General features: G+C 61.5%; 64 protein-coding genes, 3 tRNA genes and 1 pseudogene (1 of these 68 cut by a window edge). 26 read left to right on the forward strand and 42 right to left on the reverse strand.

Translation table 11 applies throughout. The annotated features are described in order from the left end of the window. The 3 genes and pseudogenes from IGB42_RS12875 to IGB42_RS12885 all read left to right on the forward strand — a co-directional run. Positions 1–458: pseudogene (locus IGB42_RS12875) on the forward strand (hypothetical protein); the annotation flags it as partial. A gap of 20 nt (positions 459–478) precedes the next feature. Beyond that, positions 479–1,546 (forward strand): hypothetical protein, encoded by a 1,068-nt coding sequence (locus IGB42_RS12880; protein WP_159672218.1) that lies wholly within the window; start codon positions 479–481, stop codon positions 1,544–1,546. Beyond that, on the forward strand, positions 1,543–2,754 hold the full coding sequence (locus IGB42_RS12885) for a zinc ribbon domain-containing protein (protein ID WP_159672220.1): 1,212 nt from the start codon (positions 1,543–1,545) through the stop codon (positions 2,752–2,754). Before IGB42_RS12880 ends, IGB42_RS12885 begins: the two co-directional genes overlap by 4 nt. 128 nt (positions 2,755–2,882) lie before the next feature. On the opposite strand, the gene IGB42_RS12890 is transcribed toward IGB42_RS12885, so the two are convergent. Next, positions 2,883–4,481 (reverse strand): LysM peptidoglycan-binding domain-containing protein, encoded by a 1,599-nt coding sequence (locus IGB42_RS12890; protein ID WP_159672222.1) that lies wholly within the window; start codon positions 4,479–4,481, stop codon positions 2,883–2,885. Between the two features lie 103 nt (positions 4,482–4,584). Continuing rightward, positions 4,585–5,346 (reverse strand): hydroxyacylglutathione hydrolase, encoded by a 762-nt coding sequence (gloB, locus tag IGB42_RS12895; protein ID WP_159672224.1) that lies wholly within the window; start codon positions 5,344–5,346, stop codon positions 4,585–4,587. Here gloB and IGB42_RS12900 point away from each other — a divergent pair. Continuing rightward, a complete protein-coding gene (locus IGB42_RS12900; RefSeq protein ID WP_236822579.1) occupies positions 5,345–6,100 on the forward strand; it encodes a class I SAM-dependent methyltransferase in 756 nt (251 codons plus the stop codon). The two genes, gloB and IGB42_RS12900, sit on opposite strands and share 2 nt — an antisense overlap. Positions 6,101–6,114: 14 nt before the next feature. On the opposite strand, the gene IGB42_RS12905 is transcribed toward IGB42_RS12900, so the two are convergent. After that, positions 6,115–6,318 carry a hypothetical protein gene (locus IGB42_RS12905; RefSeq protein WP_159672228.1) on the reverse strand — a complete coding sequence of 68 codons (204 nt, stop codon included), beginning with the start codon at positions 6,316–6,318 and terminating at the stop codon, positions 6,115–6,117. Positions 6,319–6,422: 104 nt separating this feature from the next. Next, positions 6,423–6,695: a hypothetical protein gene (locus IGB42_RS12910; protein ID WP_159672230.1), complete on the reverse strand. Its 273-nt coding sequence runs from the start codon at positions 6,693–6,695 to the stop codon at positions 6,423–6,425. A gap of 32 nt (positions 6,696–6,727) precedes the next feature. Here IGB42_RS12910 and rnhA point away from each other — a divergent pair, with 32 nt between their 5' ends. The 4 genes from rnhA (at position 6,728) to ispF (ending at position 9,531) form a co-directional block, all read left to right on the forward strand. After that, the gene (gene rnhA / locus IGB42_RS12915; RefSeq protein WP_159672232.1) at positions 6,728–7,177 is read left to right on the forward strand and encodes a ribonuclease HI; all 450 of its coding nucleotides are present in this window, start codon (positions 6,728–6,730) and stop codon (positions 7,175–7,177) included. A gap of 448 nt (positions 7,178–7,625) precedes the next feature. Further along, positions 7,626–8,360, forward strand: coding sequence for a DNA polymerase III subunit epsilon (gene dnaQ, locus IGB42_RS12920; protein ID WP_159672234.1), 735 nt, complete (start codon positions 7,626–7,628; stop codon positions 8,358–8,360). After that, positions 8,357–9,046 (forward strand): 2-C-methyl-D-erythritol 4-phosphate cytidylyltransferase, encoded by a 690-nt coding sequence (gene ispD, locus IGB42_RS12925; RefSeq protein WP_159672237.1) that lies wholly within the window; start codon positions 8,357–8,359, stop codon positions 9,044–9,046. The genes dnaQ and ispD overlap by 4 nt, the downstream gene beginning before the upstream one ends. Positions 9,047–9,048: 2 nt before the next feature. Then, positions 9,049–9,531, forward strand: coding sequence for a 2-C-methyl-D-erythritol 2,4-cyclodiphosphate synthase (ispF, locus tag IGB42_RS12930; protein ID WP_374705054.1), 483 nt, complete (start codon positions 9,049–9,051; stop codon positions 9,529–9,531). A 371-nt stretch (positions 9,532–9,902) separates the two neighbouring features. Here ispF and IGB42_RS12935 read toward each other — a convergent pair whose 3' ends face one another. Next, the gene (locus tag IGB42_RS12935; protein WP_159672241.1) at positions 9,903–11,123 is read right to left on the reverse strand and encodes a hypothetical protein; all 1,221 of its coding nucleotides are present in this window, start codon (positions 11,121–11,123) and stop codon (positions 9,903–9,905) included. 181 nt (positions 11,124–11,304) lie between these two features. Here IGB42_RS12935 and IGB42_RS12940 point away from each other — a divergent pair, with 181 nt between their 5' ends. Then, positions 11,305–12,030, forward strand: a complete 726-nt coding sequence (locus tag IGB42_RS12940) for a hypothetical protein (RefSeq protein ID WP_159672243.1) — start codon at positions 11,305–11,307, stop codon at positions 12,028–12,030. A gap of 41 nt (positions 12,031–12,071) precedes the next feature. Here IGB42_RS12940 and IGB42_RS12945 read toward each other — a convergent pair whose 3' ends face one another. The 3 genes from IGB42_RS12945 to IGB42_RS12955 are packed head-to-tail and all read right to left on the reverse strand — an operon-like array spanning position 12,072 to position 14,074. Further along, positions 12,072–12,836 (reverse strand): UDP-2,3-diacylglucosamine diphosphatase, encoded by a 765-nt coding sequence (locus tag IGB42_RS12945; RefSeq protein ID WP_159672245.1) that lies wholly within the window; start codon positions 12,834–12,836, stop codon positions 12,072–12,074. A 57-nt stretch (positions 12,837–12,893) separates the two neighbouring features. Beyond that, entirely contained in the window at positions 12,894–13,394 is a 501-nt protein-coding gene (locus tag IGB42_RS12950; protein WP_159672247.1) for a peptidylprolyl isomerase, read from the reverse strand. Positions 13,395–13,429: 35 nt separating this feature from the next. Continuing rightward, complete coding sequence (locus IGB42_RS12955) at positions 13,430–14,074, reverse strand: peptidylprolyl isomerase (protein WP_159672249.1); 645 nt, start codon at positions 14,072–14,074, stop codon at positions 13,430–13,432. 85 nt (positions 14,075–14,159) lie between these two features. Between IGB42_RS12955 and coq7 the strand changes: the two genes are divergently transcribed. After that, complete coding sequence (coq7, locus tag IGB42_RS12960) at positions 14,160–14,795, forward strand: 2-polyprenyl-3-methyl-6-methoxy-1,4-benzoquinone monooxygenase (protein ID WP_159672251.1); 636 nt, start codon at positions 14,160–14,162, stop codon at positions 14,793–14,795. 308 nt (positions 14,796–15,103) lie between these two features. Here the strand turns inward: coq7 and IGB42_RS12965 are convergent, their stop codons facing one another. Then, positions 15,104–15,523 (reverse strand): OsmC family protein, encoded by a 420-nt coding sequence (locus IGB42_RS12965; protein ID WP_159672253.1) that lies wholly within the window; start codon positions 15,521–15,523, stop codon positions 15,104–15,106. 301 nt (positions 15,524–15,824) lie between these two features. Here IGB42_RS12965 and rplM point away from each other — a divergent pair, with 301 nt between their 5' ends. From rplM to IGB42_RS13010, 9 genes are all read left to right on the forward strand, one after another. Continuing rightward, the gene (gene rplM, locus IGB42_RS12970) at positions 15,825–16,253 is read left to right on the forward strand and encodes a 50S ribosomal protein L13 (protein WP_159672255.1); all 429 of its coding nucleotides are present in this window, start codon (positions 15,825–15,827) and stop codon (positions 16,251–16,253) included. 25 nt (positions 16,254–16,278) lie between these two features. After that, the gene (rpsI, locus tag IGB42_RS12975) at positions 16,279–16,671 is read left to right on the forward strand and encodes a 30S ribosomal protein S9 (protein WP_159672257.1); all 393 of its coding nucleotides are present in this window, start codon (positions 16,279–16,281) and stop codon (positions 16,669–16,671) included. 169 nt (positions 16,672–16,840) lie between these two features. Continuing rightward, the gene (gene argC / locus IGB42_RS12980) at positions 16,841–17,884 is read left to right on the forward strand and encodes an N-acetyl-gamma-glutamyl-phosphate reductase (protein WP_159672259.1); all 1,044 of its coding nucleotides are present in this window, start codon (positions 16,841–16,843) and stop codon (positions 17,882–17,884) included. Positions 17,885–17,890: 6 nt separating this feature from the next. After that, positions 17,891–18,604 carry a DUF6776 family protein gene (locus IGB42_RS12985; RefSeq protein ID WP_159672261.1) on the forward strand — a complete coding sequence of 238 codons (714 nt, stop codon included), beginning with the start codon at positions 17,891–17,893 and terminating at the stop codon, positions 18,602–18,604. 11 nt (positions 18,605–18,615) lie between these two features. Next, entirely contained in the window at positions 18,616–19,017 is a 402-nt protein-coding gene (locus IGB42_RS12990; protein ID WP_159672263.1) for a polymer-forming cytoskeletal protein, read from the forward strand. Positions 19,018–19,150: 133 nt separating this feature from the next. Next, positions 19,151–19,483: an iron-sulfur cluster insertion protein ErpA gene (gene erpA / locus IGB42_RS12995; protein WP_236822588.1), complete on the forward strand. Its 333-nt coding sequence runs from the start codon at positions 19,151–19,153 to the stop codon at positions 19,481–19,483. A gap of 104 nt (positions 19,484–19,587) precedes the next feature. After that, positions 19,588–21,072 (forward strand): polyphosphate:AMP phosphotransferase, encoded by a 1,485-nt coding sequence (gene pap / locus IGB42_RS13000; RefSeq protein WP_159672267.1) that lies wholly within the window; start codon positions 19,588–19,590, stop codon positions 21,070–21,072. A 4-nt stretch (positions 21,073–21,076) separates the two neighbouring features. Further along, complete coding sequence (locus IGB42_RS13005; RefSeq protein WP_159672269.1) at positions 21,077–21,667, forward strand: malonic semialdehyde reductase; 591 nt, start codon at positions 21,077–21,079, stop codon at positions 21,665–21,667. Between the two features lie 45 nt (positions 21,668–21,712). Then, a complete protein-coding gene (locus tag IGB42_RS13010; RefSeq protein WP_159672271.1) occupies positions 21,713–22,792 on the forward strand; it encodes a hypothetical protein in 1,080 nt (359 codons plus the stop codon). An 18-nt stretch (positions 22,793–22,810) separates the two neighbouring features. Here IGB42_RS13010 and IGB42_RS13015 read toward each other — a convergent pair whose 3' ends face one another. Beyond that, positions 22,811–23,584: a class II glutamine amidotransferase gene (locus tag IGB42_RS13015; RefSeq protein ID WP_159672273.1), complete on the reverse strand. Its 774-nt coding sequence runs from the start codon at positions 23,582–23,584 to the stop codon at positions 22,811–22,813. A 78-nt stretch (positions 23,585–23,662) separates the two neighbouring features. Between IGB42_RS13015 and fliD the strand changes: the two genes are divergently transcribed. Beyond that, a complete protein-coding gene (gene fliD, locus IGB42_RS13020; RefSeq protein WP_159672275.1) occupies positions 23,663–25,063 on the forward strand; it encodes a flagellar filament capping protein FliD in 1,401 nt (466 codons plus the stop codon). Between the two features lie 78 nt (positions 25,064–25,141). On the opposite strand, the gene IGB42_RS13025 is transcribed toward fliD, so the two are convergent. From IGB42_RS13025 to IGB42_RS13035, 3 genes are all read right to left on the reverse strand, one after another. After that, entirely contained in the window at positions 25,142–25,927 is a 786-nt protein-coding gene (locus IGB42_RS13025) for an enoyl-ACP reductase (RefSeq protein ID WP_159672277.1), read from the reverse strand. Between the two features lie 126 nt (positions 25,928–26,053). Next, positions 26,054–27,073 carry a folate-binding protein YgfZ gene (locus tag IGB42_RS13030; RefSeq protein ID WP_159672279.1) on the reverse strand — a complete coding sequence of 340 codons (1,020 nt, stop codon included), beginning with the start codon at positions 27,071–27,073 and terminating at the stop codon, positions 26,054–26,056. Between the two features lie 78 nt (positions 27,074–27,151). Continuing rightward, positions 27,152–28,399 carry a hypothetical protein gene (locus IGB42_RS13035; protein ID WP_159672281.1) on the reverse strand — a complete coding sequence of 416 codons (1,248 nt, stop codon included), beginning with the start codon at positions 28,397–28,399 and terminating at the stop codon, positions 27,152–27,154. 101 nt (positions 28,400–28,500) lie between these two features. On the opposite strand from IGB42_RS13035, the gene IGB42_RS13040 reads away from it, so the two are divergent. Further along, positions 28,501–28,576: transfer RNA gene (locus IGB42_RS13040), tRNA-Asn, on the forward strand. 54 nt (positions 28,577–28,630) lie between these two features. After that, positions 28,631–28,706: transfer RNA gene (locus IGB42_RS13045), tRNA-Asn, on the forward strand. A gap of 106 nt (positions 28,707–28,812) precedes the next feature. Here the strand turns inward: IGB42_RS13045 and IGB42_RS13050 are convergent. From IGB42_RS13050 to IGB42_RS13070, 5 genes are all read right to left on the reverse strand, one after another. Then, on the reverse strand, positions 28,813–29,553 hold the full coding sequence (locus IGB42_RS13050; protein ID WP_159672283.1) for a class I SAM-dependent methyltransferase: 741 nt from the start codon (positions 29,551–29,553) through the stop codon (positions 28,813–28,815). Then, positions 29,550–30,392 (reverse strand): zinc-dependent peptidase, encoded by an 843-nt coding sequence (locus IGB42_RS13055; RefSeq protein ID WP_159672285.1) that lies wholly within the window; start codon positions 30,390–30,392, stop codon positions 29,550–29,552. The genes IGB42_RS13050 and IGB42_RS13055 overlap by 4 nt, the downstream gene beginning before the upstream one ends. A 94-nt stretch (positions 30,393–30,486) precedes the next feature. After that, complete coding sequence (locus tag IGB42_RS13060; protein ID WP_159672287.1) at positions 30,487–30,693, reverse strand: hypothetical protein; 207 nt, start codon at positions 30,691–30,693, stop codon at positions 30,487–30,489. A 139-nt stretch (positions 30,694–30,832) separates the two neighbouring features. Next, on the reverse strand, positions 30,833–31,891 hold the full coding sequence (locus IGB42_RS13065; RefSeq protein WP_159672289.1) for a glycosyltransferase family 1 protein: 1,059 nt from the start codon (positions 31,889–31,891) through the stop codon (positions 30,833–30,835). Continuing rightward, positions 31,888–32,715, reverse strand: coding sequence for a UDP-2,3-diacylglucosamine diphosphatase (locus tag IGB42_RS13070; RefSeq protein WP_159672291.1), 828 nt, complete (start codon positions 32,713–32,715; stop codon positions 31,888–31,890). Before IGB42_RS13070 ends, IGB42_RS13065 begins: the two co-directional genes overlap by 4 nt. Positions 32,716–32,882: 167 nt before the next feature. On the opposite strand from IGB42_RS13070, the gene IGB42_RS13075 reads away from it, so the two are divergent. After that, entirely contained in the window at positions 32,883–33,092 is a 210-nt protein-coding gene (locus IGB42_RS13075; protein ID WP_159672293.1) for a DUF1289 domain-containing protein, read from the forward strand. A gap of 36 nt (positions 33,093–33,128) precedes the next feature. Next, positions 33,129–33,213 (forward strand) — tRNA-Leu (locus IGB42_RS13080). Between the two features lie 93 nt (positions 33,214–33,306). On the opposite strand, the gene IGB42_RS13085 is transcribed toward IGB42_RS13080, so the two are convergent. The 18 genes from IGB42_RS13085 to IGB42_RS13170 all read right to left on the reverse strand — a co-directional run bounded on the left by IGB42_RS13085 (position 33,307) and on the right by IGB42_RS13170 (position 43,250). Next, a complete protein-coding gene (locus IGB42_RS13085) occupies positions 33,307–34,362 on the reverse strand; it encodes a tyrosine-type recombinase/integrase (protein ID WP_159672295.1) in 1,056 nt (351 codons plus the stop codon). Between the two features lie 8 nt (positions 34,363–34,370). After that, positions 34,371–34,613, reverse strand: coding sequence for a DUF4224 domain-containing protein (locus tag IGB42_RS13090; RefSeq protein WP_159672298.1), 243 nt, complete (start codon positions 34,611–34,613; stop codon positions 34,371–34,373). Further along, positions 34,610–34,903: a hypothetical protein gene (locus IGB42_RS13095; RefSeq protein ID WP_159672300.1), complete on the reverse strand. Its 294-nt coding sequence runs from the start codon at positions 34,901–34,903 to the stop codon at positions 34,610–34,612. Before IGB42_RS13095 ends, IGB42_RS13090 begins: the two co-directional genes overlap by 4 nt. 210 nt (positions 34,904–35,113) lie before the next feature. Beyond that, positions 35,114–35,359, reverse strand: a complete 246-nt coding sequence (locus tag IGB42_RS13100; protein WP_201799932.1) for a hypothetical protein — start codon at positions 35,357–35,359, stop codon at positions 35,114–35,116. Positions 35,360–35,363: 4 nt separating this feature from the next. Beyond that, complete coding sequence (locus IGB42_RS13105) at positions 35,364–35,999, reverse strand: HNH endonuclease signature motif containing protein (RefSeq protein ID WP_201799933.1); 636 nt, start codon at positions 35,997–35,999, stop codon at positions 35,364–35,366. Continuing rightward, positions 35,999–36,307: a hypothetical protein gene (locus IGB42_RS13110; RefSeq protein WP_159672304.1), complete on the reverse strand. Its 309-nt coding sequence runs from the start codon at positions 36,305–36,307 to the stop codon at positions 35,999–36,001. Before IGB42_RS13110 ends, IGB42_RS13105 begins: the two co-directional genes overlap by 1 nt. After that, positions 36,288–36,494 (reverse strand): hypothetical protein, encoded by a 207-nt coding sequence (locus IGB42_RS13115; RefSeq protein ID WP_159672306.1) that lies wholly within the window; start codon positions 36,492–36,494, stop codon positions 36,288–36,290. The genes IGB42_RS13110 and IGB42_RS13115 overlap by 20 nt, the downstream gene beginning before the upstream one ends. Positions 36,495–36,527: 33 nt before the next feature. Continuing rightward, positions 36,528–39,308: a toprim domain-containing protein gene (locus IGB42_RS13120; protein ID WP_159672308.1), complete on the reverse strand. Its 2,781-nt coding sequence runs from the start codon at positions 39,306–39,308 to the stop codon at positions 36,528–36,530. A 3-nt stretch (positions 39,309–39,311) separates the two neighbouring features. Further along, entirely contained in the window at positions 39,312–39,581 is a 270-nt protein-coding gene (locus tag IGB42_RS13125) for a hypothetical protein (RefSeq protein ID WP_159672310.1), read from the reverse strand. Next, positions 39,574–39,990: a hypothetical protein gene (locus IGB42_RS13130; RefSeq protein ID WP_159672312.1), complete on the reverse strand. Its 417-nt coding sequence runs from the start codon at positions 39,988–39,990 to the stop codon at positions 39,574–39,576. Before IGB42_RS13130 ends, IGB42_RS13125 begins: the two co-directional genes overlap by 8 nt. 12 nt (positions 39,991–40,002) lie before the next feature. Further along, positions 40,003–40,434 carry a hypothetical protein gene (locus tag IGB42_RS13135; protein ID WP_159672314.1) on the reverse strand — a complete coding sequence of 144 codons (432 nt, stop codon included), beginning with the start codon at positions 40,432–40,434 and terminating at the stop codon, positions 40,003–40,005. Further along, entirely contained in the window at positions 40,421–40,792 is a 372-nt protein-coding gene (locus IGB42_RS13140) for a hypothetical protein (protein WP_159672316.1), read from the reverse strand. Before IGB42_RS13140 ends, IGB42_RS13135 begins: the two co-directional genes overlap by 14 nt. Further along, the gene (locus tag IGB42_RS13145; protein WP_159672318.1) at positions 40,789–40,980 is read right to left on the reverse strand and encodes a hypothetical protein; all 192 of its coding nucleotides are present in this window, start codon (positions 40,978–40,980) and stop codon (positions 40,789–40,791) included. Before IGB42_RS13145 ends, IGB42_RS13140 begins: the two co-directional genes overlap by 4 nt. Beyond that, complete coding sequence (locus tag IGB42_RS13150) at positions 40,977–41,282, reverse strand: hypothetical protein (RefSeq protein WP_159672320.1); 306 nt, start codon at positions 41,280–41,282, stop codon at positions 40,977–40,979. The genes IGB42_RS13145 and IGB42_RS13150 overlap by 4 nt, the downstream gene beginning before the upstream one ends. Then, positions 41,279–41,953 (reverse strand): tyrosine-type recombinase/integrase, encoded by a 675-nt coding sequence (locus IGB42_RS13155; RefSeq protein ID WP_159672322.1) that lies wholly within the window; start codon positions 41,951–41,953, stop codon positions 41,279–41,281. The genes IGB42_RS13150 and IGB42_RS13155 overlap by 4 nt, the downstream gene beginning before the upstream one ends. Continuing rightward, entirely contained in the window at positions 41,950–42,450 is a 501-nt protein-coding gene (locus tag IGB42_RS13160; protein ID WP_159672324.1) for a hypothetical protein, read from the reverse strand. Before IGB42_RS13160 ends, IGB42_RS13155 begins: the two co-directional genes overlap by 4 nt. Positions 42,451–42,516: 66 nt before the next feature. Beyond that, complete coding sequence (locus tag IGB42_RS13165; RefSeq protein ID WP_159672326.1) at positions 42,517–42,972, reverse strand: phage regulatory CII family protein; 456 nt, start codon at positions 42,970–42,972, stop codon at positions 42,517–42,519. Between the two features lie 29 nt (positions 42,973–43,001). After that, a complete protein-coding gene (locus IGB42_RS13170; protein ID WP_159672328.1) occupies positions 43,002–43,250 on the reverse strand; it encodes a helix-turn-helix transcriptional regulator in 249 nt (82 codons plus the stop codon). 111 nt (positions 43,251–43,361) lie between these two features. Between IGB42_RS13170 and IGB42_RS13175 the strand changes: the two genes are divergently transcribed. Further along, positions 43,362–43,730: a helix-turn-helix domain-containing protein gene (locus IGB42_RS13175; protein ID WP_159672330.1), complete on the forward strand. Its 369-nt coding sequence runs from the start codon at positions 43,362–43,364 to the stop codon at positions 43,728–43,730. 11 nt (positions 43,731–43,741) lie between these two features. Beyond that, positions 43,742–44,746 carry a DUF4238 domain-containing protein gene (locus tag IGB42_RS13180; protein WP_159672333.1) on the forward strand — a complete coding sequence of 335 codons (1,005 nt, stop codon included), beginning with the start codon at positions 43,742–43,744 and terminating at the stop codon, positions 44,744–44,746. 172 nt (positions 44,747–44,918) lie between these two features. Here the strand turns inward: IGB42_RS13180 and IGB42_RS13185 are convergent, their stop codons facing one another. The 6 genes in view from IGB42_RS13185 to IGB42_RS13210 are tightly spaced (at most 53 nt apart) and all read right to left on the reverse strand, a layout consistent with a single transcriptional unit that may run on beyond the window. Then, complete coding sequence (locus IGB42_RS13185; RefSeq protein WP_159672335.1) at positions 44,919–45,584, reverse strand: hypothetical protein; 666 nt, start codon at positions 45,582–45,584, stop codon at positions 44,919–44,921. 53 nt (positions 45,585–45,637) lie between these two features. Next, positions 45,638–45,919, reverse strand: coding sequence for a hypothetical protein (locus IGB42_RS13190; protein ID WP_159672337.1), 282 nt, complete (start codon positions 45,917–45,919; stop codon positions 45,638–45,640). After that, entirely contained in the window at positions 45,919–47,151 is a 1,233-nt protein-coding gene (locus IGB42_RS13195; RefSeq protein WP_159672339.1) for a hypothetical protein, read from the reverse strand. Before IGB42_RS13195 ends, IGB42_RS13190 begins: the two co-directional genes overlap by 1 nt. 12 nt (positions 47,152–47,163) lie before the next feature. After that, positions 47,164–48,468 (reverse strand): hypothetical protein, encoded by a 1,305-nt coding sequence (locus IGB42_RS13200; protein WP_159672341.1) that lies wholly within the window; start codon positions 48,466–48,468, stop codon positions 47,164–47,166. Further along, complete coding sequence (locus tag IGB42_RS13205; protein ID WP_159672343.1) at positions 48,465–48,878, reverse strand: hypothetical protein; 414 nt, start codon at positions 48,876–48,878, stop codon at positions 48,465–48,467. The genes IGB42_RS13200 and IGB42_RS13205 overlap by 4 nt, the downstream gene beginning before the upstream one ends. Before the next feature lie 2 nt (positions 48,879–48,880). Further along, a protein-coding gene (locus tag IGB42_RS13210; protein WP_159672345.1) for a phage tail protein crosses the window boundary here: on the reverse strand, positions 48,881–52,864 show its 3' portion. The gene runs 1,314 nt beyond the window's last position; only the last 3,984 of its 5,298 coding nucleotides appear in the window; its start codon lies off the right edge, out of view — the gene reads right to left on this strand; the stop codon is at positions 48,881–48,883.

Genomic DNA, 52,864 nt, shown 5'->3' on the forward strand with positions numbered 1-52,864 from the left:
CGTACTGGTTCTACGCACGCAAGCCGGCAGAGCCCGCGTTGCCGCCAGTCGCCTCTGCGCCGGCGGTCACCATTACGGCAGCACCTGCGGCCACTGAGGTACCGGAACCCACGCAACCCGCAACGCCAGCGCCCACCGAAGTGCCCGTCACCGAGCCATCGGCAACCGTGGCGCCCACGCTGGCTGCCAAGGTCAAGCCAACGGCCAAGCCCAAGGTCAAGGCGACGCCTGTACCTACCGTGCGGCCCAGCCAGGCACACGCGGCTACGCCTGCTCCGGCACCACCGGCCACCCAGGCGCCTGCAGCGGCCAAAGCCACCGGGCTGGAGGCGTGTAATGAAAAGAGCACGTTCCTGGCGCGGGAAGGCTGCAAGACCTCGTACTGCTTCAGCAACCCCGGTGATGCCGGTTGCGTGAAGCTGCGTGAATCCACACAGAACCTGGATCGCCGTCGTTAACCTTCAAGGATGTTCAGCAGATGAGTACCATTTCGCAACAGATCAGCAGCGCTTCCAGGGTATTCGATGCGCTGGGCGCGATAACCCGCTGGAAAGCCGCGCTGCTGCTGGCGGCCAGCGTGCTGGCAGGCGGCTTGCTGCTGGGCGCGGCTGCCGGCCTGAGCCTGTACCTGCAGGGCGCGCTGGGCGCCATTACCGGCTTGCTGCTGGGCATCCCCGGCATCGTTGTCATCTTCTATGGCTTCTTTGCGGTGGGCGTCTACCTGATGCAGGAAGTGCGTACCGGGCAGGTGCCCACGGTGCGTCAGGCGATCAACACCGCGCTGGCTACCGGTCACCGCCAGATCCTGTTTGCACTGATGATTGCCGGCGGCTATCTGGTGCTGGCATTGATGATGTTGCTGCTGCTGTTGCTGTGCAAGATCCCGTTCATCGGCCCGGTGCTGCTGTTCGTAGTCTACCCGCTGGGCGTGCTCACGTTTGGCCTGGTGAGCTTCGCGCTGATGTTCATCGTTTACCCGCTGACGGCACCTGCCTTCTGGGCGGGCAGCACCATTACCGCCGCGGTGGCCCACCTGTGGGCGATCGTGCGCAAGAACCTGGCGCAAGTGCTGATCTATGAAGGCTTGCTCTACCTGGCGCTGCTGCTGGTCGGCGTTTGCGTGAGCGTGGTCTTCGTCTCCGGTGTGGGGGCTATGACGTCGTTATCGGCCAGCCTGCTGTACAGCGGCAACCCTGAAACGGCCATCAGTGCATCACGCGTGATTGCATTCACCAGCGGCCTGCTGGGCGCGCTGGCGGTGGTGCTGCCGGCGCTGGTCACCTTCAAGGGCATTGCCATCACCTATATCGATGCGGCAGCCGATGTCGATGCCAGCGATGTGGCGGCACGGTTGAACCAGGCGAGCGACGAGCTTCGCCAGAAGCTCGATCCGACTTCCACCCCGGCAGCGCCCGCTCCGGCGGCTTCCTATACCGCGGTCGAACCACAGACCCCGCCGCTCCCGGTGTTGCCGTGCCCGGTTTGCCAGGCACCGGTATCGGCTGGTGATGCATTTTGCGGTGAGTGCGGCAGCAAGCTGAAATGAATGCAGTACAGCGCCCCCGTTTCTGCCGGCAATGCGGTGCCGCACTGGATGTTGACGCACGCTTTTGCGGCGAATGCGGTACCGCCGTTGCGCTGATGCCGGCTGGCAAGGGCGGCATTGCCGGCGCGCGGCAACACCCGGCAGCGCCTGACCACGCGCCAGCCCTGCAAGGTGATGGAGAGGCCACCACAGCCGGGCCGCTGGGCAGATTGCGCAGCCGCCCCGCACTGCTGGCGGGTATTGCCGCCGGCGTTGCGGTGGTGGCCGTCGCTGCGGGCGCCATCCTGTGGCTCAGCCCCAAGTCGGCGTCGAGCGAGCGTTTTGCGCCCATCATCAATGACTACCTGAAAACGTTGCCTGCCACATTCGGCGAGGCCACGCTGTGCGATCGGCGTATCGGCTATGACCAGCGCATCGAGATCGATGCGTTCGACACGCGGCGCAAGGTGCTGGATCAACTGGTGCCACTGGGCGTATACCAGCCGGCCCAGCTCAAATCGGTCGGCGATGGCTGGGCCACGCGCACGCATCTGATCTTCATCGCCACCCCCAATGCCAGTACCTCGATCCACGATGGCACGCTGTGTGCGGCCACGGGCTATGCAGTCAGCAGTGTCACGCTGGCTGACAACACCGAAACGCTGGGCGATATCACCTATCTGCAGGTGCAGGCGCAGCTGAAATGGCGTGATCCGGTGGCATGGGCGCAAGACCCCGGCTTGGCAAAGGCATTGCCGGGCATCCAGCCCGAGCGCACGCTGCCACTGATGATGGCGCGCGAGCGCGGCAACTGGCGCGTACTGCGTGACGAGGAACGCCCGGGGCAGCTCAGGCAGGCCGGTGCAGTGCCCGCGGTGACCGCCGGCGGCGGCGGGGCGGCCACATCGCAAGCCGCCATCCCGGAGGCCGATGCGGTACGCGATGCGTGGAATGGCTCGGCATTCGGCAAGCTGCACCGCTACAAGGCAGTCAAGTTGCAAAACTGCAGTGCGGTCGACTTGGCGCAGCCCGGATCGGATGCTCAGGCGCTGGCGCCACTGCTGGGCGAAGGCGCCGATCCGGCATTGCGCCCCGCGGCAGTCGCGCAATGCACAGCCGAGCTCTGGCTGGAAGGCGGCGGCAGCATCGAAAAGCGTGCATTGCTGATGCAGCGTGCCGGGCGCTGGATGCTGGCCGAGCAGTATTTCGCCGAGGTGCTGGGCATGTAGCCCACGCTGCAGATGGATATGGCCTGGCGTGTGCCCGGCTGCACCGGCAAAAGATGACGGCCTGTCCAGGACAGGCCGTCATGCGTGCGTTTCCCGTTTGAACGGGGCTGTGGATCAGCAGTGCCGGATCAATTCAGCGCCAGCTTGAAACCCGGTGCCACCGCACGCTTGCTGCCCAGCTTGTTGATCCGCTTCAGGTCGGCTACCGACAGTTTGTAACGCTTGGCGATCGATGCCAGTGTATCGCCGCGCTTGACCACCACGAAGTCGGGGCTGTCAGCCTTCTGCTTGCGGTCGACCCGGACCGGCGCTTCTGCTGCAGCAATTTTCAGCCGCTGGCCGGTCTGGATGGTGTTGTCGCTCAGGCCGTTGGCATCCTTGAGCGCAGCCACGCTCACGCCATAGCGCTTGGCGATATTGAATACGGTATCGCCGCGTGCCACCTGGTGCTCGCGGCCATTGCGGATCACCACATTGCGCGGTGCATCTTGCGCGCCGGTATCGAGCGGATCGGCCTGCTTGTTCACTGCCAGCGCCACCAGCGTCTGGCGCTCGGACACATCCAGGTTGGCCACCATGGGTACCAGAATGGTCTGGCCGCGCGCCACGCGCTCGCGCCCGCCGATGTCGTTGATGTCCTTGAGCTCGGCAGGGGAAATACCGAACGTGCCGGCCAGCTTGTCGAACGATTCGCCGGAGCGGGTCACATACGGTTGCCAGTTCAGCAGCGGCTTGTCGAACACAGCCAGGTTGCGCTCGAACACGTCCACCTTGTCGGCCGGAAGCACCAGCTTGCGCTCATCCTTGTGCGCGATCACCGGGCGGATGAAGCCCGGGTTGAGGCGCAGCAATTCGTCGACCGGGATTTCCGCCAGCTCTGCGGCCACCTTCACGTCCATGTGGCGGCCGGGTTGTATGGTGGCGAAGTAGGGGGTATTGGGCAGGCTGGCAAGCTGGATGCCATACGCTTGCGGATTGGCGATGATGTTGCGTACCGCCAGCAGCTTGGGCACGTAGTTGCGGGTTTCGTCCGGCATGCGCAGGCTGGCGTAATCACCCGGCAGCCCGGCATTCTGGTTCTTGCCCACCGCGCGTGCCACGGCGTTCTCGCCCCAGTTGTAGCTGGCCAGTGCCAGTTGCCAGTCGTCGAACATGCCGTGCAGCGTGCCCAGGTAATCGAGCGCGGCATCGGTGGCGGCAACCACATCGCGGCGGCCGTCATACCACCAGGTGCGCTCCAGCCCGTACTGCTTGCCGGTACCGGGGATGAACTGCCACATGCCCGCAGCCTTGGCAGGCGATTCGGCCTTGGGGTTGTATGCCGATTCGATCATCGGCAGCAGCGCCAGCTCCATCGGCATGCCGCGCTTTTCGACTTCGTTTACCACGTAATACAGGTAACGGCCGCCGCGCGCGATGATGCGGTTCAGGTATTCCGGGCGCGCCGCATAGTAGTTTTCCCACTTCTCGGTCAGCTCGTTGTCCACGTCCGGCACCATGAAGCCGGCGCGTACGCGCGACCACAGGTCGGTATACGCCGGTACTTGGGCAAACGGGCCGAACAGTGAATCAATGGTGACGCGGGTATCTTCGCTGATGGGCAATGCGGGGTCGCGAAGCTGGAAATCGAGGCGGGAAACGGGAACCGGAGGGGCTGCCACGGCACTGCCGGTGGCCAGACCAGTCAGCACACCGGCAAGCAAACCGGCGATCAGGGAGCGCTGCATGGGCCGCGTGCCTTATCTATTTTTCGAATGCGGGGATGGTGCCTGTTGGGTTGCGGATGTGTCAACCAAAACAGGCGCTTACAGCTGTATGGATAGCGTGCTTTCAGCTGGGGCGAAAGGTGTTTTTCCAATTGCGCAGCGCGGTGAAAACCGCCAGCGGGTCTTTGCCGTCTGCGCCATGTGCCAGCGCACTGGCTATCAGCGCGGGTTCGTCGCAGCGCAGGTAGGGATTGGTGGCTTTCTCCAGCGCGATGGTCGAGGGCAGCGTGGGCCGGTTTTGCGCGCGCTTGCCCGCTTCGGCGGCCACCCGTGCGGCCAGTGCCGCGCTGCCTGTTTCGGCTGCGCTAGCGAACTGCAGGTTGGCCAGCGTGTACTCGTGCGTACAGCACACCAGCGTGGCGTCCGGCAGTTCGGCAAGCCGCTGCAGCGAGGCCTGCATCTGCGCGGGTGTACCTTCGAACAGGCGGCCGCAACCGGCGGCAAACAGCGTATCGCCGCTGAACAGCAGCCCTGCGCCGTGGTAGCACAGGTGGTCCTGCGTATGGCCGGGGGTGGCGATCACATCGAAGTGTTCGTCCAGCAACGTGACGCGATCGCCATCGCCCAGTGCATGGTTCACCATGGCAATGCTGGCGGGGCCGTAGACGGGCAATTGCGGAGACGCGGCCAGCAGCGCCGGCAGGCCGCCGGTGTGATCGTTATGATGGTGGGTAACCAGTACCGCATCCAGCGTGAACCCTTGCGCCTGCAGCCAGTCCATCAGCGGGGCTGCGTCGCCGGGGTCCACCGCGACGACGCGGCGGTTGCGCTCGACAATCCAGATATAATTATCGTCGAATATCGGCAGGGGAATGACGTTTAACATGGCTTTGCCTAGTGAAGTGGGTTCACCCTTTGATCATTTTGCCGCGTGGCTGGCTACGCCGCTAGGCCAGTACGTGGCTGCCGAAGAGCGTAACTGGTACGACCGTACCGTGGTGGATATTTTTGGCTACAAGGCCGTGCAGCTGGAACTGCCACAGTTCGATGCGCTACGCACCAACCGCATGCCATGGCGTGCCACGCTGGGGCTGGCGCAGGGGTGCCGGCTGCGCTGCGATCCGGCCGCGCTGCCGGTGGCCGAGCAATCACTCGATCTGCTGGTACTGCCGCACGTGCTCGATTTCAGCCTGGACCCGCACGCGGTTTTGCGCGAAGCCGAGCGCGTGCTGGCGCCGCAGGGGCGGTTGCTGGTTACCGGCTTCAATCCATGGAGCCTGTGGGGCATGCGCAAGCTCAAGCGCAATGGCGAAATGCCCTGGCAGGGCCAATTTGTGGCGATGCCAAGGCTGAAAGACTGGCTGGCGCTGCTGGGACTGGAAACCGTGCGTGGCGAATACCTGTGTTACCGCCCGCCGGTGCAGCGCGAAGGCGTGCTGGCGCGCAGCGGCTTCATGGAAACCGCCGGCGATCGCTGGTGGCCCGCCGCAGGGGGCATCTACTGTCTGGACGTGGTCAAGCGCGTACGCGGCATGCGCGTGATTGAGCCGCAATGGAAGCGGGTGAAAGTGCCCACCGGCAGCCCGGCGGCAGCAATAGACCGGATGAAGGCGCAGGCCGGCAAGGACAAGTGCAAGTAGCGGCTGCGGCCGGGTCACATGTGGAAATGCTTGTGCGTGTGCCTGTTATCCGTATGCTTGTGCCGGTTTTTATGGCGCATGAACAATACCAGCCCGCCCGCAGCCACCAGCAGCAGTATCGACAGATACTTGGCTGGTGAATCAAGCGCGGCCATCGTCAGCATGCCCAGGCCGAAGTAAACAAAGGGCAGCGCTTCGTACACCGGTTTGGGTAGCATGATGGACCTCTCCTGCAAGTCTCCAAGCTAGGCCCCGCGGGGGCGGCAGGCAAATCAGCCGGATGTGCGGCAGCACGGCTGCGAAGCGGGGCGCCCGGTGCCGCCTACTGATCGCAGCGCCTGGCGCTGTCGCGCATGTCCTGCAGGATTTTCAGCGCCTCTTCCCGGCCCTTTACCGCAATCTTCACTTCGTGGCCGCTGCCCAGGTTGCCGCCGCCGTACGACACGCGCAGTTCATTGTCGACATAATCAACGTATTGCACCACGGTCAGATTCAGGTAGCGTTCGGGTTTGGCATCGCCAGGCGGCTTCCATAGACAGAACGGCGCTGCCAGCACAGTGCCGGTGCAGCAGAACAGCAGTACGAGCAGGCGCATGGCGTCTCCGCATCACTTTGAGTTGGGAAAGAATGAGTACCACAGTCGAGATTTATACCGATGGCGCCTGCAAAGGCAACCCCGGCCCGGGCGGCTGGGGGGTGTGGCTGCGCTACGGATCGCAGGAAAAGGAACTGTGCGGCGGCGAGCCGGACACCACCAATAACCGCATGGAGCTGATGGCGGTGATCGCCGGGCTGGAAATCCTCAAGCGGCCGTGCGCGGTGCGCGTGTTTCTGGATTCGCAATACGTAAAGAACGGCATCCAGACGTGGATACACGGCTGGAAAAAGAACGGCTGGAAAACCGCCGACAAGAAGCCGGTCAAGAACGCCGACCTGTGGCAGCGGCTGGACATCGCCACGCAGCAGCACCAGATCGAATGGGAATGGGTGAAGGGCCACGCCGGCCACGAAGGCAACGAGCGTGCCGATGCACTGGCCAATCGCGGTGTGGAGATCGGGCTCGGTAGCCCCCGCTGATCCTCGCGTCACTTGCTGGCAAGCCATGCACTTGCGGGCAAATGCATGGCGCATAGTGCTGATGGGCTGGTGCCCGCTTAGCGCTAGCGGGTTTTGCGATATTGTTTCTAGTTGCGGTTTTCGCGGCAACTCACCGTTATTTCATCCCAAGGCGCAGCGCGCAGGGAACGGAAGACACGCACCTGCCCGTCAACGCTGAACAGCGTAACGGTAGTGTCGTGCGGGGGAACGGAATGCATGGGACGTATCCATCAGATTGATATCTAATGGCCGTCCAGTACCCCGAAAATGAAGTGATATTGCATGGGGCGATTCTGATGTCTGCTGGCCATGAAGTCAGGTGTGGCCGTCCTGCCAGGCAAGACCGTTGCGCAGCGTTGCCAGCCACAGACGGCAGCCGATGTTAAAATCGCCCGCTTGATGTTCCCACCATGAGGTTGCACTGCGTATGGCCACCCGGCAAATCATTCTGGATACCGAAACCACCGGCCTGCGCCATGAAGATGGCAACCGCATCCTGGAAATCGCGGCGGTCGAAATGATAGACCGCAAGCTGTCGCCTGCTGATCGCCACCTGCATTGCTACATCAACCCGGGGCGCGATTCGGAGGAAGGTGCGCTCAATGTGCACGGGCTGACCACCGAATTCCTCGCGGATAAACCGAAGTTTGCCGATATCGCCGATGGCTTCCTGCGCTTCGTGCAGGGTGCCGAGCTGATCATCCACAACGCCCCGTTCGACGTCGGCTTCCTGAACATGGAGCTGGAAAAGCTCGGGCGCGGCAAGATCACCGATTACGTCAGCGGCATCATCGATACGCTGCGCGATGCCAAGGACATGTTCCCGGGCAAGCGCAACAGCCTGGATGCACTGTGCGACCGCTTCGAGATCGACCGCAGCGGCCGTACGCTACACGGCGCGCTGATCGACTGCGAGCTGCTGTCCGAGGTCTATCTGGCGATGACGCGCGGCCAGGACAGTCTGCTGATCGATTTTGCCGGTGGCGACAGCGAAACCGGTGCCGATGGCGCACCGCGCCGCCAGCGCAAGCCGCTGATCGTGGCGGTGCTGAGCGCGGAAGAAGCGGCTGCGCACAACGCTTACCTGAATGATCTCGACAAGGCAGTCAAAGGCCAGTGCCTGTGGCGCGCGCTGACCGCACCGGCGGCCGTGAGCGCATGAGCCCGATCGCGCTGTTGCCCGCTGCCGGCAGCGGCAGCCGCATGGAAAGCGCAACACCCAAGCAATACCTGAACCTGCTGGGCAAGCCGCTGATCTGGCATACGCTGCATGCATTGCATGCGGTGCCCGAGTTGGCCCGCATCGTGGTGGTGCTTTCCGCCGCAGATGAATGGTGGGATAGCTACGACTGGTCGGCATTCGGGCGGCTGATGGTGCTGCGCTGCGGCGGCGGCAGCCGGGCCGAATCGGTGCTGAATGGCCTGCAGGCGTTGTCGGCCGGCATGCCCGGCGATACCTGGGTGCTGGTGCACGATGCCGCGCGGCCGTGTATCGACCCCGCGCTGGTATCGGGCATGATCGACCTGCTGTGCGGGCACGCGGTGGGTGGCATCCTGGCGATACCGGTGGCCGATACGCTGAAACTGGCTACGCCCGCGCTGCAGATCGACCATACGCACCCGCGCGATGGTCTGTGGCAGGCACAAACGCCGCAGATGTTCCGGCTGGCCGATCTGGCCGGCGCACTGGAAACCGGGCTGGGGCCCGATATTACCGATGAGGCCAGTGCAGTGGAAAAACAGGGGCTGGCACCCGCGCTGGTGCGCGGCAGTCCATGGAACCTGAAAGTGACTTATCCGCAGGATCTGCAGCTGGCTGCGCTGATCCTGCAAGCGAGGAATACATGAATCTGCCATTCCGTATCGGCCAGGGCTGGGATGTGCACCGGCTGGTGGAAGGCCGCAAGCTGATCCTGGGCGGCGTGGATATCCCGTTCGACAAGGGCCTGCTCGGCCATTCCGATGCCGATGCGTTGCTGCATGCAATTACCGATGCGGTGCTGGGCGCTGCCGGCCTTGGCGATATCGGCCGGCACTTTCCCGATACCGCTGTCGAATTCAAGGGCGCCGACAGCCGCGTGCTGCTGCGCGAGGCGGTGCGCCGCGTGCACGATGCCGGCTGGCGCGTGGGCAATGTGGACGCCAGCATCCTGATCCAGCAGCCCAAGATGGCGCCGCATATCCCGGCCATGGTCGCGCATATCGCTGCGGACCTCGACGTGGTTGCCGGCGCCGTCAACGTCAAAGCCAAAACCTACGAGCAGCTCGGCCCGGTAGGCCAGAGTGAAGCCGTCGAAGCGCAGGCGGTTTGCCTGCTGCTGCCGCTGGAATAACAGAAGCGGAGCGGCCGGCGAACCCTGGCTGCGCAGTACCCCGCTCATGGGTATCCATCAACCCGGCAGCCCTTTCGAGCGGTAGCGAGGCGCCCTCGCGGCGGCGAGGGCGGGGGGAGTGGAGTCAAATCGGCGAGCGCCGCTGGCTGATCATCAGCGCTGGCAAGCACCCGGCTTTGCCGGGTGCCCGGATGCCGTGCCAACAGTCTTGATCGTTATCACATATCGCGGCGCGGGCGGCGAGGGCGGGGGGAGTGGCGTCAAATCGGCGAGCGCCGCTGGTTGATCATCAGCGCTGGCAAGCACCCGGCTTCGCCGGGTGCCCGGATCCTGTTTCAATTCACTCCACTGCGATCAGGCAATGCGACGCGTCAGAACCAGCCACCAAAATTGAGCTGGAACGAGGTCTTGAGGTTCTCGCCGGTCAGCAGGCTGATACCGCCACGGTAATCGGTTGCGCTGGCGTGCGACGGCCGCCGTGTGCCGTAGGTGATGCCGATTTCATCCTGATAGCTGCTGAACAGGTCGGTGCCCGAAAAGCGCGTATCGACGATATACACTTCCACGGTGCGCTCGTCTCCGCCCAGCTTGTGCGCGTACAGCAGGCCGTTCTTGTAGATGATGTTGCTCAGTTCCGGGTTGTAGCTCGAGCCATTGATCTTGCCGCTCACCGAGCGGTAATAGCTGATCATGTTGCCCATGGTCAGCGTCCAGGGGGCGTCGACATCACCGAACACATAGCTGCTCATCAGCGTGCCCGATGCCAGCGCCGCGCCGGACAGCAGATCCACCGATCCGGTGGCACGCAGGTTGCCGCCCACGCTCAGCACCCAGTTTTCGCGCGCCGGCCAGCGGTACAGGATGCCGGCACCGGCGTCATAGCTCTTGGCGCCATTGTTGGTGGTGTAGCTGAGGGGGAGGTTCACGATCAGCTCGTGATTGGGCTCGTCGAAGCGGTGGCTGTAGCTCAGCGGCAGGCTGATGGTATCGCTGTCCTGTGAAGACAGGCCGTTCACCGCATCGGTCACCATATGGCTGTAGGTGATGGCCACGCCGAACTTGTTGACGCCATCGCCGCCGCTCGCACCGGTGGGGCCGACTGCAAAGCCCTGTGCGTAATCGAGTGTGGCGGTGCGCGACATCAGGCTGTTGGGGTTGCCGGCTACCGGGTCCACCGGCGATACCTTCACCAGCTCTTTCTGCATGCGTGCCAACAGGTCGGGGTTTTTCTCCAGATAGTCCTTGAACTGCGCCTGGCTTTCATCACGGGTGGCGCCCTGGAAGGTCTTGTGCTCATTGATGCTGGGTACATCGAACACCATCAGCGTACTGCCGGCGGTAGGGTAGGACAGGTTGACCGGCATGCCGCGGAAGTTCAGCCTGGAGACTACCGCCTGCGTGCCGTTGTAACCGGGCAGGATATTATCGAGCTCGCCGGTGGTGTAGAGATTGGCGGCATCCTCGGCGGTGTTGAAGCCGGCGTGGGCAGTCTGGCCGTTCATGGTGGCGTCGATCAGGAACAGATCGCCGGCCATCGCCGTACCGGTCAAAAAGGCACAGCTTGCGTAGATCATGGCTTGAAAGCGTGTCATGGTGGTTCCCTCGCACGGCAAGTGGTCAGAGGTATGGTGCTGCTGTCTTACTAGGGGATAGTTGCTGCATGGCAGCAAGTCAAACGGCAGCAGCCAAAGCGGGGCAAAAATGCGGATAAGCGTATGTCATGGTGTGTTTGTTGCATTTTTGTGTGCGGCTGCGGTGTGCCACGCAGATCGCGTGGATGTGCTGCTGCTCAGTCACAAGCTGGCGGGCGAGCTGGCGCCAACGCTGCAGCAGGCATTCCCGGAGGCCAGCATCCAGGCGTTCAATGGTCAGCTGGTGATCCGCGCGCCGGACAACGCCACCTTCGAGCGCATCGCCCAGTTGGCGGCACGGCTCGATACCCCCAACCGCCAGCTGACCGTGACGGTGGCGCAACGCGACAACGGCGGTGGCAGCCGCAGCAATGTCGATGTGGGCGGCGGCGTGATCATTTCCAATCGCGGCATCGGTGGTGGCGTGGCGATTTATGGCGGTGGCAATGACCGCAGCTATCGCAGCAATACTACGCAGAGCGTCAGCACCATGGATGGCGGGCGGGCAATGATTTCGCTGGGGCAAAGCCGTTTCTACCCCACGCTCAATTTCATCTACCGGCCGGGCTATGCCATCGTCACGCGTGGCGGTGCATGGCAGGCAGCGGAAACCGGTTTCTGGGTGGAGCCGCATGTGCAAGGCGATATCGTGCAGTTGCGGCTGTATCCGCAAAGCAACCGCTTCACCGGTGATGGCTCGATCACCAGCCGCGGTGTGTACAGCGAGGTCAGCGGCCGGGTGGGCGAATGGCTGCCGGTGGGCTCGAGCAATGACGATGGCAGCAGCAGCGTGAACGGCGTGCTGTCGGGCAGCAGGCGCAGCAGCTATGGCAGCTATACGGTGTGGGTGAGGGTGGAAGCGCGCTAAGTGCCAGGCTAGGCTGCGGGTCAGCTCGGGGCCGGGGTTTTTCAGCCTGGCGGATTCAGGGCCTGATCGAAGAAATCGCTGCCATCAAGCCGCAGCATGGCCGTGCCGTGCCGATCGAGGCGCAGATAGCCGCCACGCCCTTCGTGCCAATCCGGCAATACCCAGCGGGTGCCGCCTGCGTGCTGGTGGCAGGCCGGCCGGTGCGTGTGGCCGTGTATCAATAGCTGGCTGGCGGCTGCGCGCATCGCCGCTTCCACCGCCGTGCTGTTGACGTCGAGGATATATGCGGACTTCTGGCGGTTGTGCTGCTGCGATTGCTGGCGCAGCTTGGCGGCTTCGCGGTTGCGTATCCGCAGCGGTAGCCGCCGCCATAGCCACTGTGTGAGCGGGTTGCGCACGATGCGGCGAAAGCGCTGGTACGCGGCGTCATCGGTGCAATAGGCATCACCGTGCGCCAGCAGCACCGGCGCGCCGAATGGCGTGATGACAGTGGGGTCGGGCAGGATGGTCAGCCCGGCCTCGCGTGCGAAGCGTGCACCACACAGAAAATCCCGGTTGCCCGGCATGAAGCGGACCGCAGTGCCGTTGCCGGCCAGTTGTGCGAATGCCTGCGCCTGCGTGGCATAGAACGGATCGTCCAGCTGGTCGTCGCCGATCCAGACTTCGAACAGGTCACCCAGTACGTAAAGGGTGGTCGCGGTGCGGGCCGGCCCCTGCAGGAAGGCGTGGAAAGCCGCCACCGTCGCAGGATCTGCGGGTGACAGGTGTAGGTCGGCAATGAAAAGCAGCGTGGCTTCGTCGGTCATGGGGGCGGGCAATAAAAAAGCGCGGCCCGGGGACCGCGCTTGCAGACCGTGTATCGATCAGCCCAGTACTTCGGCTTTCACGATCAGCACGTCTTCTTTCGGTACGTCCTGATGGAAACCGCTGCTGCCGGTCTTCACGGCCTTGATGGCATCGACCACTTCCTTGCCTTCCACCACCTTGCCGAATACCGCATAGCCGAAGCCCTGCGGAGTCGGGGTCTGGAAGTTGAGAAAGTCGTTGTTGGCGACGTTGACGAAGAATTGCGACGATGCAGAGTGCGGATCCGGCGTGCGGGCCATGGCCACGGTGTAGGCATCGTTCTTGAGGCCGTTGCTGGCTTCGTTCTTGATGGTTTCGCGCGTGTCTTTCTGCTTCAGGCCCGGAGTGAAACCGCCGCCCTGGATCATGAAGCCATCGATCACGCGGTGGAACACGGTGCCGTCGTAGTGGCCGTCCTGCACGTACTGCACGAAGTTGGCGACAGTCAGCGGCGCCTTGGCGTCGTCCAGTTCCAGCACGATGTCACCGTGGTTGGTGGTGAGTTTGACTTGGGTCATGGTGTATTCCTCTCGCAGTGATGACGATTTACTGGTTATTTGTTTGTGCCGGCTTTCTTGCCGCTGGCCTTGGCAGCCGGCTTCGATGCCGTTGCGGGCAGCTCGCGCACGCTGGTGATCACGATGGCTTCGGCCGGCACGTCACCCGGCAGGGTCTTCTGCTTGGCCATGTCTTCAATCACTTCCTGGCCGGAAATCACGCGGCCGAACGCGGCGTAGCCGAAGCCGTCACGGCTGGGAAAGTTGAGGAAGTCGTTGTCTTTCAGGTTGAAGTAGAACTGGCTGGTGGCCGAGTGAGGATCACCGGTACGCGCCATGGCTATGGTGCCGCGGTCGTTCTTCAGGCCAGCCTTGAAAGCCTGCTCGGCTTCATTCTTGATCGGCGCGCGCGTGGCTTTCTGGTTCATCTTGGGATCGAAACCGCCGCCTTGGGCCACGAAATCCGGAATCACCCGATGGAAGATGGTGCCGTCGTAAAACTTGTCCTTCACATATTGCTGGAAGTTGGCGACAGATTCCGGCGCGGCATCCGGATACAGTTCAATGACGATCTTGCCCTTGCTGGTCACCATCTCGACTTGCGGGCGGGTGGCGGCTTTGACTTCGCTGGCCTTGGTATTGGCGGTAAAACCGAGGCTGCTGGCGAGAACGAGGGTGCTGGCGAGTATCCAATGCTTCATTTGAGTAGAAATCCAAACACGGTGAAATGCCCGGAATAATAGCATGCGGCAGGTGATAAAATCGGCACTGACAGGAGCCCCAACCATGCTGAAATTGCCAACGCTTGATCAATTGATCGGTGAATTCGATACTGCATTGCGTACTTTGTCTGCGCCGGCCACCAGTGTGCGCGTGCATCCTGATGCGCATATCGAGGAGTCAGGGCTCTCGGCGGATGACAAGCGCCACGCCGCAGGGCTGATGCGGGTGAATCATAGTGGTGAAGTCTGCGCGCAGGCACTGTATCAGGGGCAGGCGCTGACCGCGCGCGATCCGGCCACGCGCGATGCATTGCGTGAAGCCGCGCATGAGGAAGTCGAGCATCTGGCGTGGACCGAACAGCGGCTCGCGGAGTTGGGCAGCCACGCCAGTGTATTCAACCCGTTGCTGTACGCCAGCAGTCTGCTGATCGGCGTAACCGCGGGCCTCGTCGGCGACAAATGGAACTTGGGCTTCCTCGCCGAAACCGAGCGCCAGGTTGGTGCGCATCTGGCCGGCCATCTGCACACGCTGCCGGTGCAGGACAGCAAAAGCCGCGCCATCGTGGCGCAAATGCATGTGGATGAGCTCAGCCATGCCGATCTTGCAGTTGAGCTCGGCGCGGCCGAGCTGCCCGCACCGGTCAAGGTCGCCATGGCAACAACATCCAGGGTGATGACTACGCTGTCCTATCGCCTGTAACGGCCCGCAAAACTGTGTGACCAATCACACCCTCATCGCATGTTGTGGAAGAAGGTGTTGTATTTTTGCGCCAGAATTGAATGGAACCTGACGCCGGTTTGCCGCTGAGCAGTGTTGCCGGGCCTGTTGCGTGCAAGGCAGATGAGTCGCTGGCAAACACGCCACGCTGACACCGCATTCAATGATGTATGTCGGTGTATGTCTTACGCTTGGCTTGACCGAATATTTTCATGAGCCAAATTGGTGCACGGTGTGGCCTCCAATATCTAGATACCACTTCCACCGTGCCCTGCATGCCGCTGTAGCGCTTAATCGGCTTCGACAATCACGAAGTCGTGCGTGATTTCCGCCGTTTTGGCCAGCATGATCGACGCGGAACAATATTTTTCTGCCGATAGCTTGATTGCTCGCTCCACCTGCTCGGATTTCAGCCCTTTGCCTGTAACGGTAAAGTGCATATGGATCTTGGTGAAGACCTTGGGATCAGTGTCGGCGCGGTCTGCATCGACATCCACCACGCAATCGCGCACATCCGCGCGGCCTTTTTTCAGGATGTGGATCACGTCATACGTCGAGCAGCCGACGGTACCCATCAATACCAGTTCCATTGGTCGCGGCCCCAGATTACGACCGCCGCCTTCTGGCGCGCCGTCCATCAAAACGGCATGGCCGGAGCCCGATTCGGCCAGAAAACTTACAGCCTCAACCCACTTCAAACGTGTTTTCATGATTGCGTCCTGTCGTAAGCAAGGCCGCATTGTAGCTCGCTAAACCCGACTACATCCATGTATGGTGCATGGCATATGTAGAAGGGCTTGCTTAAATGACCAAGCTTTGGGAGAATGAAAGCTGGCATCGGGGCTCCGGCTCCGGTGTCGTCTCCTCCATCCTCCTTCTTTGGTGGAATTCAGCGCAATCCGTACGGGTTGCGTTTTTTTTGGTCCCTCCTTCACGCATGGTTTGACAGGCCCTTGCCGGTTACGCTAGACTTTGCGACTTTCTCAAAATCAGAAACGTGGATTAGCAGTTATGAAAACCTTTTCTGCCAAGCCGCACGAGGTAAAGCGCGAGTGGTTCGTCGTTGATGCGACTGACCTGGTGCTGGGTCGTCTCGCGGCTGAAATCGCCAAGCGCCTGCGTGGCAAACACAAAGCCGAATACACCCCGCACGTTGATACGGGCGACTACATCGTTGTGGTAAACGCAGACAAGATCCGCGTTACGGGTGATAAAGCGACGTCGAAGAAGTACTTCCGCCATACCGGTCACCCGGGTGGTATTTACGAGCGCACTTTCACCGAGATGCAAGACAAGTTCCCGGGCCGTGCGTTGGAAAAAGCGGTCAAGGGCATGCTGCCCAAGGGTCCTCTGGGCTACGCGATGCACAAAAAGCTGAAGGTTTATGCCGGCAGCGAGCATCCGCACACCGCGCAACAGCCGAAGACGCTTGCTGTCTAAGCGCCCGAACTAAGGAATTTGCAAAATGGTAGGTAAATACAATTACGGTACCGGCCGCCGCAAGAGCGCCGTTGCACGTGTGTTCCTGGCTAAGGGCACCGGCAACATCGTTGTGAACGGCAAACCGGTTGATCAATATTTCAGCCGTGAAACCAGCCGCATGATCGTGCGTCAACCGCTCGCCCTGACTTCCAATCTGGAAGGCTTCGACGTGCTGGTTAACGTGGTTGGCGGTGGTGAAACTGGCCAGGCTGGTGCAGTTCGCCACGGTCTGACCCGTGCGCTGATCGACTACAGTGCAGATCTGAAGGGTGCACTGAAGTCTGCAGGCCTCGTGACCCGCGACGCTCGTGAAGTTGAGCGTAAGAAGGTCGGTCTGCGTGGCGCCCGTCGCCGCAAGCAGTTCTCGAAGCGTTAATTCGCTGCGGGATTTGCCGCAAAAAAGCCGCCTTCGGGCGGCTTTTTGTTTTTTCGCGAGCCTGCTGTGCCAGCGATGTGCAGATCGGTGCACTTCACACCGATTCAAACGCTCGGATACGGGCGTTTTTCCTTTATGATTGAGCCCTTGCTTACGGGGGACTCTAACGATGATCAAGGTTGGTATCGTCGGCGGTACGGGATACACCGGCGTCGAACTGCTGCGTTTGCTGGCAGGGCACAAAGGCGTGACGGTTCATGCGGTCACATCGCGCAAAGAAGCCGGCATGAAAGTGGCCGAAATGTTTCCCAGCCTGCGCGGCTGGGTGGATGTGGCTTTTTCCACCCCGGAAGATGCTGATCTGAAATCGTGTGACGTGGTGTTCTTTGCCACCCCGCACGGCGTAGCCATGGCGCAGGCGCGCGAGCTGCTGGAAGCCGGCGTGAAAGTGATCGACCTGGCTGCCGATTTCCGCCTGAAAGATCCGGCCGAATTCCAGAAATGGTATGCAATGGAGCACACCTGCACCGATCTGCTCGAAGAAGCGGTGTACGGCCTTGCCGAGGTGAATCGCGAGGCAATCAAATCCGCGCGCCTGATCGGCATGGCCGGTTGCTACCCCACTTCGGTGCAGCTGGGTCTGTTGCCGCTGCTGGAGGGCGGCAAACAGCTGATTGAAACCGGTACGCTGATTGCCGACTGCAAATCGGGCGTATCCGGCGCAGGACGCAAGGCGGAAGTAGGTACGCTGTTCTCGGAGGCGGGCGACAATTTCAAGGCCTATGGGGTGAAGGGACATCGCCATTCGCCCGAAATCAACCAAGGCCTGAGCGCCATTCACGGCGCACCGGTATCGCTGACCTTCGTACCGCACCTCACGCCCATGATCCGCGGTATCCATTCCACCATCTACGCGCGTATCAAGCCGGAAGGCCGTGATACCGACTTCCAGCAACTGTTCGAAGCGCGCTTTGCCAACGAAAAGTTCGTCGATGTGATGCCGGCTGGCAGCTGCCCGGAAACACGTTCGGTGCGCGGCTCCAATATCGCGCGCATTGCCGTGCATCGCCCGGGAGATGGCGATCTGCTGGTGATCCTGGTGGTGGAAGACAACCTGGTGAAGGGGGCATCCGGCCAGGCCGTGCAGGTGATGAACCTGATGTTCGGCCTGCCGGAATCACAAGGCCTTGAAGTTGTTCCGCTGCTGCCGTAACGCGCAATGCCGCTGAAACGGCTGTATCGCATCCAGCGGGCGCGGCTGACGTCGCAGCCGCTGAACTTGCGTCCTTCGCTAGGCTGGCGTGCCCAGATGTTGCGCTGGCTGGCGGGGATCTGCGTGCTGGTGGCATGCACTGCTGCCGGGCTGTGGTTTGGCTATGGCCGCGGGGTGGCTGCCGCTGGCGAGCGCCTGCAGATGGAAACGCGCGGCCTTGGCGCCATGCAGGAGAAACTCGATCATGCGTTGGCGCAGGAGGAAAGCCTGCGCCAGCAACTGACGGTAGCCGAATCCGCCCGCCAGGCGCTGGCCAGTGCGGTGGCAACGGCAGAGGGCGAGGCGGCCCAGGCGCGCCAGTCGTTGAGCTTCTTTGATACCTTGTTGACGACCAACGACCGTAATCGGCCGGTGAGTTTTGCCGCCTGTGATCTGGTTGCTGCCGATACGCCCAATCGCTGGCGCTGGCGCTTGCTCGCGGTGCAGGGCGTGGACCGGGCGGCCGAATTCAGCGGGCAACTGGCGCTGATCGTGAGTTATAGCGATGCTGGCAAACCGGGCCGGGTCGAAGTAAAGCCGCAGCCGGTGCGTTTCAGGCACTACGGCCGGCTGGAGGGAGAGGTTGAATTCCCCGCATCGGCCAAGCCCGTTGCGCTGGATGCCCGCCTGCTGATGGATGGTCAGCCGCAACCCGTTGCCGAATGCAATAAAAAACCATAAAGGGGAATGCGATGTTCAAGAACAAGAAAGGCAGCCAGAAAATCGACAGCCTGATCGGCCAGGGCTCGGTATTGACGGGCGACATGAGTTTCTCTGGTGGCCTGCGCATCGATGGTAGCGTGATCGGCAACGTCACCAGCGCGGATGAAAAAAACGGCACGCTGGTCATCTCCGAAAAGGCCCGCATCCAGGGTAGCGTGAAGGCCAGCCACCTGATCCTGAATGGCGAAGTGAGCGGCCCGCTGGAAATCAGCCAGTATGTCGAGCTGCAACCCAAGGCGCGCGTGGTGGGTGACCTGACCTACAAGGTACTGGAAATGCACCCCGGTGCGGTGATCGAAGGCCGCCTGCTGCCGCTGGCCGGCGCCCGCGTGGTAACGCCGGATGACAAGGTAGCGGAAAAGGTGAAGTGATACCTGGCTGCGCGGCGGATGTGGCACATTGCCACATTGACCCGCGCAGCCATCGGCGCGATAATCCTACTATCTTAGTCAACTATTCAGACGGGAGCCTGTCATGACCACGGCCACCACTTCCATCGCCGAAATGCCCAGTCCGTTTCTCTTCAGCGATTCAGCAGCCGGCAAGGTTGCCGAACTGATCGCCGAAGAAGGCAACCCGGACCTGAAACTGCGTGTTTTCGTGACCGGCGGTGGCTGCTCCGGCTTCCAGTACGGTTTTACCTTCGATGAAATTACCAACGAAGACGACACCACGGTTGAAAAAGCCGGCGTGCAGTTGCTGGTGGACCCGATGAGCTACCAGTACCTGGTGGGTGCGGAAATCGATTACGTGGAAAGCCTGGAAGGTTCGCAGTTCACCATCAAGAACCCGAACGCCCAGTCCACCTGTGGCTGCGGTTCGTCGTTCTCGGTTTGACCGGCGTTCTTCATCCATAGAAAAAGGAAGCGCATGCGCTTCCTTTTTTCTTGCCCGCCATCTTCGCGATATATGCAGACATCATCACCAGGAGCAATGCCACGATGTTCGAATCGGCAGAATTGGGTCATGCAATCGACAAGGCCACCTACCGCGAGGCCGAAACCAGGCTACGCGAGGCATTGCTGGCCGCGCAATACGAGCTGAAACAGCGTGGTGACTTCCCGGTCATCATCGTGCTGGCCGGCATGCCGGCGGCAGGCAAGGGCGAGCTGGCCAACCTGCTGGCAGAGTGGATGGACCCGCGCAACATCAGCACGCTGGCGTTCGATCCGCCCAATGACGAGGAAGCATCGCGCCCGCCATTCTGGCGTTTCTGGCGCGTGTTGCCGGCCAAAGGCAATATCGGCATCGTGTTCGGCAGCTGGTATGCCGATCCGCTGTGGCACTGGGACAATGATCATCACCATGCCGAGATCGAGCAGCGTGTGGAGCGCATCGTGCGGCTGGAAAAACTGCTGACCGATGATGGTGCACTGGTACTGAAGTTCTGGCTGCACCTGTCGGAAGACCGGCTGAAAAAGCGCCTGAAATCATTGCAGGCAGACCCGCTTACTGCCTGGCGCGTGAGCAAGGAAGACAAAACCTTTCTCAAGCACTACGACGCCAACGCGCGCCACGCCAAAAAGCTGCTTGCGCGCACCAACCAGGCGGAATCGTCGTGGCGCGTGGTGGAAGGCTGGGATGCCAACTACCGTGCGCTCAGCGTAGGGCAGCAGTTGCTGGAGGCGATCGAGCACCATCTGGCGCGCGATACGGTCAAGCAGCGCCGTGCCGATGCGGCGCCGCTACAGCCATCGATCGATGGCGTGCGCCTGCTCGATACGCTGCAGCTCGATCACCCGGCGGACAAGCATTACAAGCAGCAACTGGAAGCGCTGCAGGGGCGGCTCAACGGCCTGGTGCGTGATCCGCGTTTTGCCCGGCACGCGGTCGTTGCGGTGTTCGAAGGCATGGATGCCGCTGGCAAGGGCGGGGCAATCCGCCGCATCACCGCCGCGCTGGATGCACGCCAGTACCGCGTGGTGCCGATCGCGGCGCCTACCGATGAGGAAAAGGCGCAGCCCTATCTGTGGCGCTTCTGGCGGCAGGTGCCGGCACGCGGCAGATTGACGATATTCGATCGTTCCTGGTACGGCCGGGTGCTGGTAGAGCGGGTGGAAGGCTTTGCCAGCAATGCGGAATGGTTGCGTGCGTACGGCGAGATCAACGATTTCGAGGCCCAGCTCGACCATGCCGGCGTGATCGTGGTGAAGTTCTGGCTATCGATCAGCAAGGAAGAACAGCTGGCGCGCTTCAATGCACGTGAAGCCACCGGCTGGAAGCGTTTCAAGATCACCGATGACGACTGGCGCAACCGCGAGAAGTGGGATGACTACGTGGTGGCCGGCAGCGACATGATAGAGCGTACCAGCACCACCACCGCGCCGTGGCACCTGATCGGCGCCAACAATAAACAGCATGCGCGCATCGCGGTTCTGGAAGCGCTGTGTGCGGCAATCGAATCCCGTTTCAAACGCAAGGATTGACCCGATGACCATCCCGCTTGATGCCAGTGCACTTGATCAGCTGTTCGTTGCCGCCCGCACCTACAGTACTTTCCAGCAGCGCGAAGTCAGCGATGAAACGCTGCAGGCGCTATATGAGCTGCTGAAATGGGGGCCGACTTCAGCCAACGCGTCGCCAGCCCGTTTCGTCTTCGTGAAATCCGCTGCCGCCAAGCAGAAGCTGGCCCCGGCGTTGTCTGCCGGCAACCTGGACAAGACACTGGCTGCGCCGGTCACAGTGATCGTGGCTTTCGATCTCGAGTTCTATGAAGAGCTTGCCTACCTGTTCCCGCATACCGATGCCAAAAGCTGGTTTGTGGGCAACGAAAAGTCGATCCAGACCACCTGCATGCGCAATGGCAGCCTGCAGGGCGCGTACCTGATGCTGGCTGCGCGGGCACTGGGGCTGGATGTGGGGGCAATGTCCGGCTTTGATAACGCCGCAGTGGATGATGCGTTTTTCAGTGGTACCAGCTGGCGCTCCAACTTCCTGGTCAACCTCGGTTACGGTGAGCCGGCGGGCCTGCATGCACGCAATCCGCGACTGGATTTTGCCGATGTGTGCCGGATCGAATAAGCTCCGTCCATCCTAGGAAAGAATCGAGCAGGAAGTACCCAGCCAATGGCGGAATGGAGCATCTGGAGGGCGCTGGAGGATTGGCGCAGCAAGAAGCACGAGCTGGATCCGGTGTTCGCACGCGCGGGCATTGCCAACGAGCTGCAGACACAGGTCAACCGCATCGCGCTTGACCTGCGCCGCTCGCCGCCCACGCCGCCGCTGGTCAGTGGCGACGAGCACCGCGACCGTGAAGAAGTCGGCCGTTACCGCGAGGGGTTTTACCGGCATTACGATGAAACGCTGTACAAGGTCGATACACTGCTGTCGCACGCCTGGGTGCCGGAAGCGGCGCCGATTGCCGATGAAGTACGCGCGGAACTGGCCAGGGTGCGTGCATCGCTGCGCGCCAATCCGGGCAAGCTGCCGGATTTCGATCAGCTCGAAGCGCTGCTTGGGCATTATGTGCGGCTGGATCACCCGCAGCACCCGATTCCGGATGAATTGCTCGAGCTGCGCCGACGCGCACTGATCGATATCGCCGGCTACCCGCTGACCGTGCAGCATGCAGTGAGCGAGCCCTACAACGACAGCGTGCCGCCACTGGCCAGTGGCGAATTCAAGCAGCAGTTTGCCGAGCATCTGCAGGCGTACCTGGGCAATGCGTGGTTGCATAGCCCGATCGTGACGCAGTGGTATGCCACGCTGGCGCTGGATGCCGCGCTGGCCAGCAAGAAGCGTGATGCTGCTGATGAAAGCCGTATCGTCGCCATGCTGGAAGGACGCTGGCCGTCATTGTCACGCTGGATGCCGGGCGTGGAGCATGCTGACCAGATCTGGTACCTGATGATCGTATGCATCACCATCGGTGCGTTGTTCATGGAATGGTGGTTGCTGGCAATCCCGACCATGATCTGGCTGGTGCTGTCGAAAGGGGCGCATCAGCGCGAGCGCAAGCAGATCGAGCGCAAGCGCGAGCAGATTGCCGCGCGCGCGATGATGATGAAAAAGGTGCGCGACCGCTTCAAGACCGGCCATACCTCGCTGGAAAAGCTGGCCTACCAGCTACGACAGCTCGACGAGAGTGGCGAATATTTCAACGACACGCTGTACGACGTACTGAAGCTGCATCACCACGACGCCTGAGCGCCGCGCGAGGGGGTGTCAGCCGGGCAGGCGCCTGGGGTGGCCGTCGATGAACATCAGCAGCTCGCCAGCCGGCATTTTCTGCCACGCTTCGTTGTCGGTCAGCGGCTGGGTGGCAATCACCGCCACCTGATCGCTGGGCAGGGTGACCGTGGCAAAGTCCACCTGCACATCGGTATCCGACAGGTGCGCGGTGGAAAACGGCGCCTTGCGCACGATGTAGTGCAGCTCGGTGCTGCAATGGGCAAACAGCGCGTGACCATCGGACAGCAGGAAGTTGAAGGTGCCGAACTGCGACAGGTAGCGGGCAAACTCGCCCAGCACGCTGTGCAGCTCGGCCGCGCCCGGCGCTTCCGGGCACTCCACCGCCAGCATGTTCATCAGCCAGCAAAATGCATGTTCGCTGTCGGTATTGCCCACCGGCAGGAAGCGGCTGCCGGTCAATGGCGGCAAGCCATTCAGATTGCCGTTGTGGGCAAAAATCCAGTAGCGCCCCCATAGTTCGCGCTGGAACGGATGCGTGTTGGCGAGCGAGGTCACGCCTTGCGTGGCCTTGCGGATATGCGCGATCACATTGCGGCTCTTGATCGGGTAATTGCGCACCAGATCGGCCACCGGCGAGGTGGCGGATGCCTGGTAATCCAGGAACATGCGGCAGCCATGCTCCTCGAAAAAGGCGATGCCCCAGCCATCGGCGTGTTCATCGGTCAGGCCGCCGCGCTGGCGGAAACCCTCAAACGAAAACACGATGTCGGTCGGCACATTGCAGCTCATGCCCAGTAACTGGCACATCGTCGGTTATTCCTTTCCATTCATTGACTTGGGGCGTAGATTGTTTCATGTGGCACGTCAATCTGACGGAGGCTAGCCATGATCGGTTCTACGTTTCCCGTTTACGGATTGTACGGCGATCAGCGCGCCTTTGGGGCGCCGTCGCAAGCGGTTTCCGCCAATCAGACGGGGTTGGACAGCAGCCTGCAGCGTCTTTACGCGCTGAACGGTGCAGCGAACCCGCGTTCGGCGTTACTGTCCGATCCGCCCGGCCTCATCAATACTGCCGCACTGGGCCGGCGCTACACCGATAGCGTCAGCCTGTCCGGGCAGGGCAAGACACAGATGGCACTAGCCACGTTGCGCCAGGCATTGCAGCCACTGGCAGTCAGTGATGGCCGCACGCCTGTCAAAACCACTTCCAGCAATGAAGCCGTACTGACGGCCAGCAGCGCCGCAGGGACCACGCTGACTGCGCCGCAGGCGGTGACCGTGACCCAGCTGGCAAGCGGGCAGCAGATCGAATCGACCAATAGCGCCAGCCGCAGCGATATCCTGGGCACCGGCCGGTTGACCATCCAGCTTGGCCGCGTGGCCGATGGCGGGTTCGAGGCGGCAGGAACGGCCCGTTCGGTCATCATCAACCCGGCCGATGCCAGTCTGGCGGGCGTGGCGGCCAGCATCAACCGCGCCAGCGTGGGCGTGACGGCCGAGGTCGTCACGGATGCGGATGGCAGCCGCTTGCAGATCAGCGGCCAGCAAAGCGGTGCTGCCGCGGCATTCCGCATCCAGGTCAGCGATGACGATGGGAACAGCGGCGATAGCGCCGGCCTGTCGCGGCTGGCATTCGAGCCGGCAGCGGCCAGCAATGCCCTGCAGACCCAGGCGGCGCAGAATGCCAGTGTGACCGTGGGCGCACGTACGCTCACGGCTGCCAGCAATACGCTGCAGGACCGGCAGACCGGTTTGACGCTGAATCTGCAGTCCACCGGCAGTAGCGATGTGGGTACGGCGCCGGATGGCGATGCACTGGCCGCATCGGTGCAGCGCTTTGCCGATGCCTACAATGCCACGCAGCAACAGCTGTCCCGGATGGATGCCACGCAGGCTGTGCTGGCGCAAAAGCAGCTCGACCGTGTGCTGGGACAACTGGCGGGTGATTCATCCGGCCTGCAGGGGTTGGGCCTCAGCCAGGCACGTGATGGCAGCCTGCAATTGAACGACAAGGCGCTGGCCGCTGCGGTGCAAAAAGCACCGGACAGCGTAGCCAGCCAGTTGGCGACTGCCGCGCAGCGGTTGGACCGGGCGGCGCAGAGCGCGCAGGGCACCAATCTGGGCGTGAGCTTGCGGGCGGTGCGCAATACCAGCGCCAGCGATCTGCAGGCGCTCAATTCCAGCATCGGGCCGTTTTCGCTATTGCAGGTGGGCGGCTACAGCTTTGCGCTCAACAGCCGTACGCTATATGGCCTGTCGCAATACCTGACGGTAGCGAGCTTCTGAACTGCCGCGCATCGCCGCGGCAACCACAATGAAAAACACCCGGTTACCCGGGTGTTTTGCCTGCATGCTGCGGCGTGCTTATTCGCCCAGCGACAGCGCGCCGATGCTGTAGCCGGCATCGACGTGGACGATGTTGCCAGTCATGCCCGATGCCAGCGGCGACATCAGGAATGCGGCCACGTTGCCCACTTCTTCCTGGCTGACGTTGCGCTTGAGCGGCGTGGCATCTGCCGCGGCCTTCAACAGCTTGCCGAAGCCGGCGATACCCGCGGCGGCCAGCGTCTTGATCGGGCCAGCGGAAATGCCGTAAACGCGGATGCCTTTTTCCGGACCGAGCGACGCGGCCATGAAGCGCACGTTGGCTTCCAGCGATGCTTTGGCCAGGCCCATCACGTTGTAGTTGGGAATGGCGCGCTCGGCGCCCAGGTAGGTGAGCGTGATCAGGCCGGCATTTTCGTTCAGCATCGGACGGGCATGCTTGGCCAGCGCCGCAAAGCTGTACGAGCTGATGTCGTGCGAGATGCGGAAGTTCTCGCGGGTGACGGCATCGAGGTAATCACCCTTGAGCGCATCGCGCGGGGCAAAGGCAATCGAATGCACCAGGCCATCGAGGCTGTCCCAGTGTGCTTTCAGCAGCACGAACAGCTGTTCGATCTGTTCGTCGCTGCCCACATCGCACGGCAGCACGATGCTGGAATCGAAATCGGCAGCCAGCTTGGCCACGCGGTCTTTCAGGTCTTCGTTCACATAGGTGAAAGCGAGTTCGGCGCCTTCGCGCTTGCAGGCGGTGGCGATGCCGTAGGCGATCGAGCGGTCGGACAGCAAACCGCAAATCAAAATCTTCTTGCCGGCGAGAAAGCCCATCTGTTTCATCCTTGCTGATTCAAAGTGTCGCGCGATTATAGCGAAGCGCGCATGAAAAACCCGGCATTTGCCGGGTTTTTCGCCAAACAATCGTTTGGATTTGTGCTTGCTCAAATCTGCGGAAGCTCAGGCAATTTCGTACGGCAGGTCCAGCACCGTCAGCCTGGGGCCATCGAGCGCGCCGAAATGCAGGCCGTGTTCCAGCGATGCGGTCTGCACCACGGCCAGCGCTTCCACCCCGCCTTGCGGTGCCGGCGCGGCCAGCAGGATCTTGCCGGATGCCTGGCCGTTCATCTCCGCGCTGTAGACATCATTGCCGGCGGCAGCCGTGTCGGTAGCGATGTGCACACGGAACATGCGGCGCTTGAGCTTGCCCAAGTATTGCGTACGCGCAACGATTTCCTGGCCCGGGTAGCAGCCCTTGGTGAAGCTCACGGCGCCGATCAGCTCCATATTGGTCATCTGCGCGACGAATTCTTCCTGCGTGGCTGCCGTGATCCATGGGCTGCCGGCACGGATTTCGGTCAGCCGCCAGGTATTGTCGCCGGCCGGTGTGGCGCCAGCATCCACCAGTTGTTGCCAGACGGTGGCGGCCTGATCGACCAGCACAGCCAGCTGGTAGCGGTTGCCGGTCAGTGCAATCACGCTGGCCGTGGGGCCGTGCCATACCTGCAGCGGGGCATCGGGCAGGCCGCCTGCCACACTGCGCACCTTGTCTGCGGCGGCCGGGCCAGCCACACCGATCAGGGCGATGTCGCCATTGGCATCGCTGGCGCGTGTCTTGGCGCGCAGAACGAACATCGACAGGCGTTTCTGGATGGCGGCTTGCAGTTCTGCGGCGATCTGCAGCAGATAGTCTTCACCACTGCGCCAGATCAGGAAGCTGGCCTGCATGCGGCCCTTGGGAGTGGAATAGCTGGAGTATTGCGCTTCGTCCGGCTTGAGGTTGCGCACATCGCTGGAGAGCTGGCCATTGAGGAAATGGGCTGTTTCTTCACCGGTAAAGCGGATCAGCCCGTATTGGGTGAGCGGTGCAACGATGACGCCGTTTTCCAGCGCGGCAAGTTCTGTTGCCGGCTGTGCAAAATCGGCGATGCGGCCGGCAGCGTCGATACGCGCGCCAAGCAGAGTGTCAGGCCAAGCCATGGGTTTGTTCCGGGATGTGGCAATGCGGACAAGATGGGGGCGTCCGCCGGGAAAACAACGCCGGGCGGACGGATTGCGTTATTGCGCGGCTGGCGCTTCCGGTGCGGGTTCGGCAGGGGCATCACCTTCACGCGGGCGGTACGCTGCGCCGGTGTGGAACTGTGTCTTGTCCAGCGTGCCGGCAATCTGGATCTGGTTCGAAACCACCAGTGCACCGCTGTTGACGCGCGCGGCGAAGCTGCCATTCAATTTTTGCCCTGCACCGATTGTCAGGCCACCCACCGCCAGATACTTGCCGCTCTCTATCCGGGTTTTGCTGAATTGCACCACGTTCGGACGGATTTGCAGCAGCGTATCCACAGTGGCGAACGTGGTCTGCCCACCATGGTAGGCGCCAGACCCCTGCGATTTGAGCGGAGTGACCAGATCCAGGTTGTAAAGGATGCCATCGCGCAATTGCAACTTGGCGTCAATGGCGGGTGCGTCGAACAACTGCGGGTAATCTGCTGCCTTGAATACGAAGTTGGCTTCACCAACCAGGCGACCGGAGCTGCGCGTTGTCTTGGTGAATACCTGGCTGAATGGCTCTGCCTGCAGGCCATTGCTGCGTACGGTGCCGGAAAGCTGCCAGCCATCACCCCAGTTGAGCTGGCCGTTACCGGTCACGATGCCGCTGTACAGGTCCGCGCGGATGTCTTCGATGACGATGCCGGCGCTGTTGCCGACGCCCTTGAGCAACAGGCTGTCGAACTTGACCGGATAGCCAAAAGGCAGCTCCCAGTTGCTGGCGTTGAGCGTCAAGGCGAACACGCCTTCCTTGGGCTCGATGTGCAGTTCAAGATGGCGTTCGCTATCAGTAATCATCAGTTCGGCCAGTTGGCCGTTCTGATCAAAGCGCACGGTGCCATCAACCGGGCCGAGTTCACCCTGACCCACCACCACGCTGCTCTTGATCAGCTTGAGGTCGGTCAGGCGCGGTGTTTCCGGCTCGGGCTTCAGGCGCTGAGGCAGGCTGATGGCAAAGGTCGGGCTGAATTTGCCACCCTCGATCTCGACGTCCCGCAGTGCCTTGCCCCAGTTCAGTACGTTGTATGCGTTGATCGGCACCGCAATCCTGTCGATCTTGCCGACCGCCGGATCGTTGTCGATGATCACGTTCTGCAACACGAGCGCCGGGCGGGGGGTGTATTCGAATGTGTACTGGCCGACCTTGATATTGCCGTGTGCCATGCGTTGCAGCGTGGGGCCCAACTGGCCTTCATAAACACTGGAGGGGAGCGCGAAAGGTAAAGCAGCAGCAACGAGCAGGATCAGAAGTAGCGCCATCAGTACTGTTTTTGTTGTTTTACCCATGCTCTCATCACCATTTTTTAGGAGTTAGTATTGACACTGCGGTAGCGGCTGCCTATTATACGCAGCTCATCGGTTCCCCGATAGCTCAGTTGGTAGAGCAACGGACTGTTAATCCGTGTGTCCCTGGTTCGAGCCCAGGTCGGGGAGCCAGCCCGATACTTGGGGGCTGCAACTGCAGTCCTTTCTGTTTAGAAGTTTTACTGTTCCTCGATAGCTCAGTCGGTAGAGCAACGGACTGTTAATCCGTGTGTCCCTGGTTCGAGCCCAGGTCGAGGAGCCAGCATTTGAAAGGCCTGTCCAGCGGACAGGCCTTTTGTCATTTCTGCCACCCTGATCAGCGAATATTAGCCAAAGCTGCACCGATTACCCAATCGGTGCAGCCTTCATCAGGATTTGCGTGGCAAATATGCGTCAAATCGCGTGCTTTCTCCGGGGTAGTCGAAGTCTGGCCTGGTGGCAGCCAGCCATGGCGCAATGCGCGGGCGCTTTACCACCACGCGCTTGCCGGCAATGCGCCGCGCCGGCTCCAGCAGGCCGTCTGCATCCGGGTCGCCACCAATCAGCGTCTGGAATGCGGCCATGTCTTTCTTGGATTTGGCGCGCTTGTTGGGCTCGGGGAACATCGGGTCCAGGAACACCACATCGAAGCGTTGCTCCGTTTGCGTGAGCCAGGCCAGCGCATCGGCATGGATCAGCTGCATGCGCGCGGCGATGCTTGCGGTAGCCGCATCGGCCGCCGCACGGGCCAGCCCGTCTGCCAGCAGCGCTGCCGCCACCGGCGAGCGCTCCAGCAGCGTGACGGTTGCCCCCTGACTGGCCAGCACGAATGCATCGCGCCCCTGGCCGGCCGTGGCATCCAGCACGCTGAGCGGCACGCCCTGCTTGAGGCCGACTGCACGTGCCACCGGTTGCCCCAGCCCGCCGCCGAACTTGCGGCGGTGCGCCTGCGCACCGGCCACGAAATCAACCACCACGCGGGTTTTGTCGCCTGCTTCAGCCAGGGCCAGCTGATCGTTTTCCCAGATGAGGTAACGGCCTTCGGCTGGCGCGGCATCCAGCAGCGGCAGTGCAAAGCGCTCCGCCAAGGCCAGCGCGGCAGGCGCGCCGTTGCCCAACAAGCCGGTCATGCCCAGCCCGCCACGGCAGGCAGTTGCACCACGGGGCCATAGCTGACTGGCTCGAACGCCGGGCGATAACGCACGCGCGGCAGCCGGGCCAGCGGGTCCTGCTTGTAGAACTGCTTCAGTTGTTCGTACACGGCCGGGTAATGATCGGCAATGGCGTGCGGGGTTTCAAAGAAGTATTCGGAGAACACCGCAAAGCACTCGGCCGGGTTTTCCGCCGCATACAGATCGATGGGGCTGTATTCGCCACGGTCCGCCAGCATCACCAGATGGTGGTAAGCATTGCTGAATGCGCGTTTCCACGCGGCAGCACTCATGCCCTTGTGCAGTGGCGGATCGCCGTTGGGATCCCCGGAGCGCATGTCCAGCTTGTGGGCGAATTCATGGATCACCACGTTCCAGCCTTCCAGCCACGCCGATTCGGCCACGTCTGCCCACGACAGCAGCACGGGGCCGTTGGAGCGTGCCTGACCGGCCAGGATCTGCTCGCGTTCGTGCACCAGGCCGAAGTGATCGGTATAGCGATCGCGGGTGCGGAACAGGCCAGGGTAGAGAATGATTTCGTGCCAGTCATCGTAGGCATCGAAGCCCAGGTTCAGTACCGGCAGCACCGCTTGCGCGGCCAGCAGCACGCGCATGCCCGGGGTCACTTCCAGCCCATCGATGGCGGTAATGCTTTTCTTGTGCAGGAACCATGCAGCCTGTTCACGCAGCTGGCCCTTTTCTGCTGCACTCAAGCCCGTGAACAGTGGCAACGCGATTACCTGCTGCCAGATCGTATCCGAAATCGGATGTCTGGCCAGATAGCGCTTGCGCAGGTAGCGCTTGACGAAGCTGAACATGGTTTCTCCTGATGATGCTCATCAGGTGGGCATGCCAGCGTTTGTTTCAAGATGACGACGGTGTATTGCGCGCCGCATTGCCAGCAGGCGCTGGCTACTCGTTGAAGAAATACAGGCCGGCACACAGCGCTGCGCCGATCACGTACAGCAGCCAGGTGGCGGAAACGAAGTAGGGATAGATCATCAGCGCAATGCCGCCCACCATGGTTTGCCATTGCTGCATGCGCTTGCCATAGCGGAACGCCACGAAGCCGATCAGGCTGAACAGCAGCATGGCAAACAGGGCGGCAGGGCTGGGCATCTCCATACCCTCATGCTGCTGGCGGGTGCGGATTGCTGCAAGCGGCAAAATGTACTGCGCTGGCAGGGTTGCCCGATGACAAGGGCAGGCCAGCCGCATGGTCAATGCCATGGCTTGGCCTGCTCTTGGGGTACAGTGCTTACTCGCCAGCCTGCCAGGCAGGCTGATCCTGCAGCTTGCGCAGTTCTTCCTGCGCGGACGGCGTGAACGGATGCAGGTGATCGAGGAACTGCCGGCTGGCGGCTGCCCACGAGTAACGCTCGGCAAACTGGCGCACTTCCGTGCGGTCTATCTTCAGCGCGTCGATACATGCCTGCTGCAAATCATGCTTGAGCGCGCCCGGGCCGTCTTCGCCGATCACGTCGATGGGGCCGGTGACCGGGTAGGCGGCGACCGGGCAACCGCAGGCCATGGCCTCCAGCAGCACCAGGCCGAAGGTATCGGTCTTGCTGGGGAACACGAACACATCGGCGGAGTTGTAGACCTCGGCCAGCTCGTTCTGGCTGAGTACACCCAGCCAGCTGGCATTGGGGTACTTGGCGCGCAGGCTGGCTGCAGCCGGGCCGTCGCCACATACCCACTTGGAGCCGGGCAGATCCAGTTCCAGAAAGGCTTCGACGTTTTTCTCCACCGCCACGCGGCCCACGTACACGAAGATGGGGCGGCGTGTTTGCAGCTTGTCGCGCCCGGCCGGCTTGAACAGATCCAGATCCACACCGCGCGACCACATCACCACCTTCTTGAAGCCGCGCGCTTCCAGATCACGCACCACCACCTTGGTGGGGGCCATCACTGCCTGTGCGGCATTGTGGAAGTTGGCCAGCCATTTGTAGGTCCACGATACCGGGATGCCGAAGCGCAGCTGCACGTATTCAGGAAAGCGCGAGTGGTAAGCGGTGGTAAACGGCAGCTTGTTCTTAAGGCAGTACTTGCGTGCGGACAGGCCCAGCGGGCCTTCGGTAGCGATATGGATGGCATCGGGCTGGAATGCTGCGATGCGCGCAGCGATTTTCTTGCCCGGCCGCCACGATAGCCTGATCTCCGGATAGGTGGGGCAGGGGAAGGTCTTGAACTCCAGCGGGCTCAGCACATCGACGGTATGACCCAGCTTCTGCAGCTCGGCGCGGGTTTGCTTGAGGGTGCGAACCACGCCGTTGACTTGCGGCTCCCAGGCATCGGTGACGATCAGGATCTTCATGCGGCTATTTCCACTTGGTTGACAGGGGGAGTGACCGGAGCGGCAAGCGCACTGATCGGATTGGTTTGCTCGGCGTAGAACGATTGCCAGGTGATGATGCGCAGCTCGCCGGTGGCGGTTTCCACCAGCGCGGTCATGCTTTCCACCCAGTCGCCATCGTTGCAGTAGAGAATGCCGTCGATCTCGCGCATTTCTGCCTTGTGGATGTGGCCGCAGATCACCCCATCGAGCCCCATGGCCTTGGCTTCTGCCGCGACGGCTTCCTCGAACTTGCCGACGAAATTCACCGCCGTCTTCACCTTGTGCTTCAGGTATTGCGACAGCGACCAGTAGCCCAGCCCCATGCGGGCGCGTGCACGGTTGAACCAGTGATTGAGCTTGAGCGTGAAGCCATACAGCCGGTCACCCACGATGGCCAGCCACTTGGCGCACTGCACCACGCCATCGAACTTGTCGCCATGCAGCACCAGGAAGCGGCGGCCATCGGCGGTGGTGTGGATCACTTCATCTTCGATACGGATATCGCCGAACATCAGCCCCAGGAACTGGCGGGCGCCCTCGTCGTGGTTGCCCGGCACATAGGTCACTTGCGTGCCCTTGCGCGCCTTGCGCAATACCTTCTGGATCACATCATTGTGGCTTTGCTTCCAGTACCAGTTACGCTTGAGCGCCCAGCCATCGATGATGTCGCCCACCAGGTAGAGGTAATCGCAATCGGCATGCTTGAGGAAATCGAGCAGGTAATCAGCCTGGCAACCGGCAGTGCCCAGGTGCAAATCGGAAATCCAGATACTGCGGAACTTGAGTGGCGCGTTATCGCTCATGCCGGCCTCGTTGTGGTCTATACGCAGTAACCTAGCCCAGCGATATGACGCTTCAGAGACAAATCAGCGTCGTTTCCGTGACAGCCGCCCGCCGGTCGCCGCTCGCCAGTGGCGGCGCGTGCCGGTACGATCCAGTCTTCCCTTTCGCCCGTGTTGTATTCCTGCCCATGCCAGATAACCGACCCTCATCCCCTTGTGTTGCCGTCTGCTCCACCGCGCTGGGCGACGACATCTGCCGTGGCTGCGGCCGCAGTTTTTTCGAGGTGGCCAACTGGGTGATGATGAGCGAGGAAGAGAAAAATGCCGTGTGGCAGCGGCTGGAGGCACACTGGCAGGCGCAAGGCCTGCCCCCGCCCTGGCTGGCGCGTGGCCGTTAGCCGCAGGCCCGGCAAGCTGCTAGAATGCGCACCCTTGCCCCGATGGTGAAATTGGTAGACACAAGGGACTTAAAATCCCTCGCCTAACGGTGTGCCGGTTCGACCCCGGCTCGGGGCACCATCAAATAACGGCGCGGGTTGTAGCGGTGTGACCCGCTGAATGCCGCAGCTGCTTCTGTTCCGCAATTCTGCGTTTGTTCCGCAAAAATCAAAATCACGACGCTTTGACCAGCTTCCCAACACGACGGCGCAGGTACTGCTCGGTCATCTTGGGGTTGGTGTGCGCCAGCAGATCTTGAGCGGCGTTACCACCGTGTAGATCGTCGATATCGGTGCCTGCTTTGGCCCGCAGATCACGCAGTTGCCAGTTCTCACCTGCGGCCGCGCGCGCAATATCGAAGCGCCTGCGGAACTGAGCATACGTAAAGGGCAGACCGGCCTCATCGATGAGCAACTTCAAACTACGCACTTTGTGTGCCCGCTTGCGCGCCGTGATGCGCTCGATCAACTCCGCCAGTCGCCCCTCGATGATGATACGTACCTTGGCGCCGCCCTTGTTTTGCCGAATCCATAATGCACCGTTGTAGATGTCGGTTTCGGCCATTTTCAGCACGTCTGCAGGGCGCTGGCCAGTAAACAAGGCCAAGTCCAGCGTATCGCGCAGGGGCGCGCATGCTGCCTCATAAACAGCCCTGTATGCGTCATCGCGCACATACACATCACGGCCGTCTTCCTTGTATCCGGCCACGCCTGTGCACGGGTTGGACTTGGTGGTATAGCCTTCCTTCCTGCCGTAGTTCCAGATGTGAGAGAAGAGGGCCTTCTCCCGGTTTGCCCGAACACTGCCAATACCTGGTTTGGGTTTCCCCGCGGCCGCACTGCGCGCTTCGGCCTTGCGCACGCGCCATTTCAGGTATTGGCCGATGTGCTTGGGCTCGATGCTATCGATCGGCGCCGGTGGGTCATCAAAGAATTCCAGCAGGAAGTTCAGCTCGCGTAGGTTGCCGTCTCTGGTCGCTTTGCTCTTGGTCGGTAGAACATCCCGTACATAGGCCATCGCAACGTCTTTGAAGGTGACCACCACATGGCTGGCCAAGCTCGCCTGCTCGAGCTCCGCCCATTTCTGAACAGCCAGGATGTAGTTGTCGCCCAGCGGGATTTCTTTGCGCGGCTTGCCGCCCTGGTCATAGTAGTACCAGGTTTTGTCCGCCCGCCTGCGAGCCCGCATACCTGGGGGCAAGTTGGGGTTTACGGTTGCTTTGCGTCCCATATCTACCATCAACGGCTGAGTACACGGGGCACCCATGGCCCAGTGGTTGGTTGTTCTTTACGAGCTGGCTGGCCAGTAATTGCTGCTCTGCTGACCACCGGGCATCCTTTTGCGTTAAGCCAAAACGGTATGCCCATGTTGCGTAACCAGTCAACCTGGAGCGCATCCCGGCTCTTGCCACGGCTGCCCTTGGCGATACCGGTCAGCTCCCGGACTTCCTCAGCATTCAGGAATAGCGGTTCAGTGCTCATTGCTGGATCCCGAGCAGGATAGCTGTTTGCTCATCCTTGGCCACTTCGCGGATCTGGTACACGTTGCAGCGGCGATAGATCGCACGTAGCGTGTCCTGGCTGGCTTGGCACGCATCGAGCAAGCTGAGCGAGATATCGGCATCGTCCCGGAAAGCCTCGGACAACTGGCGAAACGGCACCAGATCTACATTGGGTAGCGCCAGGCGTCTGATGGCACGTTGCCAAAAGTCTGCCCAGCTCGCCAATGCGTCCGGAGCGGTGTACCACTCGCCAGCGTCATGGCCGCGCATGATCACCACCCCATCGGCGGTCTCCACCTCCCCAGTTGCCCTGATTTCTTCGAGCAGATGATCGACTGGATGAAAAGCGCGGTGTACCTCATCTGGCCGGGGTCGATCAGCTGCAGCGTAATGGCGGGGCTGCCGGCCTCGAGGCGTGCGCTGTGTTCGTTCGTTCGCACGTCGTTGCTCACGGTTCATGGACTGTTTCACCCTCACGACTCAGCGCAGCTTATGCACGGTTCTGCCGACGCTACCATCCGGCAACTGGCCGCTGCCAGCAGTAGCCGGATCCAGAAAGCCGCTTCCCTTGGCTGCACCGGTCTGCTTGATGTAGTCGACTTCCACCTTGGCGCCATTGATGATCGTCTGTGCTATGTCGCTGATTGCCTTGGCGCGCTCGATGTCCATCGTTCCCGACTTCAAGCCATCCAGGGTTTCAAACAGTTTTTCATGCAGATCTGCCATTGTTTTAGCCATTTTTCTTGCTCCAATTGTTGATTTTCCGGATCAGGGCCCCGCGCAGTTGCACGGCCGTTACTATCTCTGGCGGCAGGTTGTGCACGGTATTGCGCAGCATCAGCTCGCGCTTGGTGAGCAGCTCAAGGTTGTCGGGATGATGGTTCATTGGATTCCGATCCTTGAAACACACCGCATGCCCCTCCGGAATGGGGCCGTGGTGCAGTTCCCACACTAGGTGGTGTACGCTGACGTAGTCGAACCGGGTTGTACCGCTGTCGCGTAGCTTGACCTCGACGTACCCCTCTTTTGTCACCCGTTCTGAACCGATAGGTCGCCAGGTGTGCGGGCGATGGCCCTTCTTGAACTGCGTGGCCTCCCCGCCTAGCTGCAGTCCCTTTGTCCCTTTATTCCACGGCCGCGAGCCTTTCTGGAAACGGAAGCTGCTGCCGAGTAGGCCATCTGTCCTGCCTGATCTTGGGCCGGCATGGAAGGCCTCCGACTTTTTCAGGCCCAAGGCGTTGGCTTTACCGTAGATAACCGCCTTCGAGTGCCCCAGAATCGACACAAGGTCCTCTGCCGTCATTTCCGGATAGAGCTCGCGTAGCAGGTACGTTTGACGCGCGGTCCACTGTTTGCGCTTTGCCATCACACAACTCCTTCGATCAACAGCTCGGTTTCCACCTGGCTGCTCACTTCGTTGAAGTAGAAGAACTTGAAACGCTCTTCTGCCGGCAGCTCGCGGAGGGCGATCTCGGTCGGTTGGCCAACCCCTTCGACGTGGCAGGCCCCGTATTGCGCGATGTGCTCCGCAGCCAGCTCGTAGAGCTCGCTATGGCTGCCGATCTCCCACAGCCCCTTCCGGACCAGTTCCAGGTAGTTGTCGGTCAGGCACTCCGGTGGAAGATCGATCTCGATCACCTTGGTAATGCGTACTTCAACGGTATGCATGGCCATCGCTGGTCTCCTCGTAGGGGTGTGGTTCCTGCAGATCGGCTTTGTGTTCCATCATCCAGCCCTGCAGCATGGCTGCAGCGATGTGGTGAGCCAGGCTGTGGTCCTCGATGCCGTTACCATCAAAGGCCAGCATGACCTTTACCTGGTCGGGTCCATCGTCGGTGATCGTGATTGTGGCGTTTGCCATGGTTGCTCTCTCTATTAGTGGGGTGTAGCGGGGTTAATCTTTGCGGGTCGCGGTCATATCGTTGGATGGCGTGGCATGCAGGCCAAATCGGCGCATGTGCTCAAGGCTGAGTGCCACCATGTTGCTGACGCGGCGCATCCCGATCGTGCGTTCCACCGGGTCGCGTACGATCACGCCGGCGCTGGCCAGCTGCTTGCGGTAGACGCGATCGCTCTTCACCGGCAATCCGTTCCACTTTTCACGCAATGCGGGCTTGCCGCTGATGTGGTCCATCACATAGCTAGTGCGTGTCAGCAGCACCTCGTGGGTCCGGCCGTCTTCGTCTTTCTCGGTGTCCCAGGTGTACGGGTGGCGGAATTCGCCGGCTGAAATCTCGCTGAGCAGGATCTCGGTGATCCAGACCCACGGTTCGCGGTCGCTGCTGGACTCGCCGATGTGGTGGTTCATTTCCGCAAGCAGGCTGGCGGGCACGCCGTTCCAGTCTTCCGGCAGCCCGGCAAATTCGGCGAGCAACGCCCAAGCGGTCAGCAAGGCGGCATAGTTGGTGGTCATGCGCATGGCGCCGTCGTCTTCACCGCTGGCACGGCTGCCCTCGAAGCAGAACGCTCTGGACTCTTCGAATTTGGCCTGCACACGTCCCTTGTCCAGGCTGGCCAAGAACTGCAGCCACTCTTTCACCGGAAAGCGCGGCAGGTTCTCAGGGATCGGCTTACCCTTCTTGCCGCTCAGCTCGATGCGCACCAGTTTGCCGATCAAGCTGCGCACGGGTACGTCTTCACCGGCCAGCAGCACGGGTGCGCTGAGCAGGTATTCAGTCATGTCACCGCCACGCCTGGTCACGGTGTACTGGTAGGTTTCTTGCAGCAATCCGACCGCTTTATCGATGATGTCTTGCCGGCGAGCTGAAAGCTCCTCCCACCCGATGGGGTGGGTGGTGTGGCTTACCGAGGTCACCAGTCGGAACTCGGTCTGCAGGCTCTGGCCCGAGAGCATGGTGAATGCGATTGCCCGCTCGTACTTCTTGATCAACGTTGATTTGCCGGCGCCCTTGTTGGCCTGCATCTGCATGTGTGGCCAGAAGCCCAGGAATGGCTTCAGGTGGCCACCAAGGCCCCACGCCAACAGCAAGGTGGCAGCGTTGTCTTTCATGGTGGCGCCGAAGGCCTCGACGACCAGGCGTGCATCGTGGCGTGTGCCGCTGGGGAACAGCAGCCCGGAGTAGGGGCATTGCTTGTCGGGCTCGGTGAAATAGCAATCCGGCCCCTCGTTGACTGCCAGCCGGCCCTCGCGCCATGCCAAGCCCACGAAATTCACCGCATGCCTGGCGCCGATGCCGGAGGTCCGCTCCAGCACGTTGACCATGCGTTTGAAGTTCGCCGGCGAATAGATCGCCCCGAATTTCTCCCACTTGGTCAGGTTGTACAGGTCCTGGTCGTCATACACCCGGCGCAGCAGCTCCGTGCCATGGCGTGCGGTCTGTACGGATACGCTGAATTGCACGCGGGGCATCGCATCCGGATCACCCGTCATCGTGGCGGTGGCGGACTGGATGGTTACGCGGGACAGGCTGGCAACGCGAAAGCCGCAAAGATCGCCGAAATCCAGCTTTGGCCGCTTGTCTTCCTCTTCCTCGGTCGGCACTTCAAACTTGGTTATGACCTGGGTGAAGTCGTCTCTGACCCGAAATTTCCAGTAGGCGTGAAAGTCTTGCCCGGGGAGGTGCACGCGCCGGCGGCCGTACTTGGCCAGACCCTCTTCCTTGCCAGGTAACCCGGGAATCAACCACGGCTCGATGTATTTGAGCATCTGCCCTGTTTTCTCGGCACCGTGTGCCTGCAGGACGTCGTTGACGTCAGTGGCTTCCTCCCACTCACCCTGGTCCACCAGCAGCGCCGGGACATCGAGTACCGTCAGGCGCTCATGCAGATCCCACGCCGCCTTCAGCCCGGGGCGGAAATTGGTTTGCGGATTGACCTTGTCGGCATGGTCCAGGCAAATGCGGACCAGCTTGCCCCGCAGCCAGCTCCAATCCATCGCATTGATATTCGCTACGCCGCGTAGGGCCAGCACGGCCGTGTACCGGTCATTGGGTAATGCCGTTTCCACGGAAAGCGCATTGATGGGGCTTTCCACGATATAAACGGTCCGCGCGGCCTGCAGGCGGCGCATGTCGCTGGTCCAGATGTGTCCCAGCTTCTCGCCTTGGCACGATGTTTTGCGGCCACCGTTCATATCGGCGTCGGCATAACGGAAATCGACGGCCGCGATGGCACCGGTGCGCGCGCGCACGATGAACGCAGCAGCCGGGCCGCCATGCCCGGCCTCGCCCTGCTGCACCTTGGTGCTGGTCCAGGTGTTCCAGCCGATGCTGCCAGCCTTGAGCGCGGCCTGGATGACCTTCTCGGCGATGCCGCGCCCCTTCAGGTACTCGACCAGCGGGTCGGTTTCCTTCCGGCAGTTCTCTGCGATATGGTCCAGCAGCGTTTTTTCCTGGCGCTCTTGGGGCGTTTCAGGCTTGTCGAACTGGATGCTGTAAAGCTCATGCAGGTACTTGATCGCATCGCTGGTGTCGCTGGCTTTGCCGGCATAGACGACGAGGTCGATGATGCTGCCCTTGGCAGAATCACCGCCTTCGTTGCTCCAGTCCTTGAAGCCCCAGTCGCCGTTTTTCTGGAAAATGCTCAACGACGCGGTGCTGTCGTCGTGCGTCGGGCTGTGCCAAAGGCCTTTGCCGCCCTTGCCACGCGTCAGGCCTAGCTTTTCAGCCAGGTCTTCCATGTTGATCTGGCGTTTTAATTCTTGAATGCTTGCCATGAGTTACGCCGGTTTGAGCAGTTCGGATGGAATGAAAGGCTCATCGAGCAGCGCCGGTGCCGGGTGCATGACGTGGGCCAGGGCGTAGACGTGGCTGCCAAAGATGGCGGGTTCGCGGCGCAGCACGCCGTCTTCAATCAGGGATTCGAGTGCGATGCGCAGCAGGTAGAAGGGCAAGCCGGTCAGGCCCATCAGCCGCGGCAGGGACACATGCCCCACCTCGAATTGCTCCAGTACCTGCTGTTTCAATGCGTTTACTGCAATTTCAGACATGCGCTGCCTCGCGTTTCGGGATTACAAATGCAAGATCGGGGGTGATACCCATGCGGATTCCACTGGTGGCTGCCAGCAGCCAGATTGCTGCGGCGCCGGCGGAAATCTGCGCGGGCTGCAGCACCCACTGACCGTCATCAAGCACGGCCAGGTCTTCCACGATCCTGCTGTGACAGCCGTTATTCAGGCGCACGGGCAGCTCCGGCCGCACCGGTGTTTCGATGATGGCCAGCGCTTCCGGATACGGCACCGGGCAGCGGTCGATCAACTGCGCGAAGTCGCCGGCAAGCATCACCAGTGGCACCGCCAGCAAGCTGCCGGCATGGGCGGCTAGTGCGTGATCGAAACAGCGGTACAGCTGGCTGTTGTAGGAAAACCGTCGCAGGGCGTCGATGTGGAGCGGGCGCATGGGTGTCTCCGGTTACGCGGTGGCCAGGCTGTTCTTCCATGCAATTGCGTCCAGCAGGGCCATATCCAGTCGATCGTTGTAAAACCAGCGGAACGATTCCGGCTTGGCGCGCACGTGGCCGCCGAAGTCGGTGTGGAACAGTGTTTCGGCACGAATCAGCCATCCGTATTTCTCTTCGTCCTGCAGGACGCTGACCACTTGGGAGTCATGCAAGGTGGCCAGATTGGGTAGCTGCAGCGCCTCCGCGATGCTGGCCGGCTCCTCGTAAAGCGATTCGGCCATGGCTTCGGGCACGATCGACCACGTGGCGACGAGACCGAGCGAGAATGTGTGCTCGATGAACAGGCCAGCATCTGCAACCAGCGACTGGATCTGTTTGGCTGTCAGTAGCGGCTGGTCATGTTTCGGTGCTGCAGAGTAGTGAGGCAGGTCATTCAGGTGCATGTTGTGACTCCAGGAAAAAGGTGGACGCCGTAGCCACAGGGCAAGGCGTGCAATCGGCTGCCGGATGAGTTGGCTCGTGCGTCCATGGGTAAAGGGGTGTTGCGCCGGAGGTCAGGAAGCAGATGCGGCCGGCGTGATCGCGGTGGATCTCGCGGAACGCCCTGCAGCCGTATTCGTCCGGGTCGTCTTCGTGCACCAGGTGCACCGGATATGCGAGCTCATCGGCCACGCGCGCCAGCTCGACCAAGCGGTTTTTCCGGTCGTTTGCGATGGGCCCGGCCACGTGCACGCGCAGTTCGTGCTCGCCCACCAGCAGGATTTCGATCGTGCAGCCGGCAATGACAACGGGCGGGTTCATGAAAACAACGGATCCGCAACGCTGTACTGCCGATCCTCGTAGGTGTGGCGAGCCCGCCTGCGCTGGCGGTCCGCCTCGGTAATCTGTGAGGCGATGGCGTCGGCAGAAGCCTTGCTTGCGCTCGGCGACCGTGGCGGGTTGTAGGTCACGTTCTGCACCGGCGTGGGCTTGCGAGGTGCACGGCTCATGGCGTCACCTCCCCAGGTAACTCGCTCTTGTGGGTCCAGACGCCATCGACCCATTTGCCGTTGGCACTCAAAATCGACCAGTAATGGTCTCTGGGCTGGTGGCCATAAAGCAGGGGAGGGTTGGCCTTCAGCCAGCGCCTGACGATCTCGTACGTTAGGGCGCCAACTAGCTCGCCAGCAGCCTTATCGCCGTTCGGCACGGGATTTGCCTGTGCCACTGACCAATACATGGCGAGGTATTCGTTGGTGAGGTTGCGGAGGTCGCCGGTAGGCACTTCAATGGTGATGGTGGTCTGTTTCACGGATGAATCCCCTTCAGGAATTGACGGCGGCTCGGGCGCCCTTGCCCTTCCAGGCGTGCGGCCTCGGCCTCAAGTTCGCTCCGGCTCGGCTGGCTATACAGGCGCGAGCTGGTGGTGCTGGTCTGGCCCAGTGCGTAGGCGACCTGGTCATACGGATCCGCGGCAGTGGTGTTCGCCTTGATGCGCTGCGCCTTGGTGTGGCGGAACCAGTGCGGGCTCACGCCTGCAGGCAGGCCTGCCAGCTCGGCCCAATCAGCCAGGCGCTGCTGAAAGCTGCGCACGGCCAGCGGCGTGCCGCGGCGGCTGACCACCAGCCGGCAATCGTCGTCCCAGAGATCGCCCTGCAGGCGCATCTGGTGATCGCTGACGGTCAGCAGCTCCTTCAGCGCAGCTTGGGCATCCTTGTTCAGCAGATGGTCATGGGGCCGGCGTACAGTGCCTTGTTTGCCGGCTACGCCCTTGCGGCGATCTGCCGGCACGTAGTAGCGGCCAGCGGCCAGCCAACGACGTGCATCGCCCTTGGTGGTTTGAGCGAACTCGCCGATGCGCATGCCGGTCTCGTTCAGAAACTGCATCCAGGCCAGATCGCGCCTGGCCAGCAGATCGGCGCGCCGATCGCGCAGTGTGCGGAAGAGGTTGGTCAGCTCGGTATCGGTGAAGTCGCGGTTCATACCGAGGCCTCTTCGAGCTGGGCAGCGGGCTTCGCACGGAAAAACATGTGCGCATTAACCGGGGCGTAGATGCCTGCGTCGGACGACCAACTGCGCAGGCGGTACTGAATATCGGTGATGGATATCCCGATGCCGGCGCCGCCGACGATCAGTGCAGCATCTGCACCTGGTGTCTTGCCGGCACGCAGGATCTGCTCTTGGCCGACACGCAGCAGGTACTCAAGGGCATCTATGGCGATGCGCGTCAGCTGGAAATCATCCGCCGTGGCTTGATCGCGCGCCGGCTGCTTGCCTTGGCCCTCGGGTAGATCGTAAAAGCCGGCGCGGAGCCAGCGCTCGGCTTCGTGGCGCTTGACCTTCGCCAGCTCACCTACCCGGATGCTGGTTTCCTGCAGCAGCTGCATCCATGCCAGATCGCGCAACGCCATCGGGTTGGTACTGTCGCGCAAGATCTTGTACAGCCGGCGCAACTCTTCTTCGGTAAAGCTACGGTTCATCGGTTGAGTCCCTCTCTCAATTGCCGGATCCGCCGGCCGCGGTTGCTGTCGGCAAGCCGACGAATTTCAGGCGCGGGCCATTCCCTTCACGCGCTCCACCAGTTCCACGATCGTGCTGATGAGCTCGCTGGCCTCGCGCTCGATCACCGCTACCTCGCGCTGGGTAACAACCTGGTCGTCAAACGCCCGGACGATCGCGGTCTGCAGGTCGCTTTCTTCACGGCCCATGCGGGTAAACATTTCCAGCAGGTGCTGGTCAGCGATGAGCGTCAGGGAAGGGAGCGTGTAATAGGCGCCCCGGGTTGCCCGGCACATGGCCTGTAGCAAGCGGGTGTCGCTTGTGAGCAACGTGGCCACGATGATTTCCGGGCCGGTCAGGTGCGCTTTCTGGTCGTTCGGATTGACCTTGTTGTAAAGCGTGCTCTCGGCAACGCCCATGAGGTCGGCCAGTGCTTTTGCGCCGAAGGTATGCACCAGCTCATAGGCGGCGCGCGTGTAGTCGGGGAGGGGCTTGGGTGCCATCAGAAATTCGCCTGGATTCTCTGATGGGCTTAATGCGTCTGCATGCCGGATGCTTCCGGCATATAGCGCTCGGGGTACAGCACATGCAGTTCGGTCAGCCAGGCGACGGCGTAGAAAGCCACCAGCTTTTCAGCGAGGGCAGGACTGCAGTTTTCGTTGCCGCGCTCGAGCTGGGAGAGGAAACCGTCAGAACAGCCGACTTCGGCCGCGACCTGCTGGAGCGTTTTTTGACTTTGCTTGCGAGCGAGCCGCAAGGGTGTCGTTTGCTTGTCGGTCATTTTCTTGGCTTTACAAAGAATTTGTTAAACGAATCTTGGTATAGCAAAGATAACTTGTCAAATTTCTTTGTGCCGCCAAAATTCCGAGCAACATCAACCAGGGGAACGACCGTGCCGAAAATAGGTGCTGCGCTAAAAATGCTGCGAAAGCGCGCTGGGCTGAGCACCGTCGAAGTAGGCGAGCGGGTAGGCCTCTCAAACGGGTCGATATCGCAGTGGGAAAACGACGGCGTCAAAAGCTACGACTGCGACCGCCTGAAGGCGTTTGCCGAGCTCTACGAAGTGCAGGTGTGGGAACTGTTCAGGATCGCAGCTGCTCATGCCGCGGATGGCCGCAGGTTTGTGCTGGAAGAGCCGGTACCAGGTGATTACCTGATCGAGGACAGCCCCGACGTGGCAGAGCTGATCATGATGGTGCGGAGAATGACACCGGCGCAGAGCTCCGGATTACTGCACGCAGTGAAGATGTTGATGTCTTAAACGGGCAAGATATGAATAACTCGGATATTGAACCTGATGTAAATATTTCTGGGCTTAAGAAAGCAATAGACAAGGCCTTCAATAGAATTGAAGGCCCCAAAAAGCAACACTATGTAAATCAAGCCTATCAAAAAATCTTTTATGGGCCGGAAGGGGGGCTGGCTGTCTATGAAAAGCAGTTTCAGAATTTAGAAGAAAAGACCGCTGGACAGGTTGGTTACGAGATAGAGCTTTATGTATTCCAAGATGATTCCGGTGTTAGGCGCTATGACATTGAGCATACCTTTGCGGTTATTGAATCGCAGGCCATGCCTATTGTTAAAAAACTTGGCGCGAGCCAAGAAATTAGCCCTAGCGAACGCACCCATCTGGCTATGTATGTTGGTCTTGCCTTGCTTAGAACACCACATGCCCTTGAGGAAATCCTCCAGGCGTATAAGACTCTGGCGCCAATTTTGAGGAGTGAGGTTTTTCCGGATGAAGACGCCGCGAGAAAATTCTTTGAAGATGAAGGCGATAAACCGGTGCGAGCTGCGGAACTTGCTGCGTATATATTTGGTAGGGCAACACTTGCCCCGGGGTTGCAAGCTGCTTTTGGACTAGCTCTTCGAACGCTACCGGCCGTCTATCGCATAATTTTCGACTCAGAGTGGCATTTGCTTGAAGCCGCTAATGGGCCGTCATTCGTGATTTCGGATACCGGTATTACGTCCGTGCCTTGTAATCATGATGTGCCCAGCAATTTCGCTGATTCTGGTATGCAGCACATATTCCCACTTTCTCCGAAAATTTGCTTGGTCTTCGTAAATATAAAGAACGATGGGTTGATTAGGCATCAGACTATTAGCTCTGACCGGGTGGGGCTGATTAATGAAGCAATTGCTTTTCAGGCAAAGCGCTATGTAATGGGTCCATCGGAGGAAAAATTGAAATCGCTGGTGGATTCTCTCAACGAAAAACCGCACGATTGGCGTCCTGTTTACCCTTTGGTGGATAAATTCCTATCGCGTGCGTAGCGCGCTGAAGTCTTGACGGTGTAGGAAGTGGGGGAAACTGGCCGGGTTTGGCGCTTCAGATCATGAGCGAGCGTGCCCGGCCGGCAGGTGATTTTGAGTGGTGGGCTGTGAGCAATGATGTCGACGACCTGAAAAACAATGAGCCATATCTCATTCGCCCGGACGCCGAATTCTAGTTCGGGTCCGAAAGGGGGTCGATCCTAGGCACCCCATCCTGGGGCAAAACCATCTTGAAGTATTGTTTTAATGGCACGAAATTATTTGTCGTGTAGCTGATGACAAAGTCGATGGCCTCAAGATGAGGTGCCCATGAAAGCTCCGTCGCCCACTCTGCGGTGTTTGCCCAGTGATCGCATTTGGGGCTAGCAATAGAGACATGCTCAGTGATTGTGGAAAGTCTTGCTCCGGTTACTGCGGCACCTGTGTTGGTTAAGGTCAGGCGTGAGGTGAATGTTGGCCCTCGATTGCGACCACTATTGTTCAACCGGATGTTAGGAAGTGATTCGAGATACCGGATGTTATCCGCTTTGAGAGCCTGCTTGCGCTCATGCTCCAGGAGCTCGCGCGCGGTCTGAACTTGATGCCTCAACTCTTCCGCTTGCAGCAGTAGGGCGTCAGAGTTCAGCTTGAGCTCTTCACCCTGCTGCCTGTAGCCGATGACCAGCCAAAGGAAGGCCAATGGGGAGAAGAACCCCGCAAGAACATCCCCCCACTCGTTCAGCTGCGCCGGCAGTTTGAAGTGGTTGGGGTCGCGCGCATGGCCCAGCGCTGCAACACCGATTGCCACACCCAAGTACAAAATCGACAGCCCAACACCCCACGAGTATCCCTTTGACATGCTGCTCTCCCTGTAACCTCAGAACAGCATAGAACAGACATGTAGGGTTTGGCCTACGGTAGTTCGTCCAGCTGCACTGCTGCCGTCAAAATCGCCGTGACGCGGCCGCTGGCCAGCAGGCCCTGCAGTACCAGATAGCCCAAGACGCGGAGCAAATCCTCGTCATCAAGGTCAACGAAAGCCGCCTTGGCCAGCATGTCCATCCCATCTTCGACCACGATATCGGTCCGCTGCGCCTGGCGGATGGCGAACCGCTCCTCCGGTGTCAGCCGCTTCAGGAATGCTAGGTGGCTCATGCGTCGGCCGAGATCGGTTTGATCAGGAAAAATCAGCATCACTTGATCCTCTGGTAGTTGAGCATGTCTGTTGCCGGCGAGCTTTCAGTCGGGATGCCTAGCAATGGCTTGCAGATGTAGATCGACCCGTTGTTTGCAGCGCCCACGGCCAGGCGCTGCGTGGCTGCAACGCAGGTGAGCACACCCACGTTGGCCTGATAGTTGGCGACCAGCGTGGCAGCAGGCTTGGCCACATACAGGGTCGATGAGCCTGCGGCGATAGCCACACCGTTCACGCATGCAATGCCACGTGGCGGTGCCGAATTCGAGGCGGGGAACGTACCAGTTGCAGAGCTGATACTGGTGTTGCCGATCTTGAACGATGCGAGCCCGGCGCGGGCGCTGCCGTTGGGGTAGGTGATCAGGAATCGGTTATAGCTGACGTCGTATGCGACAGACTCGAACTGCACGCTACTGACGTCCGGGTTGATCCCGTTGCTAAATGTGGCCAGACCAGCGGAGCCGGTCAGCACGCCCGATCCACTCGCACCCCACGTGCCGACAAACAACCAATTGCCGGCATCATCTGATGCAACGTCGCGCGCCGCGATGCTGGCCCCTGCTACTGCCGGCGAGTTGGTCCAGGACAACCCGTCAGTGGAATGCCGGATCGCCCCTGCGCTGGCGAACTGGGCGCTGGACAACAGAATGAACTTACCCCCGGCAAACTTGATCCCGAATTGCGCATTGAATCCGGTCATCACGGTGAGTTCGGTCCATGTGGCACCGTCATCGGCGCTACGCCACAGGCGCGTATTTGTGCTTGCAGACACAATGATCCAGGTGCCAGCACCATCCGTTGCAACGCTGTGCAAACTGACCGAGCCTGCGCCCGGCAATGTCACTGCTGCGAATGTGCCCGCGCGGTCGGTAGACCGGGCCACTTTTGCAGAGGCGCCAATCAAAATGACGGTATCGCCGCCGATGGCCACGCCGCTGATCGATGTTGCACCCATGGTCGTGGTTGTGCCGGCTACTGCTATCCAGGTGCCAATGCCGATCCATTTGAGCGCCGGCGGGAAATTGGGCGCGGTGTCTTCAGTGGCCAGCACGCCGGAGCGCAGATAGGTGGCACCGCCAGCTATATAGAGCGGCGGTGTGACGATCGGAAACCCGACCAGTTGCCCGACCTCGATGGCGTCGCGGGCCGCATTGCGGGCGGTCAGCGCATCCAGGATCGCCTTCTTGCTCAGCGTGATGGCGTTATTGAGAAAACCGATAGGGCTAGACATTCGAAGCCGTCCTTATGTTGTTACGGTGGTCTGGCCGGTCCAGCGGACACCGCTGTACGTGTGTGTGGTGGTCTTGGTCACGCCCTGGTAGACCTCGACCTCGGTGGCCAACTGCCCGGCGCCGTTGTAGGTGTACGTTGTCACGCGGTTTTGCCCGGGCACGATCACCTCCGTGAGCACTTGCAGCACGTCGTTTGCATCAAGGGTTGGCGTGATGGAAATCGGGTCTGGCACTACATGCAGGCTCTCGGCCGCTGCCAAGGCTGTTGCCGCGCTGGCTGCTGCATTGGTTTCGCTGGTGGCCGCCGCGTTCTTGCTGGCCAGCGCCTGCGTAGCGCTGGTTGAAGCGTTGGTTTCGCTGGTGCCGGCCGCGTTCTTGCTGGCCAGGGCCTGCGTGGCGCTGGTAGCCGCATTGGTTTCACTGGTGCCGGCCGCGTTCTTGCTGGCGAGTGCCTGCGTGGCGCTGGTGGCCGCATTGGTTTCGCTGGTGCCGGCCGCGTTCTTGCTGGCGAGTGCCTGCATGGCGCTGGTTGCTGCATTGGTTTCGCTGGTACCGGCTGCGTTCTTGCTGGCGAGTGCCTGCGTGGCGCTAGTAGCTGCGTTGCTTTCACTGGTACCGGCTGCGTTCTTGCTGGCCAATGCTTGCGCAGCGCTGGTAGACGCATTGCTTTCGCTGGTGCTTGCCGCGTTCTTGCTGGCCAGGGCTTGCGCTGCACTGGTGGATGCGTTGCTTTCGCTGGTGCTTGCCGCGTTCTTGCTGGCCAGCGCCTGCGCTGCACTGGTCGATGCGGCGTCGGCATACGTGTGCGCAGTGTCCCGATAGCCGATGATCTCGGTGCGTAGCGCATTCACGGACTGGATCGTCGTCAACCACCCCTGCACCTGGGCCAGCGAGGTCGCCAGTTCGGCGCTGATCCGGCTCAGCGGCTTGACCTGTACCTGTTCGCCAGTCAGCAGCGTCAGCGTGATGGTCTCGGCGGTCGAAGTGAGCATTTCCACCATCTCGTCGAGCGTCATCTGGTACTTGGTGGTTACTTCGGCCCAGCGCGCCGCAAGATCAGCCGGCAGCGTCCCCGTAAAGTTGCGGATGATGGCGTACTGCAGGCCACTGGCCGAGGCGCCGGTATACGCGCTGGCCAGCGTCATCGCGCCATCGGCGGTCACTGCGTTGACTTCAAGCATCCCGCCGGCGACGAGCAGGATATCCCCACCCAATACCTGCAGCGCCCACGACGTACCGTGGCCGACGACGGCAGCGGAGCCGTTGACCAGGTCAATGGTGCCGGTTTTGTACCAGGTTGTAGCGGCACCCATCATTCACCTGCCTTGGGGAAATCGGCTTTGACCTGCTGGATCTGGGCCAGCATGGCGCGGGCCTCGTCGGTCACCAGTTCGACCGGCAGCGCCGCTACCAGGCGCCACAGCACGTCGAGCTGATTGCCTGGCGCCGGATAGTGGCTCTGCCGTGCGGTGCGTGTGGCTTCAGCTGCAGCGGCGCGCTTCTCTGCCGCGCTGGCGCGCCGTTTGATGCGCACGCCACCCTTGATCAGATGCACACCTGGCGTGGCATCGTCGTCATAGCGGCCTTGCCCTTGTGGCGGCACCTGCAGCGCCAGCCAGTCGGGCGGCACATGGCCACGCGACAGCACCTCGCCGGTCTGCAGGTCGTAGAACGCGAACGGCACGTGAACGGGCGGCTGCGGAATGGTGGTTTCTGGTTTGTCCATGGTTACCTCTTGAGAACGATGACGGTCAACTTGCCGTACTGCAGCGCAGCGCCTGGCGCACCGGTCGACCAGGACACGGTGTAGGTGACGCTGCCGGCAGGCGGCGAGAGATCGGTGTTGTGGTTTGCGGCTTGCTCGGACCAGCCGGAGCGGCTGTACGTCGCGCCGGTCAGCGGCGTGCCACCGCTGCTGGTGTTGAAGTAGCCCGAGCAGAACAGCACCACCACGCCGCCCGCCGGCACGCTGACGGTGATCGATGCGCTGCCCGATGCGCCACCGGTCGGCAGGCTCACCGTTGCGCCCGTGCTGACCGCGCCGTACTGCATGTTGTCCGTGGCGATGATCTGGCCGTTGACCTTGATGTTGCTGAACTCGGCATAGCCGGTGAGCAGGTTCAGGAACATCAGCCCGGTCGGCGACTGGATGACCCCGGCAGTAACGGTGCCGAGGTTGGCGGTGATCGCTGCGAGCGACGTGACGGCGAGCGAGCGGGCATAGATGCTGCCATCGACGAACAGGTTGCCGTTGATCCCTACTCCCGAGCTGCCATCGCTCAGCGTGCCGACCACGAACACTTGTTTGCTGCCTGAGCCATCCGGCATCGATACACGGAACACGTTCGAGAACACGTCAAACGAGGTACCACTGACGCCCGAGGCCAACTTGATGCCGGAGACCTTCTTGCCGTAGGGGCCGGTGTCCACGATGGTGACCGCCCACTGGCTGCCCAGGCCATCCACCGACGATTGCAGCACCGAAATGCTCGACGTGTGGTTGTTCACGCTGGTGGTCAGGTTGCTGAACTTCGTGGCCAGCGCGGTACCGGTGCCGATGTTGAGCGTCAGGATGTCGGTGATGGCGCCCGTGTTCGATCCCACTTGGCCACTCAACGTGGTGATGGCCGAGCTGGCGGCCGATATCGCGCTGGCCTGGCTGGTTAGCGTCTGCTGCACCGTGGCTTTGTTGCCGAAGTAATCGGTCTGCAGCACGGTCATTTGCGCGCTGAATGCCCAGTCGGCATTTACGCGGGCGGTCTGCTCGGTGACGATGGCTGCCGTGTTCTGGCCGACCTGCACTGCGAGCGTTTCGCGCTGCGTGGCTTCCGCCTCCAGCCCATCCGCGATCACGGTCACGTCACGGCGCACGCCTGCAACGGTATTGCCCAGGGCGCGGCGCTTTTCCCAGCCCTGTTCCTGCCCCAGCAGCGCGTAGGCTTGGGCGATGGCCAGCTTGCCCTGCTGATCGGCCGCATTGATGATCGCGCCCAGATCCACGCCTTCCAGGATGCCCAGCTTGTTCAGCTGCTCGATCAGCTCCGGCGTCAACGCTTCCGGGCCCAGCCCGCCCAGTTCCTTGATGATCTGGGTGATGTCTTGCGTGGTGACCGACACCACGCCGCTGTAATTCAGATTGTCGCGGCCGAATGCGTCGAATGCGGAGGCGCGGGCATAGTAGGTGGTGCCCAATATCAGCGGACCGCCCGACAGGCTGCCGATCTGCGCAGACGGTGTATTGCCCTCGTAAACCAGCGTAATGTCGGTGGTCGGGCAACTGGGCTCGGTCGATAGCCACAGCAGGAAGCCAAGCGTATCCGTATCTGCCGTGGTGAACTTCGCGGATACCGCCATGCCGCCGGCAGTGAGCGTCAGTGCCGGTGCTGCAGCTTGCGGGTTTTGCGCATCGAGCACGCCCCATTCACCGGCTTGCGCGAATGCATCGATGGCGCGGACTTTCACGCGCAACCAGCGCCACGGCCCGCCCTCGGCCCGCATCGCATCGAGCGAATAGCCGTACTGAGTAGCCAGGCCGAGATCCCGACGGTGTACCAGGTTGCCCGCGAAATCCTCGAAGCGGATCTCGTAGCCGGCGGCGACCGATATCGGCTCCCAGTGCACGCGCAGGCCGATGCTGGTAAACGGGCCATCCAGCTGCAGGATCACCTGTTCCGGTATGGGCCCGGTCGCGGTCGGCTCGTAGGCCAGCAGCTCTGCCGGCAGCGAGCGACGGCCGACCAGATTGAGCGCCCACACCTTCACGTCGTACTTGGCGCCAGCCTCTACCGGCTGCAGCGCCTGGCTGTTGTTCAGGGTCTCGGGTTGCTCGTCGTAATAGAGCGTGCCGGCACGGCGCCAGGCGACGATGTAGCCACGCACGCCGGGTGCGCCGCCTTGCCAGCTGGCAATCAGCCGGTTGCGGGTGGTCTGCCCGGCATCCTTGTACACCTCGTCGCGCACCGCCAGCGCGGTCGGCGTGGGCGGCAATGCGTGCAGGTCCGGCAGATTGGTGGTGTCGACCGGGCGCAACACCTGGTCTTTTTCCACGAACGAGAGCTTGTCCGGGTGGGTGCGGATTGCACTGACCTGGCGTTCGTCTTCATTGAACGCAATCACCCGGTACCGGGGCGGGTGCAGATCGTCCGACTCGGCAATGACCGGGCTTTCCAGGCGTGGCATCACTGGCTCGCTGGTGGTCACTGTGACGACGCTTTGCGCGCCGGCAAACGACGACACCGCATACACGCGCCGGGCGATCGGGTGCACGCCATAGTCGTACCACACCAGCTGCATGCCGGCAGACCAAGTCAGCGGCTCGTTCAGCGTGAACTGGTGGCCATCGATGGCCAGGATGCGGAATCCTCTTTCCTCGCCAGCCTTCAGCGGGTCGCTCACTTCGATCAGGTCACCCGGCCGCAGCACTTCGCCGTCGGCGCCAACCTTGAACGTGACCGGCTCCCACTCGGCCCAGTCCGTGTAGCACGCCCACTTGCACGCACGCAGTGCCATGGCTTCGCTGCAGATGCCCAAGCCGGCGACCGACTTCTCGCGGGTGATGCCGTACTTCTCGATCAAGCTGCGGCCACTGAACGGGTCAACGCCTTCGTAGCGCTTCACCTCGGCGCGGTAGAAGTTGGCCGGGTTCTGCCAAGTCACGCTGTAGATGGCCGCGCGGGTGGATACGTCGGTACCGGGATACTCGAAGCGGCCCTCAAATACATTGGTCGGGTTGAAGCCCGCAGACAGCTGGTCATCCGGGCGGTCCTGGCAGATCACCACGCCCGATGCACCCCAATACACCAGACCCCGGAACACCGCACTCAGCTCGGTCAGCACACGCAGCGCTTGCGTCTCGTCGGCGTAGCGGATGTTGCATGCAAAGCGCGGCTCCAACCCACCCAACCCATCTGGCACCAGCTCGTCGCAGAACTGCGCCATACGGTACAGCGCCCACTTGTTGAACAGCTCGGCCGAGAGGTAATCACCCAGCCCGCCGCGCTTTGCCAGGCTCAGGAACAGGAAATGCCAGACCGGGTTGTCGGTCCACGCCTTCTTGAACTCGCCGTTCCAGCCGCCGTTATTGGTGCCGGCACCGGTGGTGGCATAGGTGCGGGTCAGTGGGTCGTAGTTGGCGGGGATATCGATCTCGCACGATCCGCGCAGATCGATGGCGCGGTCGGGCAGGTTCGGGTAGTCCTTGGCCCTGATCCAGTACGACGCATACGCCGTGTAGGGCCAGTTGTATTTCTCCAGGAATACTTGCGTATAGCTCGACAGGAACAGGCTGGTCTGCAGACGACTGTTGCTGCTGTCCCAGGTGAGGCGGCGCACGCGCAGCGTCCACGGGTCGCTGCCTGCAGGCCGCTGCAGCGTGACGCTGAACTGGTAGGTGCCGGAGATCGCATCGACCAGCTCGATGTCGCTACGGATCGCGCATTGCTCTCCGGATACGGCGAATGCCAGCGGGTACGTGGTGTTGATGTTGGTCCCGGCCGCGCGCGTGTTGACCACGTACTCGGCCCGCAGCACTTCCAGCAGCACGCGGGTGGGCACCGTAAATGCCTTCGGCGCCAAGCTGGCCAACTCGCCACTGTCCAGGGAAACCCGGGTCTGCAGCTTGCTCGGTGCACCTGAGCCGTTGCCGCCGCCTTCACCGTTACTGCCTGGGCCAATGCCGCCAATGACGCCGCCACCATTCCCGCCAGGCGATTG

The organism is Andreprevotia sp. IGB-42 (assembly GCF_009848685.1).
Lineage (GTDB): Bacteria > Pseudomonadota > Gammaproteobacteria > Burkholderiales > Chitinibacteraceae > Andreprevotia.

What these genes read in the sequence shown, in the direction of transcription:
- IGB42_RS12880 (WP_159672218.1), top strand. Translation starts at nt 479, where the DNA reads ATGAGTACCATTTCGCAACAGATCAGCAGCGCTTCCAGGGTATTCGAT.
- IGB42_RS12885 (WP_159672220.1), top strand. Translation starts at nt 1,543, where the DNA reads ATGAATGCAGTACAGCGCCCCCGTTTCTGCCGGCAATGCGGTGCCGCA.
- IGB42_RS12890 (WP_159672222.1), bottom strand. Translation starts at nt 4,481, where the DNA reads ATGCAGCGCTCCCTGATCGCCGGTTTGCTTGCCGGTGTGCTGACTGGT.
- IGB42_RS12900 (WP_236822579.1), top strand. Translation starts at nt 5,345, where the DNA reads ATGGCTTTGCCTAGTGAAGTGGGTTCACCCTTTGATCATTTTGCCGCG.
- gloB (WP_159672224.1), bottom strand. Translation starts at nt 5,346, where the DNA reads ATGTTAAACGTCATTCCCCTGCCGATATTCGACGATAATTATATCTGG.
- IGB42_RS12905 (WP_159672228.1), bottom strand. Translation starts at nt 6,318, where the DNA reads ATGCTACCCAAACCGGTGTACGAAGCGCTGCCCTTTGTTTACTTCGGC.
- IGB42_RS12910 (WP_159672230.1), bottom strand. Translation starts at nt 6,695, where the DNA reads ATGCGCCTGCTCGTACTGCTGTTCTGCTGCACCGGCACTGTGCTGGCA.
- rnhA (WP_159672232.1), top strand. Translation starts at nt 6,728, where the DNA reads ATGAGTACCACAGTCGAGATTTATACCGATGGCGCCTGCAAAGGCAAC.
- dnaQ (WP_159672234.1), top strand. Translation starts at nt 7,626, where the DNA reads ATGGCCACCCGGCAAATCATTCTGGATACCGAAACCACCGGCCTGCGC.
- ispD (WP_159672237.1), top strand. Translation starts at nt 8,357, where the DNA reads ATGAGCCCGATCGCGCTGTTGCCCGCTGCCGGCAGCGGCAGCCGCATG.
- IGB42_RS12935 (WP_159672241.1), bottom strand. Translation starts at nt 11,123, where the DNA reads ATGACACGCTTTCAAGCCATGATCTACGCAAGCTGTGCCTTTTTGACC.
- IGB42_RS12945 (WP_159672245.1), bottom strand. Translation starts at nt 12,836, where the DNA reads ATGACCGACGAAGCCACGCTGCTTTTCATTGCCGACCTACACCTGTCA.
- IGB42_RS12950 (WP_159672247.1), bottom strand. Translation starts at nt 13,394, where the DNA reads ATGACCCAAGTCAAACTCACCACCAACCACGGTGACATCGTGCTGGAA.
- IGB42_RS12955 (WP_159672249.1), bottom strand. Translation starts at nt 14,074, where the DNA reads ATGAAGCATTGGATACTCGCCAGCACCCTCGTTCTCGCCAGCAGCCTC.
- coq7 (WP_159672251.1), top strand. Translation starts at nt 14,160, where the DNA reads ATGCTGAAATTGCCAACGCTTGATCAATTGATCGGTGAATTCGATACT.
- IGB42_RS12965 (WP_159672253.1), bottom strand. Translation starts at nt 15,523, where the DNA reads ATGAAAACACGTTTGAAGTGGGTTGAGGCTGTAAGTTTTCTGGCCGAA.
- rplM (WP_159672255.1), top strand. Translation starts at nt 15,825, where the DNA reads ATGAAAACCTTTTCTGCCAAGCCGCACGAGGTAAAGCGCGAGTGGTTC.
- rpsI (WP_159672257.1), top strand. Translation starts at nt 16,279, where the DNA reads ATGGTAGGTAAATACAATTACGGTACCGGCCGCCGCAAGAGCGCCGTT.
- argC (WP_159672259.1), top strand. Translation starts at nt 16,841, where the DNA reads ATGATCAAGGTTGGTATCGTCGGCGGTACGGGATACACCGGCGTCGAA.
- IGB42_RS12985 (WP_159672261.1), top strand. Translation starts at nt 17,891, where the DNA reads ATGCCGCTGAAACGGCTGTATCGCATCCAGCGGGCGCGGCTGACGTCG.
- IGB42_RS12990 (WP_159672263.1), top strand. Translation starts at nt 18,616, where the DNA reads ATGTTCAAGAACAAGAAAGGCAGCCAGAAAATCGACAGCCTGATCGGC.
- erpA (WP_236822588.1), top strand. Translation starts at nt 19,151, where the DNA reads ATGCCCAGTCCGTTTCTCTTCAGCGATTCAGCAGCCGGCAAGGTTGCC.
- pap (WP_159672267.1), top strand. Translation starts at nt 19,588, where the DNA reads ATGTTCGAATCGGCAGAATTGGGTCATGCAATCGACAAGGCCACCTAC.
- IGB42_RS13005 (WP_159672269.1), top strand. Translation starts at nt 21,077, where the DNA reads ATGACCATCCCGCTTGATGCCAGTGCACTTGATCAGCTGTTCGTTGCC.
- IGB42_RS13010 (WP_159672271.1), top strand. Translation starts at nt 21,713, where the DNA reads ATGGCGGAATGGAGCATCTGGAGGGCGCTGGAGGATTGGCGCAGCAAG.
- IGB42_RS13015 (WP_159672273.1), bottom strand. Translation starts at nt 23,584, where the DNA reads ATGTGCCAGTTACTGGGCATGAGCTGCAATGTGCCGACCGACATCGTG.
- fliD (WP_159672275.1), top strand. Translation starts at nt 23,663, where the DNA reads ATGATCGGTTCTACGTTTCCCGTTTACGGATTGTACGGCGATCAGCGC.
- IGB42_RS13025 (WP_159672277.1), bottom strand. Translation starts at nt 25,927, where the DNA reads ATGGGCTTTCTCGCCGGCAAGAAGATTTTGATTTGCGGTTTGCTGTCC.
- IGB42_RS13030 (WP_159672279.1), bottom strand. Translation starts at nt 27,073, where the DNA reads ATGGCTTGGCCTGACACTCTGCTTGGCGCGCGTATCGACGCTGCCGGC.
- IGB42_RS13035 (WP_159672281.1), bottom strand. Translation starts at nt 28,399, where the DNA reads ATGGCGCTACTTCTGATCCTGCTCGTTGCTGCTGCTTTACCTTTCGCG.
- IGB42_RS13050 (WP_159672283.1), bottom strand. Translation starts at nt 29,553, where the DNA reads ATGACCGGCTTGTTGGGCAACGGCGCGCCTGCCGCGCTGGCCTTGGCG.
- IGB42_RS13055 (WP_159672285.1), bottom strand. Translation starts at nt 30,392, where the DNA reads ATGTTCAGCTTCGTCAAGCGCTACCTGCGCAAGCGCTATCTGGCCAGA.
- IGB42_RS13060 (WP_159672287.1), bottom strand. Translation starts at nt 30,693, where the DNA reads ATGCCCAGCCCTGCCGCCCTGTTTGCCATGCTGCTGTTCAGCCTGATC.
- IGB42_RS13065 (WP_159672289.1), bottom strand. Translation starts at nt 31,891, where the DNA reads ATGAAGATCCTGATCGTCACCGATGCCTGGGAGCCGCAAGTCAACGGC.
- IGB42_RS13070 (WP_159672291.1), bottom strand. Translation starts at nt 32,715, where the DNA reads ATGAGCGATAACGCGCCACTCAAGTTCCGCAGTATCTGGATTTCCGAT.
- IGB42_RS13075 (WP_159672293.1), top strand. Translation starts at nt 32,883, where the DNA reads ATGCCAGATAACCGACCCTCATCCCCTTGTGTTGCCGTCTGCTCCACC.
- IGB42_RS13085 (WP_159672295.1), bottom strand. Translation starts at nt 34,362, where the DNA reads ATGGGACGCAAAGCAACCGTAAACCCCAACTTGCCCCCAGGTATGCGG.
- IGB42_RS13090 (WP_159672298.1), bottom strand. Translation starts at nt 34,613, where the DNA reads ATGAGCACTGAACCGCTATTCCTGAATGCTGAGGAAGTCCGGGAGCTG.
- IGB42_RS13095 (WP_159672300.1), bottom strand. Translation starts at nt 34,903, where the DNA reads ATGCGCGGCCATGACGCTGGCGAGTGGTACACCGCTCCGGACGCATTG.
- IGB42_RS13100 (WP_201799932.1), bottom strand. Translation starts at nt 35,359, where the DNA reads ATGGCAGATCTGCATGAAAAACTGTTTGAAACCCTGGATGGCTTGAAG.
- IGB42_RS13105 (WP_201799933.1), bottom strand. Translation starts at nt 35,999, where the DNA reads ATGGCAAAGCGCAAACAGTGGACCGCGCGTCAAACGTACCTGCTACGC.
- IGB42_RS13110 (WP_159672304.1), bottom strand. Translation starts at nt 36,307, where the DNA reads ATGGCCATGCATACCGTTGAAGTACGCATTACCAAGGTGATCGAGATC.
- IGB42_RS13115 (WP_159672306.1), bottom strand. Translation starts at nt 36,494, where the DNA reads ATGGCAAACGCCACAATCACGATCACCGACGATGGACCCGACCAGGTA.
- IGB42_RS13120 (WP_159672308.1), bottom strand. Translation starts at nt 39,308, where the DNA reads ATGGCAAGCATTCAAGAATTAAAACGCCAGATCAACATGGAAGACCTG.
- IGB42_RS13125 (WP_159672310.1), bottom strand. Translation starts at nt 39,581, where the DNA reads ATGTCTGAAATTGCAGTAAACGCATTGAAACAGCAGGTACTGGAGCAA.
- IGB42_RS13130 (WP_159672312.1), bottom strand. Translation starts at nt 39,990, where the DNA reads ATGCGCCCGCTCCACATCGACGCCCTGCGACGGTTTTCCTACAACAGC.
- IGB42_RS13135 (WP_159672314.1), bottom strand. Translation starts at nt 40,434, where the DNA reads ATGCACCTGAATGACCTGCCTCACTACTCTGCAGCACCGAAACATGAC.
- IGB42_RS13140 (WP_159672316.1), bottom strand. Translation starts at nt 40,792, where the DNA reads ATGAACCCGCCCGTTGTCATTGCCGGCTGCACGATCGAAATCCTGCTG.
- IGB42_RS13145 (WP_159672318.1), bottom strand. Translation starts at nt 40,980, where the DNA reads ATGAGCCGTGCACCTCGCAAGCCCACGCCGGTGCAGAACGTGACCTAC.
- IGB42_RS13155 (WP_159672322.1), bottom strand. Translation starts at nt 41,953, where the DNA reads ATGAACCGCGACTTCACCGATACCGAGCTGACCAACCTCTTCCGCACA.
- IGB42_RS13160 (WP_159672324.1), bottom strand. Translation starts at nt 42,450, where the DNA reads ATGAACCGTAGCTTTACCGAAGAAGAGTTGCGCCGGCTGTACAAGATC.
- IGB42_RS13165 (WP_159672326.1), bottom strand. Translation starts at nt 42,972, where the DNA reads ATGGCACCCAAGCCCCTCCCCGACTACACGCGCGCCGCCTATGAGCTG.
- IGB42_RS13170 (WP_159672328.1), bottom strand. Translation starts at nt 43,250, where the DNA reads ATGACCGACAAGCAAACGACACCCTTGCGGCTCGCTCGCAAGCAAAGT.
- IGB42_RS13180 (WP_159672333.1), top strand. Translation starts at nt 43,742, where the DNA reads ATGAATAACTCGGATATTGAACCTGATGTAAATATTTCTGGGCTTAAG.
- IGB42_RS13185 (WP_159672335.1), bottom strand. Translation starts at nt 45,584, where the DNA reads ATGTCAAAGGGATACTCGTGGGGTGTTGGGCTGTCGATTTTGTACTTG.
- IGB42_RS13190 (WP_159672337.1), bottom strand. Translation starts at nt 45,919, where the DNA reads ATGCTGATTTTTCCTGATCAAACCGATCTCGGCCGACGCATGAGCCAC.
- IGB42_RS13195 (WP_159672339.1), bottom strand. Translation starts at nt 47,151, where the DNA reads ATGTCTAGCCCTATCGGTTTTCTCAATAACGCCATCACGCTGAGCAAG.
- IGB42_RS13200 (WP_159672341.1), bottom strand. Translation starts at nt 48,468, where the DNA reads ATGATGGGTGCCGCTACAACCTGGTACAAAACCGGCACCATTGACCTG.
- IGB42_RS13205 (WP_159672343.1), bottom strand. Translation starts at nt 48,878, where the DNA reads ATGGACAAACCAGAAACCACCATTCCGCAGCCGCCCGTTCACGTGCCG.